The sequence below is a fragment of the Alkalihalophilus pseudofirmus OF4 genome (assembly GCF_000005825.2).
Taxonomy (GTDB): domain Bacteria; phylum Bacillota; class Bacilli; order Bacillales; family Bacillaceae_D; genus Alkalihalophilus; species Alkalihalophilus pseudofirmus.
Genome location: NC_013791.2, coordinates 461370 through 519040, shown reverse-complemented (window position 1 = coordinate 519040; position 57671 = coordinate 461370). Strand labels below are relative to the sequence as shown.

48 protein-coding genes and 1 riboswitch (2 of these 49 cut by a window edge) are annotated in these 57671 nt (G+C 40.8%); of the genes, 10 read left to right on the top strand and 38 right to left on the bottom strand.

Annotated elements, in window-relative coordinates; translation table 11 throughout:
- A protein-coding gene (locus tag BPOF4_RS02595) for a S8 family peptidase (RefSeq protein WP_012957501.1) crosses the window boundary here: on the top strand, positions 1-369 show its 3' end. Its footprint begins 2043 nt before the window's first position; the window shows 369 of its 2412 coding nt (coding positions 2044-2412); its start codon lies beyond the left edge, outside the window; the stop codon is at positions 367-369.
- Positions 370-415: 46 nt separating this feature from the next.
- Here BPOF4_RS02595 and BPOF4_RS02590 read toward each other — a convergent pair whose 3' ends face one another.
- The 15 genes from BPOF4_RS02590 to BPOF4_RS02520 form a co-directional block, all read right to left on the bottom strand.
- Positions 416-1813 (bottom strand): Glu/Leu/Phe/Val family dehydrogenase, encoded by a 1398-nt coding sequence (locus BPOF4_RS02590; protein ID WP_012957500.1) that lies wholly within the window; start codon positions 1811-1813, stop codon positions 416-418.
- 112 nt (positions 1814-1925) lie between these two features.
- Positions 1926-2489: an energy-coupled thiamine transporter ThiT gene (gene thiT, locus BPOF4_RS02585; protein WP_012957499.1), complete on the bottom strand. Its 564-nt coding sequence runs from the start codon at positions 2487-2489 to the stop codon at positions 1926-1928.
- A gap of 63 nt (positions 2490-2552) precedes the next feature.
- A riboswitch (TPP riboswitch) is annotated at positions 2553-2656 on the bottom strand.
- 64 nt (positions 2657-2720) lie between these two features.
- Complete coding sequence (locus BPOF4_RS02580) at positions 2721-4163, bottom strand: amidase family protein (RefSeq protein ID WP_012957498.1); 1443 nt, start codon at positions 4161-4163, stop codon at positions 2721-2723.
- Positions 4164-4298: 135 nt separating this feature from the next.
- Entirely contained in the window at positions 4299-6155 is a 1857-nt protein-coding gene (locus tag BPOF4_RS02575; RefSeq protein WP_012957497.1) for a PTS fructose transporter subunit IIABC, read from the bottom strand.
- 27 nt (positions 6156-6182) lie between these two features.
- The gene (pfkB, locus tag BPOF4_RS02570) at positions 6183-7097 is read right to left on the bottom strand and encodes a 1-phosphofructokinase (protein WP_012957496.1); all 915 of its coding nucleotides are present in this window, start codon (positions 7095-7097) and stop codon (positions 6183-6185) included.
- Positions 7094-7849: a DeoR/GlpR family DNA-binding transcription regulator gene (locus tag BPOF4_RS02565; RefSeq protein WP_012957495.1), complete on the bottom strand. Its 756-nt coding sequence runs from the start codon at positions 7847-7849 to the stop codon at positions 7094-7096. The genes pfkB and BPOF4_RS02565 overlap by 4 nt, the downstream gene beginning before the upstream one ends.
- Before the next feature lie 137 nt (positions 7850-7986).
- The gene (locus BPOF4_RS21075; protein WP_012957494.1) at positions 7987-9327 is read right to left on the bottom strand and encodes a sensor domain-containing diguanylate cyclase; all 1341 of its coding nucleotides are present in this window, start codon (positions 9325-9327) and stop codon (positions 7987-7989) included.
- Between the two features lie 111 nt (positions 9328-9438).
- Positions 9439-11322: an ABC-F family ATP-binding cassette domain-containing protein gene (locus BPOF4_RS02555; protein ID WP_012957493.1), complete on the bottom strand. Its 1884-nt coding sequence runs from the start codon at positions 11320-11322 to the stop codon at positions 9439-9441.
- A 186-nt stretch (positions 11323-11508) separates the two neighbouring features.
- A complete protein-coding gene (locus BPOF4_RS02550) occupies positions 11509-12609 on the bottom strand; it encodes a nitric oxide synthase oxygenase (protein ID WP_012957492.1) in 1101 nt (366 codons plus the stop codon).
- A 118-nt stretch (positions 12610-12727) separates the two neighbouring features.
- Entirely contained in the window at positions 12728-13210 is a 483-nt protein-coding gene (locus BPOF4_RS02545) for a glutathione peroxidase (protein ID WP_012957491.1), read from the bottom strand.
- A 385-nt stretch (positions 13211-13595) separates the two neighbouring features.
- Complete coding sequence (gene treR, locus BPOF4_RS02540) at positions 13596-14312, bottom strand: trehalose operon repressor (protein ID WP_012957490.1); 717 nt, start codon at positions 14310-14312, stop codon at positions 13596-13598.
- A gap of 24 nt (positions 14313-14336) precedes the next feature.
- Positions 14337-16016 (bottom strand): alpha,alpha-phosphotrehalase, encoded by a 1680-nt coding sequence (gene treC / locus BPOF4_RS02535; protein WP_012957489.1) that lies wholly within the window; start codon positions 16014-16016, stop codon positions 14337-14339.
- Positions 16017-16168: 152 nt separating this feature from the next.
- The gene (gene treP, locus BPOF4_RS02530) at positions 16169-17581 is read right to left on the bottom strand and encodes a PTS system trehalose-specific EIIBC component (protein ID WP_012957488.1); all 1413 of its coding nucleotides are present in this window, start codon (positions 17579-17581) and stop codon (positions 16169-16171) included.
- A 256-nt stretch (positions 17582-17837) separates the two neighbouring features.
- Positions 17838-19154, bottom strand: a complete 1317-nt coding sequence (locus tag BPOF4_RS02525) for a polysaccharide biosynthesis protein (RefSeq protein WP_012957487.1) — start codon at positions 19152-19154, stop codon at positions 17838-17840.
- Positions 19155-19262: 108 nt separating this feature from the next.
- Positions 19263-20684 carry an alanine/glycine:cation symporter family protein gene (locus tag BPOF4_RS02520; protein WP_012957486.1) on the bottom strand — a complete coding sequence of 474 codons (1422 nt, stop codon included), beginning with the start codon at positions 20682-20684 and terminating at the stop codon, positions 19263-19265.
- 281 nt (positions 20685-20965) lie between these two features.
- Between BPOF4_RS02520 and BPOF4_RS02515 the strand changes: the two genes are divergently transcribed.
- Positions 20966-21868, top strand: coding sequence for an EamA family transporter (locus tag BPOF4_RS02515; protein WP_012957485.1), 903 nt, complete (start codon positions 20966-20968; stop codon positions 21866-21868).
- A gap of 12 nt (positions 21869-21880) precedes the next feature.
- On the opposite strand, the gene BPOF4_RS02510 is transcribed toward BPOF4_RS02515, so the two are convergent.
- The 4 genes from BPOF4_RS02510 to BPOF4_RS02495 form a co-directional block, all read right to left on the bottom strand.
- Positions 21881-22441 carry a glycerol-3-phosphate responsive antiterminator gene (locus tag BPOF4_RS02510; protein WP_012957484.1) on the bottom strand — a complete coding sequence of 187 codons (561 nt, stop codon included), beginning with the start codon at positions 22439-22441 and terminating at the stop codon, positions 21881-21883.
- Positions 22442-22660: 219 nt separating this feature from the next.
- A complete protein-coding gene (glpK, locus tag BPOF4_RS02505; protein WP_012957483.1) occupies positions 22661-24166 on the bottom strand; it encodes a glycerol kinase GlpK in 1506 nt (501 codons plus the stop codon).
- Positions 24167-24187: 21 nt separating this feature from the next.
- On the bottom strand, positions 24188-25021 hold the full coding sequence (locus BPOF4_RS02500) for an MIP/aquaporin family protein (RefSeq protein WP_012957482.1): 834 nt from the start codon (positions 25019-25021) through the stop codon (positions 24188-24190).
- A gap of 286 nt (positions 25022-25307) precedes the next feature.
- Positions 25308-25997: a pseudouridine synthase gene (locus BPOF4_RS02495; protein WP_012957481.1), complete on the bottom strand. Its 690-nt coding sequence runs from the start codon at positions 25995-25997 to the stop codon at positions 25308-25310.
- A 155-nt stretch (positions 25998-26152) separates the two neighbouring features.
- Here BPOF4_RS02495 and adh point away from each other — a divergent pair, with 155 nt between their 5' ends.
- Positions 26153-27673 carry an aldehyde dehydrogenase gene (gene adh, locus BPOF4_RS02490; RefSeq protein WP_012957480.1) on the top strand — a complete coding sequence of 507 codons (1521 nt, stop codon included), beginning with the start codon at positions 26153-26155 and terminating at the stop codon, positions 27671-27673.
- 21 nt (positions 27674-27694) lie between these two features.
- Complete coding sequence (locus BPOF4_RS02485) at positions 27695-28054, top strand: DUF779 domain-containing protein (RefSeq protein WP_012957479.1); 360 nt, start codon at positions 27695-27697, stop codon at positions 28052-28054.
- Positions 28055-28118: 64 nt separating this feature from the next.
- Here BPOF4_RS02485 and BPOF4_RS02480 read toward each other — a convergent pair whose 3' ends face one another.
- The 5 genes from BPOF4_RS02480 to BPOF4_RS02460 all read right to left on the bottom strand — a co-directional run bounded on the left by BPOF4_RS02480 (position 28119) and on the right by BPOF4_RS02460 (position 35168).
- Positions 28119-29423, bottom strand: coding sequence for an ATP-binding protein (locus tag BPOF4_RS02480; RefSeq protein ID WP_012957478.1), 1305 nt, complete (start codon positions 29421-29423; stop codon positions 28119-28121).
- A gap of 200 nt (positions 29424-29623) precedes the next feature.
- A complete protein-coding gene (locus tag BPOF4_RS02475; RefSeq protein WP_012957477.1) occupies positions 29624-31435 on the bottom strand; it encodes an ABC transporter ATP-binding protein in 1812 nt (603 codons plus the stop codon).
- Positions 31428-33164 carry an ABC transporter ATP-binding protein gene (locus BPOF4_RS02470; RefSeq protein WP_012957476.1) on the bottom strand — a complete coding sequence of 579 codons (1737 nt, stop codon included), beginning with the start codon at positions 33162-33164 and terminating at the stop codon, positions 31428-31430. Before BPOF4_RS02470 ends, BPOF4_RS02475 begins: the two co-directional genes overlap by 8 nt.
- Before the next feature lie 127 nt (positions 33165-33291).
- On the bottom strand, positions 33292-34482 hold the full coding sequence (locus BPOF4_RS02465) for a M14 family metallopeptidase (protein ID WP_012957475.1): 1191 nt from the start codon (positions 34480-34482) through the stop codon (positions 33292-33294).
- 77 nt (positions 34483-34559) lie between these two features.
- Positions 34560-35168: a TetR/AcrR family transcriptional regulator gene (locus BPOF4_RS02460; RefSeq protein ID WP_012957474.1), complete on the bottom strand. Its 609-nt coding sequence runs from the start codon at positions 35166-35168 to the stop codon at positions 34560-34562.
- A 143-nt stretch (positions 35169-35311) separates the two neighbouring features.
- On the opposite strand from BPOF4_RS02460, the gene kynU reads away from it, so the two are divergent.
- The 4 genes from kynU to BPOF4_RS02440 are packed head-to-tail and all read left to right on the top strand — an operon-like array spanning position 35312 to position 39459.
- Positions 35312-36589 (top strand): kynureninase, encoded by a 1278-nt coding sequence (gene kynU / locus BPOF4_RS02455; RefSeq protein ID WP_012957473.1) that lies wholly within the window; start codon positions 35312-35314, stop codon positions 36587-36589.
- A complete protein-coding gene (kynB, locus tag BPOF4_RS02450) occupies positions 36589-37221 on the top strand; it encodes an arylformamidase (protein ID WP_012957472.1) in 633 nt (210 codons plus the stop codon). Before kynU ends, kynB begins: the two co-directional genes overlap by 1 nt.
- 19 nt (positions 37222-37240) lie before the next feature.
- Complete coding sequence (gene kynA, locus BPOF4_RS02445; RefSeq protein WP_012957471.1) at positions 37241-38092, top strand: tryptophan 2,3-dioxygenase; 852 nt, start codon at positions 37241-37243, stop codon at positions 38090-38092.
- 23 nt (positions 38093-38115) lie between these two features.
- A complete protein-coding gene (locus tag BPOF4_RS02440; RefSeq protein ID WP_012957470.1) occupies positions 38116-39459 on the top strand; it encodes a sodium-dependent transporter in 1344 nt (447 codons plus the stop codon).
- Positions 39460-39486: 27 nt separating this feature from the next.
- Here the strand turns inward: BPOF4_RS02440 and BPOF4_RS02435 are convergent, their stop codons facing one another.
- From BPOF4_RS02435 to glsA, 9 genes are all read right to left on the bottom strand, one after another.
- Positions 39487-40644 carry a M20 family metallopeptidase gene (locus BPOF4_RS02435; RefSeq protein WP_012957469.1) on the bottom strand — a complete coding sequence of 386 codons (1158 nt, stop codon included), beginning with the start codon at positions 40642-40644 and terminating at the stop codon, positions 39487-39489.
- A 26-nt stretch (positions 40645-40670) separates the two neighbouring features.
- Positions 40671-42188, bottom strand: coding sequence for a sodium:solute symporter family protein (locus tag BPOF4_RS02430; protein WP_012957468.1), 1518 nt, complete (start codon positions 42186-42188; stop codon positions 40671-40673).
- A 19-nt stretch (positions 42189-42207) separates the two neighbouring features.
- Positions 42208-42444: a DUF3311 domain-containing protein gene (locus BPOF4_RS02425; protein ID WP_012957467.1), complete on the bottom strand. Its 237-nt coding sequence runs from the start codon at positions 42442-42444 to the stop codon at positions 42208-42210.
- Between the two features lie 27 nt (positions 42445-42471).
- On the bottom strand, positions 42472-43737 hold the full coding sequence (locus BPOF4_RS02420) for a M20 family metallo-hydrolase (RefSeq protein WP_012957466.1): 1266 nt from the start codon (positions 43735-43737) through the stop codon (positions 42472-42474).
- A 216-nt stretch (positions 43738-43953) separates the two neighbouring features.
- Positions 43954-44790 (bottom strand): methyl-accepting chemotaxis protein, encoded by an 837-nt coding sequence (locus BPOF4_RS02415; protein WP_012957465.1) that lies wholly within the window; start codon positions 44788-44790, stop codon positions 43954-43956.
- A 136-nt stretch (positions 44791-44926) separates the two neighbouring features.
- Positions 44927-46264, bottom strand: a complete 1338-nt coding sequence (locus BPOF4_RS02410; RefSeq protein ID WP_012957464.1) for an aspartate aminotransferase family protein — start codon at positions 46262-46264, stop codon at positions 44927-44929.
- 40 nt (positions 46265-46304) lie between these two features.
- The gene (locus BPOF4_RS02405; RefSeq protein ID WP_012957463.1) at positions 46305-47696 is read right to left on the bottom strand and encodes a YjiH family protein; all 1392 of its coding nucleotides are present in this window, start codon (positions 47694-47696) and stop codon (positions 46305-46307) included.
- Between the two features lie 88 nt (positions 47697-47784).
- The gene (locus BPOF4_RS02400) at positions 47785-49152 is read right to left on the bottom strand and encodes a sigma-54 interaction domain-containing protein (RefSeq protein ID WP_012957462.1); all 1368 of its coding nucleotides are present in this window, start codon (positions 49150-49152) and stop codon (positions 47785-47787) included.
- 1096 nt (positions 49153-50248) lie between these two features.
- Positions 50249-51193, bottom strand: coding sequence for a glutaminase A (gene glsA, locus BPOF4_RS02390; protein WP_012957461.1), 945 nt, complete (start codon positions 51191-51193; stop codon positions 50249-50251).
- A gap of 481 nt (positions 51194-51674) precedes the next feature.
- Between glsA and BPOF4_RS02385 the strand changes: the two genes are divergently transcribed.
- Positions 51675-52658 (top strand): hypothetical protein, encoded by a 984-nt coding sequence (locus BPOF4_RS02385; protein WP_012957460.1) that lies wholly within the window; start codon positions 51675-51677, stop codon positions 52656-52658.
- Between the two features lie 17 nt (positions 52659-52675).
- Here the strand turns inward: BPOF4_RS02385 and BPOF4_RS02380 are convergent, their stop codons facing one another.
- The 3 genes from BPOF4_RS02380 to BPOF4_RS21070 form a co-directional block, all read right to left on the bottom strand.
- Positions 52676-53479 (bottom strand): hypothetical protein, encoded by an 804-nt coding sequence (locus BPOF4_RS02380; protein WP_012957459.1) that lies wholly within the window; start codon positions 53477-53479, stop codon positions 52676-52678.
- Between the two features lie 123 nt (positions 53480-53602).
- Complete coding sequence (locus tag BPOF4_RS02375) at positions 53603-53935, bottom strand: hypothetical protein (protein WP_012957458.1); 333 nt, start codon at positions 53933-53935, stop codon at positions 53603-53605.
- 30 nt (positions 53936-53965) lie between these two features.
- Positions 53966-55531, bottom strand: coding sequence for an LXG domain-containing protein (locus BPOF4_RS21070; RefSeq protein ID WP_012957457.1), 1566 nt, complete (start codon positions 55529-55531; stop codon positions 53966-53968).
- A 326-nt stretch (positions 55532-55857) separates the two neighbouring features.
- Between BPOF4_RS21070 and BPOF4_RS02365 the strand changes: the two genes are divergently transcribed.
- Positions 55858-56730, top strand: a complete 873-nt coding sequence (locus tag BPOF4_RS02365) for a GNAT family N-acetyltransferase (RefSeq protein ID WP_041822208.1) — start codon at positions 55858-55860, stop codon at positions 56728-56730.
- 59 nt (positions 56731-56789) lie between these two features.
- Here the strand turns inward: BPOF4_RS02365 and BPOF4_RS02360 are convergent, their stop codons facing one another.
- Positions 56790-57548, bottom strand: a complete 759-nt coding sequence (locus tag BPOF4_RS02360; protein WP_012957455.1) for a 5-oxoprolinase subunit PxpA — start codon at positions 57546-57548, stop codon at positions 56790-56792.
- A gap of 39 nt (positions 57549-57587) precedes the next feature.
- A protein-coding gene (locus BPOF4_RS02355; protein WP_012957454.1) for an NRAMP family divalent metal transporter crosses the window boundary here: on the bottom strand, positions 57588-57671 show its 3' end. The gene runs 1140 nt beyond the window's last position; only the last 84 of its 1224 coding nucleotides appear in the window; the start codon falls outside the window, past its right edge — the gene reads right to left on this strand; its stop codon occupies positions 57588-57590.

The following is a 57671-nucleotide window of genomic DNA, read 5'->3' as shown; positions in this document are numbered from 1 at the left end:
ACAATTGTTGTAAGCGAAGGTTCAAATTCATATGAAGTACCGACCATTCTATTTGTACAAGAACCCGACTACCCGCGAATCACGTCTCTTGCGTACAACTTGAATCCTGCAACAGGGAATCTAGTTGGTTCTGCGTACGTACCAGGCGGTGCTGAAGAATTAGAATTTGAAGTGTACAACGAGAATTTAACTGCATTTATTGGTCATGCTTTTACTGATACCAATATTGGTGCTGGATATTATGATTTCACTTGGGATCTAACGATTGACGGTGGAACTTTAGCTCCAGGGAAATATCGACTTGTTGCGTGGTCAACAAAAGCTGGAAAAACAAATTATTCATTCGGCGATGTATTTACAGTCGAATAATTTTAAAAGGCTGACTCTGTGATAAGAGTCAGCCTTTTTATTACCTTTAAAACAATTTACCGTGACGGTATAAAAGACTTGTCAATCTTTCAAGTGACAACGTAAAGCAGGTCGTCCTCATCGTTTGACCGACTGATGAAAAATACGTATCATAGACATTTTTTAAGGTTTCTATCATTTGTTTGGACATATTTTCAATGATTTCTTCTTCGGTAAATAACTCTGTCACCCGGCTTTGTTTCCATTCTAAGTAAGACACAATAACACCGCCTGCATTGGCCAAAATATCTGGAATAACAACCGTGCCTTCACGTTCGAAGTAATCATCTGCTTCTAGTGAAATCGGTGCATTCGCTCCTTCTATCAGCACTTTCGCTTTAACCTCTTCCATATTATCTTGATGAATTTGATCTTCAATCGCAGCAAGAATTAATACATCTGTGTCAATGGTTAACACGTCCTCAACAGGCTTTACTTGAGCGGTAACCCCTGCTTCTAGAAGCTGCTCTCGATTGGACGGAAGGTCGCGTCCGTTCTTTGTATACTCGATCAGCTTTTTCACATCAAGACCATCTTCATGATAGAGAGTAGTAAAACGATCAGATACCGCAACTACTTGATGATTATATTTCATATATTGGTAAGCTTCAAGAGCTGCCACTCCTCCCACGTTACCAAAGCCTTGGACAGCGACACGAATGGCCTTTCCATCTTCTGCCTGCTGTCTCAATGTTTTTAAAGTATCCCATTGTTTATGACGATTAATATCTGTTCCGTTTGCGTGAGTGCCTGACCATTGATCTAGAAGCCAAGAATAACTTAAAAAGGTCCCTCTTCCCGTCGCTTCCCGTCTTCCACGTGCTCCGCCATTCTCTACGCTTTTCCCTGTGAATGATCCTAAATACGGTTCACCTGGGTGGATTGTCTTGAATTCTCCTACCATCCAATCAACAATTTTCTCATTTGTGCCCAAGTCTGGTGCCGGGATATCATGATTTGGGCCAATATCACGAGAAAAACGCTGGACATATTTTTTACTAATTAAGTTTAATTCTTTATCTGTGAATTTGCGCGGGTCTACATGAACTCCGCCTTTTGCCCCGCCGTACGGAAGTCTGTGCAAGGCATTTTTCAAGGTCATAAGTATAGCTAGATTTTCAACTTCTGCTTCATTGACAAATTCACTAAAACGAATACCGCCTTTATAGAAGCCGCTAATATTATTGTGCTGCACCCGGTATGCCGGAATCCGCACAATACCATCTTTCTCAGTAGATACTCGTATGTAGCTTTTAATTACTTTATCCGTTGTTTTTAGGATTTCTTTTGCCGATCCACAAACGAATCTTCTCTTTTCATCATCTTCAATGCCTAAAAAACTGCTGCGCTCAGCTAAGTCACTCATCACCGTTTCAATTAAGGCTTGTGTTTCAGTACGCTTCACATTATCCCCTCCCAAAATCTGCTTCTATACTACTTATTCCCTAAATGCTGGCTGGAAAACCCTTTCTTAACCACGAAAAAGACCTCCAAAAAATTGGGAGGTCTGATAATTATTAAGATGATAACCCTGTACTTGTTTTACCTGCTTTAAAAAATTGTGAGTAAGACCTTGCCAAAAATAAAATGATGGCCAAGGTAATGAGCATTTCCGGAAGCAGGTACGAAAGGTTATATAGAAAAGAATAGACACTTGGGTTCATTCCATCCGGTGCATATTGGCCAAACCAAATGACCCCGGAAGCAAAATGACTTAAGAAACGCAATACAGTAGCCAGCACTAAACCGAGAACTATATAGCTTAATTTAGGAACTGCCTGCCTTGAAGCAAATAGCCCCGCAAATCCTAACACCATAAAAGCAAGCGGATAGTCGAGCACCAACTGAACAGGATGGACAATTGTCGGTCCTGTTACGAGCCCTAGTAAACCAACGAGGAGGCCTGTTAACAGTCCAACTTTTAATCCTCGGCGAAAGGCTAGAAGAAAGATAGGAACCATCACAAGAGAGATCGAACCGCCCATCGCCCATAGCGCTCCAAATTTAACAAAGCTTAAGACAAGTGCAAGTCCTGCCATAACAGCTATTTCAATCATAATCGTTAAACGTTCACGATTCATAAAAAAATCCCCTTTCGTTTCCACGGAGGGGATGTCATGTACACATAGTTATTCAATGTTAAATAGAATGTGCCACCACTTCCCTACGCTAGTACAAGCTAGATCAGGTTTTAAGAGTTGAGGCTTCCCTCTCTCAGTCAGACAAACTGACACCCCTAGTGGAACTATTAAATTATTTTTGCAATCTAGTGTTTAGTCTAGCATAAACAGTAACATTTAGCGATACACAGATTATAGTAATGGCTCCTTTCTTGCCTTCGTCAGCTTCTCAAATGCTTCTGCGATCTCAATTAATAATGGCTCTTGCCACGCTTTAGCGGTAAATGTTATCCCCACTGGTTCACCTGACTCTGTGTAACCCGCTGGTACAGTTATTGAAGGATAGCCGGCTTTAGCAGGGATGGCTGCCCCTAAATTATTTGGAAACACGATGACATCTAGTTGATGTTCTCTTAAAACCGCATCTATTCCTTCTGTTGCTGAAAAATATGCATCCTCATTCAGTGCTTTTAGGTATTCTTTTTCTGTTAGCTTGCCAGAAGTCTTATCTGCCTCAATAAGTAATGACTGTCCGTACTTTAACGCTTTCTCGTGATGATTCTCATTCCACTCGATAATATCAGTAAGTGTACGGACAGACATAGATGAATCAAGCTCTGAGAGATACTTATTTACATTTGCTTTAAATTCATAGGTTAAAACGTTATAAGACCACTTTCTTGTACTAGAAGGTATGTTCACATCATCAATAACATTTGCCCCAGCTCGGGATAATTGTTTTAATGCTGTCTCATATACCTCCCTCTTCTCTTCTCCCAAAAGATCCATCACCTGTTCACGGACAACACCTATTCGCATTTCATTTAAACTGCTTTTGTTCAATGCCTTTAACAGCTGATCTGGTTGGTAAGGACAAACTGATGTAATGAGATCCTCCTCGTCCATACCCATCATTTCGCATAATAAAAATACAGCGTCTCTCACAGTCCTTGCCATAGGGCCTGCCGTATCTTGCGTGTGTGAAAGCGGGATAATGCCTGATCTTGAAATTAAGCCTACTGTCGGTTTAATTCCTACAATACTATTTTGACTAGAGGGACTTAAAATTGAGCCCGAAGTCTCCGTTCCTACTGCGGCGGCAGCAAAATTTGCAGCAATAGCAGAACCCGAGCCCGAACTTGAGCCGCCTACATCAAATTTTCCTATTCCATAAGGATTTTCAGTCTGCCCTCCTCTTGAACTATATCCACTTGGCATATTATCAGTCGACATAAAATAGGCCCACTCTGACATGTTCGTTTTCCCTAAAATAACAGCGCCCGCTTTACGCAATTTCTTAACAAGAAAAGCGTCTTTTTTTGCATAAGAATGTTCTAATACAAGCGCTCCTGCACTCGTATGCAGTTTATCTTTCGTGTCAATATTATCTTTCAATAAGACTGGAATACCATGCAGTATACTTCTTTTGCCGGTTCTCGTTCTTTCCGCATCAAGCGCCGCCGCAATATGCAGTGCATCAGGATTAACCTCTAAGACGGAAGAAAGGTTTTGATCATAAGCTGCGATTCGATCTAAATAATATCGGGTAAGTTCAACTGCTGTTACTTCTTGCAGGTCCATCATCCTTTGAAGTTCTTCAATCGTTGCCTCTAGAAAGCATGTGTCATCTATCATCATCAGACCTCATTTCAATATTATTCATACAAAGTATATAGAAATGTCAGTCAACTCATCAACTGATATCAATTAAAATAGACCAAGGCGCTCATCACCTTGGTCTACTTTCGATTATTGATTGTATGCAGCCCATTATGCAACCCGTTTTTTCAATACTCCTAACATAACAGCCGTAACTACAGCCCCTATTAAAATCGCTAATCCATATAACAAGAACCCGCCTTCCACTAACGGAATAACAAATATTCCGCCGTGTGGTGCTCTTAAACCGATGCCAAACAATGCCGTCAAAGCACCTGCTACAGCCGATCCTGTAATAACAGCTGGGATGACACGTGCAGGGTCAGATGCTGCAAATGGGATCGCCCCTTCTGTAATAAACGATGCGCCTAAAATATAGTTTGTTTTTCCTGCTTCTCGTTCTTGCTTTGTAAACTTCTGTTTAAAGAATGTTGTAGCAAGTGCAATACCCAATGGCGGAACCATCCCGCCCGCCATGACAGCAGCATGCGGACCAAAATTCCCGGCATCAATCATCGCAATACCGAACGTGAATGCCGCTTTGTTAATCGGACCGCCCATATCAATCGCCATCATTGCTCCGAGTATCAACCCGAGGATGACCATATTAGTTGTCCCCATACCGCCTAACCAGTTTTCAAGTCCCGTGTTAAAGGCAGAAAGCAGAGTAACAAGAAGCAGCATAATCATTCCTGTTAAGAAGATGTTTAAGACTGGGTAAAATAAGATAGTACGAATTCCTTCGAGAGAAGCCGGCAGCCCTCTTAGCGCCCACTTCACAAGGAGAGCCAGGTACCCTGCAAGGAAACCAGCGATTAATCCGCCCAGGAAACCAGCTTCACCATTTAAAGCAATTAATCCCCCTACCATACCAGCTGCAAAGCCAGGTCGGTCAGCAATACTCATCGCAATAAAAGCAGATAACACAGGAATCATCAGGAAGAATGCATTTCCTCCACCAATCTCACTTAACATTTGGGCAAATTGATTATCAGAATCAATACCGAACATAAAGGAGATCGCAATTAAGATCCCGCCCCCGACAACAAACGGAAGCATGTTTGATACACCATTCATTAAGTGCTTATAGAATCCGTTTTTCTTAGTCCCTTCTCCTGCCTTATTCTCACCGTTAGATGCACCTGTAGCTTGATAAATCGGCGCTTCACCTGCGATGGCTTGTTGAATAAGCTCTTTTGGACGTCTAATTCCATCGGTTACCGGCCCTTGGATGACAGGTTTACCAGCAAAACGATCCATATCAATCTTCGTGTCTGCTGTAACAATAATCGCTTTAGCTTCTTTAATCTCTTGTTCTGATAAACGGTTTTTCACTCCGCTTGAACCGTTTGTTTCTACTTTAATAGACACTCCTTGCTTTTTGGCCTCTTCCTTTAAGGCATCTGCAGCCATATACGTATGAGCAATTCCTGTCGGACACCCTGTAACAGCGAGGATTTGAATACCTGTTGAAGAAACGGCTTCATCCTCACCATCTTCTTCTCCTTTTTCTTCACTTTCCTTTTGGTCAATCGCAGCTAGAATTTCTTCCTTAGTTTGTGCTTGCATTAACTGCTCACGGAATGCTTCATCCATTAAAAAGGTTGAAAGTCTTGAAAGAGTTTCTAGATGCTCATTATTTGCCCCTTCAGATGCGGCAATCATAAAGAATAAATAACTCGGCTGGCCATCTAATGCTTCATAATCAACCCCGTCTTTGGAGCGGCCAAAAGCAATAGCTGGTGTGCTGACTGCACTCGTTTTAGCGTGCGGGATCGCAATGCCTTCGCCGATCCCTGTTGTACTTTGTGCTTCACGAGCCTCAATAGCCTGCTTGTATTCTTTAGCATTTGATAGTCTGCCAGCTTTATCTAAGCAGTTCACCAGCTCACTAATGGCTTCTCCCTTTTTCGTGGCGCTCATATTAAGGACAATCGTTTCACTTTTTAATAAATCTGATATTCTCATTTCTAATCACCCTCCCCCTAAGATCTTTTACTTTATATGTTTTATATCAATGTTCTCTTTTAATCTCTTCACATCTTCTAGCTCGCAGAAGCTTTTAGAAAATGCGGTAGCACTTCCGCACGCCACTGCAAAAGCAAGCTTTCCTACATCTGTTGAATTTGCTAATACTGAGGTGATAAATCCAGCTACTGTAGAGTCTCCAGCACCTACTGAATTTTGTACCTTCCCTTTTGGCGGAACAGCTGAATAAATTCCCTCTTTTGTCCCAAGCAGTGCTCCTTCACCTGCAAAAGAGATAAGAACATACTCAATTCCTTTTTCAATAAGCTGGCTGACATAGGGCAGTGCCTCATCAATATTTTTAATTTCAACTCCAAATAGCTCGCCTAGCTCATGATGATTTGGTTTAATTAATGAAGGTTTAGCTTCTATCGCTTTTCTTAAAGGTTCACCGCTTGTATCTAAGCATACAAACACCCCTCGCTCTCTAGCCGCTTCTATTAATACTTGGTATAAGTCATCATCAAGTGAACTTGGAACGCTTCCAGCAAGAACTAAGAAATCCCCTTCGCTTAGACCTTCAATCTGTCCCTTTAATTGAGTCACATGATCTTTCGTAATCATTGGGGATGAACCGTTTATCTCGGTTTCTGTTTCACTGTATAATTTGACGTTGATTCTTGAATCGCCATGAACTTTAATGAAGTTCGTCTGAATGGCCTCCGTCTCAAGTGAGGAGGCGATGAAATCTCCAGTAAACCCACCGATAAATCCTAGTGCCTCACTCTTATGTCCGAGTCTCTGTAATACTCTAGATACATTAATTCCCTTACCGCCAGGAACTTTTCTTTCGGCATTAGAACGGTTAACGGCTCCTGCTGTAAAATCATCAACTTCTAAGAAATAATCAACTGCAGGATTAAGTGTAATCGTATAAATCATGATGGAAATACCTCTACTTTCGTTGCTTGGCTTATCTGGTTACGCAGTTCAGAATCTATTTGGGCACTTGTTAGAATAATGACTTCTTTCACATCAGCAAATTTTGAAAAGGATACTTCACCAAACTTCGTATGATCTGCCAACACAAAGCTTTCGGCAGCAAGCTTGATCGCTTCTTCTTTAATAAAGGCCTCTTCTGGATCGGGCGTTGTGCAGCCATCTTTCAAGCTTATACCATTCGTACCAATGAACGCTTTGTCAAAACGAAACCCTCTTAATGATTGAATCGCACCGCGTCCAACAAATGCTCTCGTTCCTTTTTTCACATATCCTCCGACCACATGGGTTTCAATTTCTGCTTCAAGCAGCTCTGCGATATTATTCAACCCATTTGTGACAACGACGATATCCTTGCCTTTAAGAAAAGGAATCATTTCAACCGTACTCGTACCAGCATCCAGAAAGAGACAATCTCCTTCTTCAATCAAGTCTGCCGCTTTTTTGGCGATCATCTGCTTTTCTTGACGGTTTTTGACCGTTTTTTCTGCTACAGTCGGCTCAACCAGCTTCTTTTGAAACAATGTCGCACCGCCATGTATGCGCTTTAATTTCTTTGATTGCTCTAGTTCCTTTAAATCTCTTCTAATAGTGGACTCAGAAGACCCTGTTATTTCAACGATTTCTTGAATTTTTATTGTTTCTTTCTCTTTCAGCAATGAAAGAATCGTTTCTTGACGTTCGATCGTAAGCATCGTTAAACACCTCTTACGTTAGTAATTACTATGAGTATACAATCAAATTCATTCATAATCAATCAAAAACATTCGATTATTCATTCAAAATCAATCAACTCAAATAAAAAAAGCAACCATCTTTGGTTGCTTTTGTATTATTTGTTATAAACCAGTACTTGATTCCGGCCTTTTTTCTTCGCTTGATACATTGCTTGGTCCGCCCAGTCAAAGAGCATTTTACTGTCCCTGCAATGTTCATTTTGTTTTACTGCTACTCCTACACTCACCGTTACTACATTATCGATGACTGATGTCTGATGAGGAATCTGGAGTTGATAGACCACCTCTTTAATTTCTTCAGCTAAATATCTGCTCTCCTCAAGACTCGCTCCTCGCTTAATGACGGTAAATTCTTCTCCACCGTAACGGGCTAGGAAACCTTTGTGGTCTTGCACCACTCTATCAATGGCTACGGCAACTTTCCTTAAGCAATCATCACCTTTCTGATGGCCATACGTATCATTGAAGTGTTTAAATGAATCAAGATCGAGCATAATTAATGTTAAAAGAGACCCTGCTCTTTCACTCTCATCCCACTCAGCCTGCAAGGTTTTATCGAAAGAACGCCTATTAGGAATGCCTGTCAGCCCATCGATTTCTGATTTGCGTTTAAAAAGTAAATTAGCTTCTAGCAATTGCTGTTCGGTTATTTTTTGAGCGGTAATATCAGTGATTGAACATAGGACGCCTGTAATCTGATCAAATTCATCATACAACGGAGCTGCATTGACTGAGATGAGGGTTTTCTCTCCTCCCTCACCTTCGATCATATGCTCTATCCCAAATACAGGCTGTCTCGTTCTCATAACAACCGAGAAGGGAAGTTCCTCGTCTATCATCGGTCTGCCATCTAAATGCCTGTTTCTCCATTCAGGTGCATTATAGCTTGAACGTACCCCTTCTCGTACTCCACCATCAAGACGAACCTTTAATATCTCCTCAGCTAACTGATTGGCGAAAATGATGATTCCTGTTTGATCCATCATCACAAGACCGCTAGGAACCGTTTCGATAACTTGATTTAACTTAGCCTCACTAACCTTTAACTTGCTAGAAATTGTTCTTTGAATCGTGAGGTCTTGCACTTGAATGAGATAATACAGTCTGCCGGCCTCGTCGTCTCGTATAAGTGAAATACTAAGCTCTACCCAGCTATCGCTTTCACTGACGGTATCGAGCATGACCTCTTGATTCACGGACCTTTTTTCTTCGTGTAATAATGTATGAAAAGAGTCTGCTACCTCGTTTCGGTAAAGGGGATGAATATGGTCGATGAATATTTGAGACAAAATGCTCTCCTCTTGTCTATTGGTAATCTGACAATATGCTTCATTCACTTTCAAATAGGTCCCATCTATATCAACGATCACTAGCCCAATCGTAGAGTAGCGAAATGCTTGCTCAAACATTCGATCGTCTTGAATTGATGCATCCATATCCCTCACCCCTTCACGTAATCATACTTAATGTTCCGTTCCTTCTTACTACATTGTATCGTATTATGTCGATTATGCGAGGGCTTTGTACAACTTTTTTGTACCTTTTTTCTAACCTTGAAGCTCTTCAATGAGTATAGAGAGTTCTTCCCAGCGTTCCATCGTATGATTCAGCTCAGCTTCAACCTTTTCTTTCTCACTCATCAAATCACTTATTTTCCCGTAGTCACTTCCTGCTTTAGTAATCGCTTCTTCTAGCTCTGCTGTTTTCATTTCGAGCTTCTCGATTTTCTCTTCAATACCGTCCCACTCTTTTTGCTCGTGGTAAGACAATTTACGTTTTGTTTTTTCTACTTTAGGTGTTTCTGTTTTCTCTTTCACTTTTTGAAGAGCTGCATCTTCTTCTTGTGATTGAAGAAAGTCACTATAATGTCCTTGGAATCGTTCTATGCTGCCTGCTCCTTTAAAGACAAGCAGATGATCAACCACCCGATCGAGAAAATAGCGGTCATGCGAAACGGTGACAACGACACCCGGGAACTGATCTAAGTAATCTTCAAGGACAGAAAGAGTTTGTGTATCAAGATCATTTGTCGGCTCATCAAGGAATAACACATTCGGCTCTCCCATCAGGATTTTTAAAAGATACAATCGACGCTTCTCACCGCCTGATAAACGTCTTACATACGTATACTGCATCGAACGAGGAAATAAGAAACGCTCAAGCATTTGCTCGGCTGTAATGACCTCATGGTTAACTGTATGAACAACCTCCGCCACTTCTTTTATATAGTCAATAACACGAAGGCCTCCATCAATCTCTTCATCTTCTTGAGTGTAATATCCAATTTTGACTGTTTCACCAACAAGAACCTCACCGCTTGTTGGTTTTTCTCTGCCTGCGAGCAGTTGAAGCAGCGTCGTTTTCCCGCTTCCATTAGGGCCTACAATCCCAAGACGTTCTCCTTTAACAATCAAGTAATTCAAATTTGTTATTAACTGTTTATCCTCAAATTGCTTTGTTAAACCTTTTACTTCAAGCACTTGCTTGCCGAGTCTCGTTGAGCCAATAGCAAAATCAAACTCTCGATTCAAAAACTCAGGTGTATCTTCTTTCAACTCATCTACCCGCTGAATTCTTGCCTTCTGTTTTGTCGTTCTTGCCTTCGCCCCGCGGTGCAGCCAAGCAAGCTCTCTTCTTAAGAGATTTTGGCGCTTTCTTTCTTGCGTATGCTCTTGTTCTTCTCGTTCCGCTTTCAATGAAAGATATTCTTCATAGTTCCCCTCATATGTATGAAGCCTGCCACGGTCAAGTTCAATCATCTTATTCGTGACGCGCGTTAAGAAATAACGATCATGCGTAATGACGATAAATGCCCCGCGGTACTGAGCGAGGAACCCTTCAAGCCATTCAATTATTGCATGGTCTAAGTGGTTAGTAGGCTCATCTAATAATAGAAGGTCCGCTGGCTGAATCAGTGCTTTCGCAATCGCAACCCGTTTTTTCTGTCCGCCAGAAAGGGAATCTATTTTTTCCGTGTAATCCGTTATACCAAGCTTCGATAAAATTGTCTTAGCAGTCGTATTCGCTTCCCACGCTTCAAGCTCGTCCATTTTCTGCTGCAGCTTCATTAAGGAAGCTAATTTCTTTTCATTAGCCGGATCACGTTCAAGCTCTAAGACCATTTCTTCATATGCTCTCATCGTCTTCATAATTGGTGAGTCTCCGTAATAGATCTGCTCAAGCACAGTTAAACCTGCTTCAAGCTCCGGCTGCTGCGGCAAATATTCAATCTGAAAATCATTCGCATGAATTAATTCGCCTGAATCCATTCCTTCTATTTTAGCAAGCACCTTCAAAAGAGTTGATTTTCCAGTGCCGTTTATACCGATCAATCCAATTCTCTCTTTTTGATTAATTGTAAATGAAAGATCATTGAAAAGAGTTTTATCCCCATATGTTTTGGTTAAATGCTCTACTTGTAAAATGCTCATTCTATCCGTCCTTTTCTGCGTAACTTCACAATATATTTATGCTGTCTAACATTTTATATTTTACTGCTTCTTAATTGTATCTTATTAATTGTATCGTAACGACCAATCCCTTGCACCATCATATAAAAAAAGCATCCTTTCTTATTGGCGGACACTTTTTGCCAGACACAATAAGAAAGCATACTTTTACTTGTAAGGCTGCTCTTGATAAAAATAATTCGGACTTACTACTTTGTTATCGTAATCTTTATGGAAAATATGAGTTGCTGCAGGAGACATTGGCGGGATCAGCCAGCTCCACATCCCAGTCACCGGTCTGCCAGCATCCTCTTCTCTTTCCTCAAATCGCTTGAACTGCTTGGCTGCTGTGTGGTGATCCACAATGCTCACTCCTGCTTCTTTAAACGAATAAAGCACCGCACGATTTAATTCAACCAGCGCTTCATCCCGCCATAAATAAGCTTCTCTCTCACAATCAAGTCCAAGAATTCCCGCCACTTTTGGCAGCATATGATATCTTGTTTCATCTGCCAAATTCCTTGCTCCAATTTCAGTTCCCATATACCAGCCATTAAAAGGTGCTGCGACATAATCAATGCCCCCGACCTCAAGCCGCATATCTGAAATAAAAGGCACACCATACCATTTTAAGTTCAAATCTTTAAATTGGGGCTTTGTCGGGTGAGTAATCGGCACTTCCATGATGCACTCTTTTGGAATCTCAAACCACTTTGGCGTTCGCTTGCCGCATTGAATGACTAAAGGCAGTACATCAAACGGGGTCCCTTCTCCCTTCCAACCAAGTTCCTCACACTGCTTCGTAAAGGCAATAGAAGCAGGGTCTCCAATAGTTCCACTCTCTGTTTCATACCCTGCATAACGAATTAATTGATGGTTCCATATGCGGACCGGCACCTGATTGTTCGATGCAGGCTTAAAAACCGTTATAGTTGGGATGACTTTGCCTTCATTTGTGGCATAGGTTAAATGATAAAAAAGAGCGTCAGCAACCTCTTCTTCTTTACTCAAGCCCCTTTCATCAAGAACATGCATTGATTCCCAAAATAAACGTCCGATGCAGCGGTTACTGTTTCTCCAAGCCATTTTTGCACCGTGCCTAAGCTCTTCTCTTGTGTGTGTATATGTACCCGTTTGCTCAATTTCTTGATTTATTTCATCTATCCGTTGGTTTAATTGTATATTAGATAAGCCCAGTTCTGAGTAACATTGAGTTAAAAAGGAAGCCGCTTCACTCTTTAATTTAGTTGGCTGATTACTCGCATTCATTCCCTCGCCACCTTTATGATTCCGTTCTTAATATGATCCCGTTTTCTCTTATGATATCTATTTTACAGACAAAAAAGCCATTTGGATCATAAAATTGTATCCAAATAGCTACGATTTATTATTGCCCTAATAATTCCTTAATTTCATCTTCCATTTTCTCAGGAGAAGTATTCGGTCCAAACCGTTTGACGACTTCACCATTTTTATCAACTAAGAATTTAGTAAAGTTCCATTTGATTTCTGAGCTGAGCAGACCTTTTTGTTCTTTTTTAAGATGTTTGTAAAGTGGATGGGCATCCGATCCGTTCACATTAATTTTCGCAAATAGCGGGAAAGTCACCCCGAAATTGATCTCACAAGCTTCTGTCATTTGTTCATCACTAACAGGCTCTTGATTCATAAACTGGTTGCACGGAAAGCCGAGCACTGCCAGTCCTTTGTCTTTGTACTGCTGATGAAGCTTTTCTAACCCTTTAAACTGTGGAGCAAGGCCGCATTTTGTCGCTGTATTTACAATTAGCATTATTTGACCTTTGTAAGTCGATAAAGAGACTTCTTCTCCTTTAGTCGACTGAACAGTAAAGTCATGTACGGTTGACATGGTTGTGTTCCTCCTTATAAAAACATTTGCATGAAATGTACAAATACATTATACAAAAACCATACACAACTACCTAATATATTGCTCGGATCAGATACAGACTCTCTAGGTGCTTAATTTTTGGCTAGGCTGCTGCTATTGTATATTTTCAAACCGTTTATGCGTCTGTCAGACAGCCGATTGCGCTTGTTCCCGGAACAATTGCGTCATTCGCGGGCACAATTGCGCCGATCACACGTTATTGCGCCGATTCATCCGCTTATTGTATCTAGTGTACCCGGAATTGTATTCTTGCAGAGAGCAATTGCGTCAATCATCACTCACTCCCTCACCCCAAAATTAAACGAGAAAGGAGCTGTCCCCATTAGGGAACAGCTCCTTCTCCTTATTTTGCACGTCTAGCAAAATCGACAAAGCGAAATTTATCTGGTCTATGTCGTGATTCGGTATACTGAAAAAGCTTGGCATCATCAAGATAGACATGACTTTTGACAACTACAACATTTGAGTAGCCTTCTAGGTCAAGCTGCTCCATATCTTCCTCCGTCGGCTCTTCTACGGTAATTTCTTTTTTAGCAAAGCTGACGACGAGTCCAAGCTCTTCTTCAATATGAGCATAGATCGACTCTTCACAATCTTTCTTGGTTAAAGCAGGCACCAAGTCAACTCGTAAGAAATCTTTGTCTAAAATAATTTTCTCCCCATCGATCTCACGGACACGCGCAACCGACCAAACCTCTTCACCATCCACGGCTTGAAGATGTTTGCGTAGAAAATCATTTACACGGTCACGACTAAAGGTTACCACTGTTGTTTTTGCACGCTTTCCCATTTTATCAGCCAGCTCCTTAAAGCTGACAAGTCCTGAAATAGGAAAATCAATTTTACTAATATCTAAAACAATCGAGCCTTTCCCTTGAACCTTTTGAATGTAACCATGCTCAGATAAAAGCTTTAATGCTTTACGGATTGTTTCTCGTGAAGCCTGATAGGTGTCAGCTAACTCATTTTCTGAGGGAAGCAGTTCACCAGGCTGGATCATTCCTTTTTGAATTTCTGTTGCTAATTGATCATAGATTAACCTAAATTTGTTCTTTGTCATGAATTACCACCCAACAGTATTTTATCATGATTTCTGTAAGTGATAAACGAGTGATTCGTAAGGACGAAGCGTTGTTAATTCAGATACTTCGGATGAATCATCATAATTGGAAAGCAGTAATTTAGATTGGCCATAACCCTCAATGACTGAAGCTAGTTCTACCGACGCTTCCTTTCCGTAGAAATTATTGACGACAAGCAAGAGCTCATCTTCGTATTCACGTACATAAGCAAAGATCTGATCATCATCTTCTAAGATTAACTTATAGTTTCCATAAGTAATCACATCGTACTCTTTACGCAGCTGAATTAAATTTTTATAATGATAAAAAATTGATGTAGGGTCTGCCACAGCATTTTCTGCGTTAATTTGCTTGTAGTTATCACTTACGCCAATCCACGGAGTTCCTGTTGTAAATCCCGCTTGCTCATCAGTATTCCATTGTACAGGAGTTCTTGAATTATCACGGGACTTGCGCTTAATGATCTCCATAATTTCTGCTTCATCAATGCCTTTTTCTTTCATGATTTTGTAGTAATTTAGTGTTTCTACATCACGATACTGATCGATGGATGTGAATTTAGGGTCGGTCATTCCAAACTCTTCGCCTTGATACACATAAGGAGTTCCTTGCATCATATGAACGGTTGTAGCAAGCATTTTGGCAGACTCTTTATGAAATTCTTGATCATTTCCATAACGAGTGACCACACGCGGCTGATCATGGTTGCACCAGAACAAGGCATTCCATCCCCCACCTTTGTGCATTTCCACTTGCCATTTAGTTAAGATCTGCTTTAGTGCTTGGAAATCAAAATCAGCAATTGCCCATTTCTCGCCATTTGGATAATCAACTTTCAAATGGTGGAAATTAAACGTCATGCTAAGTTCATTTCGGTCTGGGTTTGAGTATTTTATACAATGATCAATTGATGTCGATGACATTTCACCTACAGTCATACTATCGTATTTTGAAAGGACTTCACGGTTCATTTCCTGCAAGTATTCATGCACACGAGGGCCGTCTGTGTAAAACTTACGACCATCTCCAGGTGCGACAGATCCATCATCATTCGGGAATGTCTGGTCTTTTGAAATTAAGTTAATTACATCTAATCTAAATCCATCAATTCCTTTATCAAACCAGAAGTGCATCATATCATATACATGCTTGCGAAGCTCTTCATTTTCCCAGTTCAAGTCAGCTTGAGTAACATCAAACAGGTGCAAGTAATATTGCTCTGTTTCAGGATCCCACTTCCAAGCATTCCCTCCAAACTTTGACTGCCAATTCGTCGGCTCAGCACCGTCTACAGCATCCTTCCAAATATAAAAATCACGATATTTATTGTCTTTTGATTGCTGAGATTCCTTAAACCATTGGTGCTCTGTCGATGTATGGTTTACTACTAAATCCATAATTAGTTTCATTCCGCGATTATGCGTTTCACTTAATAATCGATCAAAGTCTTCCATCGTCCCATACTCAGCATGAATGGAATAGTAATCACTAATATCATATCCATTATCTTTTTGAGGAGACGCATATACCGGAGTTAGCCACAGAACGTCTACTCCTAAATCTTTTAGATAATCTAGCTTTTCAATAATACCTTGTAAGTCACCCACACCATTTCCAGTTGTATCATTAAAGCTCTTAGGATAGATTTGGTAAACGACTGATTTTCTCCACCATTCATTCATGTTATCTACACACCTTTCTAATCATCAATAACTTGTATATACAAGTTTACCTTTATTGCGTTTAAAAAACAAGAAAGCCATTTGTACTCAGCCTTTATTCACTTTGAATAAGCTGATCTACAAATGGCTTCACGTACAATGCAACCCTTTACTTACAGGTTAGGCTTGCGGATTTTTGCAAATAAGAACGTTAATACAATCGGTACAATAAATGCGATCGCCATACCAATGGAGAAGACCATCCATTTTCCGCTTGTAATCGAGAATACTGCTGGCAGTCCGCCGACACCAATAGCTGGGGCAGTCACCGCATTAAGAGTAATCCATACTGCTGCAAGGGCAGAACCGATAATTGCACAGATGAATGGGAAACGGTAACGAAGGTTTACCCCAAACATAGCTGGTTCTGTAATACCAAGATAGGCTGACACTGCAGATGTAAATGATAGTCCTTTAACTTTGTCATCACGTAGCACAAAGTACATCGCTAGTGCTGCAGAACCTTGAGCAATATTTGATAAGGCCACAATCGGCCATAAGAATGTTGCACCTGTACTTCCGATTAACTGAAGATCAACCGCAAGGAATGTGTGGTGCATACCTGTAATAACAAGCGGCGCATAAATCGCACCATATAACAAGCCGCCAATCGCAGCGAAGTTATCAAAAATACCTACAAATAAATCTGTAATCCCATTACCAATCGCAAATGTAATCGGACCAATCACAATGAAAGATAAGAAGCCAGTAACAAGAAGAGCAATAGGTGCTACAACTAATAGCTGGAATCCATCAGGAATACGTTTTTTAAGGGCAATTTCTATTTTTGCAAGGACAAATGATGCAATTAAGATCGGAAGAACCTGACCTTGGTATCCAACTTGCGCTATATCAAGTCCAAACAAGTTCCAATAAGGAATTTCTCCTGCTTCGAGTGCTTCCCCGTAAGCCCAAGCATTCAATAAATCTGGGTGAACGAGCATTAAACCGAGTACAACCCCGAGGAGTTCATTCCCGCCAAAACGCTTGACCGCTGACCAACCGATTAGTGCCGGCAAGAAGACAAAGGCGGTATTAGCAATTAGGTGAATGATGTTGGCAAAGTCTGCCCATTGCGGGAACATCTCAACAACCGATTCACTTCCAAAGATCCCAGGTGCTGTTAGAATGTTGTTGATCCCCATTAATAAACCAGCTGTAACAATTGCAGGAAGGATCGGGATAAACACATCGGCCAGTACTTTTATAGCACGCTGTATGGGGTTTAGATTCTTAGCCGCTGCTGTCTTAGTTTCTTCTTTAGACGCTTCAGAAATACCAGCAAGGACAACTAATTCTTTAAATACTTTATCGACTAAGCCTTGTCCAATAATAACTTGGAACTGCCCATTTGTTGAAAATGAACCTTTAACAATGTCGATATTTTCTAGTTTTTCTTTGTCCACTTTCCCTTCATCATGTAAAGCAAAACGCAGACGAGTTACACAATGTGTAGCTGAAGCAATATTCTCTTTACCACCGATAGCCTCAAGTATTTGCTTAGCAGCTTCTTTGTTAGCACTCATTTTCTTTCCCCCTCTGTTAACGTTTTCATTTCCTTCGTAAAAATGAAAAATGACGTCGTTTTTTCCTATAGTGTTTCTTAACTACAAATAAATATGTGTGTTGTCTCTATTTGTATATACATGTTGTGATTACGTTTTCATTTTATCTTGTATATACAACTTCGTCAATCATTTTTTTCGACATTTTTTTCACTTTCTTCTCTTTACCCTAAATAAAAAAGATGAACACAAATGTGCTCATCAAAATAAAAAGGTATTAAGCTTGTTTTCTAAGCAGTACCGTCAAATGAATCTTCTTGGTAATCGTCATATAATGCATCAAGGTGAGTAATACCGCCCCTAAATTCATACCGATGATAATTCCGCCCATTCCAAATTCCGGACGGGACCCTAATACAAACATTAAAATAAACGATAAAGTGGTAGCCCATACGGCGTGCCAGAAAGCATCTTTAACAAGTCCGAGTCCAATTAAGTACGCCTGCATCGGCATCACAAAGTAATGAAATAAAAAGTAAGGGACGAGCAGCTTTAAATATCCTGCGGCAGGAGAATCTTCAAAAAAGAGACTAGTCAAGGGTTCTGCATAGAAATAAAAGACGTAAACAGCAGGAATGCCATATAGAAAAGTCGTCAGCATCACACGTCTAAGTAATTTCTGAAGCCTCTCTATGTCTCCTTTAGAATAGGCTTCTGACACAGCGGGAATAAGGACAATTAATAATGAATGAGCAATGAAAGCTGGGAAAAAGCCAATTGTAAAGGCAACGCCGGCAAGTTTACCGTACTGAACCATAGCCATGGTATCTATCATCCCAGCTCTAACTAACGCTTCTTTAATGAGAAACGGTTTAACAGCAAAAGAAGCAGCGTGAAAAATTCGGAGCCCTGTGGTCGGCAAGGAAACTTGAAGCAGTGATCTGCGTACAGAGCTTCCTGAGAGCTTTGCTTGCGGCTGCTTTTTTAACGTATTCATTTGTAAGTAAAAAGAAATAAGCAAGTAAGTGAGTACAATCATTTCAGTAGCTATAAGCGCACATAATGAAACAAAAATTGCCGTACCCGCTTCAAATGAGAACAAAGAAAAAACTAGAACTAACAATACAAGCTGGCCAGCTCGCCTTAAAAAGTTGGCCACAGCCACTTTTCTCATATCCTGAGCACCCATAAAATACCCTCTAGCAACAGAGGAGAAGGCAATAATCGGGATTAAAATAATAAATAACATTGGTGTAGCCGGATGATAGTGGTCAAAAACAGGTATCATCGGCAAAATCACAAAAGCTAGTACGACAAAAACGACAGTACATACTGAAGCAAAACGCAGGGCATGAGAAAGCATGCTTCGGTGGTAAATGGGTTCTTTTTCCGCTACAAATTTCGAAATAGATATAGGCAGCTCTAAACTGGCAATGACGACGACAAATAAAACGGTAGGAAGGATTGACATATATAACCCAAGTCCTTCTTCCCCTAATTCTCTTGCAAGCACCATATTAATCAAAAACTCTAAGCACTCACCAACAAACGCGACAATAATCAGTAAAACAGCACCTTTAACAAACGTATTCATACAAGCCCCACTCCCTCACCTTCTTATATATGAGACAAGTAGAGAAAATATGGGCGCTTTTTACAATCAAAAAAAACACCTACCATATGAGTAGGTGTCTAGATAGGTTTACTGACGGTCTCTCTCCGCTTGTTCATCCCAGCATTCTGTATTTTTCAAACCAGTAATATTTCTTGCATAAAACACAGGATTTTTCCCTGCCTTGCGCTGTGCCGTGTAATCTTTCAACACATCGAGCGCTACCTTACCAATTAGGAAAATCACGACTAAGTTTAATACAGCCATTAATCCCATAAATAAATCTGCCATGTTCCACACAAGAATAATCTCTGCAACAGAGCCGAACAGAACCATTAGTAATACAGCTACACGATAAACGGTTTTCCACGCAGAGCTCTCGCGAATGAATTCAATATTTGTTTCACCATAGTAGTAGTTACCGATGATTGAACTAAAGGCAAACAATAAGATAGCAATCGCTACAAAGCTTGGAGCCCACGAGCCAATATGCTGTGTTAGTGCACTTTGCGTTAATACAATTCCATTTGATTCACCTGTTTGATACACATCTGTAAGAAGGATCATGAAAGCAGTTGCTGAACAAATAATCATCGTATCAACAAATACTCCAAGGGATTGTACTAATCCTTGTTTAGCAGGGTGGCTTACATTTGCCGTTGCTGCAGCATTCGGCACACTACCCATACCGGCTTCATTCGAGAATAAACCACGGCGTACCCCTTGCATAATTGCAGCACCGATTCCTCCTCCAATGATTTCATTAATTCCAAATGCATTAGTAATAATTAAGTTAAAAACAGCTGGAATTTGCGTAAAGTTTGTAATAACGATAAAGAAGGCAATCACTAAATAAATAATAGCCATCACTGGAACAACAATCTGTGTCACACTTGCAATTCGTTTAACACCGCCAAAAATAACTAAGCCTGCTAATACCGCAACAATAATTCCAATCACAAAACGATCAAAATTAAATGCGTTTTCAAAAGCCAGCGTAATTGTGTTAGCTTGTACCGCATTAAAGATTAAGCCAAAACATAGAGTAATTAAAACAGCAAAAATAATTCCTAAGCCGCGTTTATTTAAAGCCTTCTCCATGTAATAAGCCGGCCCGCCACGGAACTGCTCGCCGTCTCTAACTTTATACACTTGTGCTAACGTACTTTCAATAAAAGCTGTTGCCATACCAATAAGTGCTACAACCCACATCCAAAAAATCGCACCAGGTCCTCCAAGCGCAATCGCAATCGCAACCCCTGCTAAGTTACCAGTTCCTACACGGGAAGCCGTACTGATCGTAAACGCTTGGAAAGCAGATATTCCTTTGTTACCATCTTTTTTCTCTGTGATCACGCGGAACATCTCACCAAAAAGTCTTACTTGTACAAACTTCGTAACAATGGTGAAGTATACGCCAAGGCCAAGCAGCAATGCGATTAAGACGTACGTCCACAGCAGGTTATTTCCGCCATCAACGATCCAGTTTAACCCGTTTAAAATACTCTCCAAATTTACTCACCTCTTTAATTTAGTATCTTGTTTATTATAAACAAGCATTCTGTAAAACGATATTTTTCTGAAATTTCAAAATACACAACCCCTATATTGACAGGTCTATCTTCCCCTCTTACAATAAAATTAACAGATGAACACATAAGACAATCATTTTTATATCAAAACCTAGTTTATAGGAAGTGGATTTTTCTAAGAGAATCATCTCTTATTTTCGCCACACAACTGCTTTTTGGCAGATGTGTGGCTTTTTTATTTTGAAGGGAGAGTTTCGAGATATGAAATCATGGATATACCCCATTCTTATCTTAATCGGCGGATGCTGTTTAGGAATCTTATCAACGTTCGTTAAGCTGGCATATGGTGCAGGATACACCCTTAGTATTGTGACACTAAGTCAATTTACTTTCGGCATTGTTTTCCTTTGGGGTATTTTCCTCTTTTCTCCAAAAGTTAAACTGCCTATTACATCCATTTTGACAATGTTTGCAGCAGGTATACCAATGGCTTTAACAGGCTTATTTTATTATCAAGCTCTAGAAACACTGGATGCTTCCCTTGCTATCATTTTTCTTTTTCAATTTGTCTGGGTAGGGTCCTTACTTGAATGGCTCTTACAAAAGAAGCGTCCGAGCAAAGTAAAGCTGGTTTCAATTGCTGTCTTGTTAGCTGGATCTTTTCTTGCAGCTGGGATTGGGACAAACGGAGGCTCATCTTTTACTTGGATCGGAGCCTTTTGGGGATTTCTTTCATCCATCACCTTTTCTTTATTTGTGTACTTAAGCAGTTCAGCAGGCACACATCTTCCTGCTATTCAGCGCAGTACACTATTTGCTACAGGAAGCTTCATTTTAGTTCTCTTTATTTTTCCGCCGATGGTCGTTCTTCACACACCGTTATCAAGTGACATTGTGTTCTATGGATTAATGTTAGGTTTATTTGGAGTCGCCCTGCCGCCATTATTATTTTCTGTTGGCATGCCGCATGTCGGCTCCGGTCTGGGGACAATTTTGACGTCGGCTGAACTGCCTGTCGCTGTTATAATGTCCTATTTCGTACTTGGCGAAGCGGTTTCCATTTTTCAATGGCTCGGTGTCATCATTATTTTTCTAGGAATTATGGTTGGTAACCGAAAGACCGCCTCTGGCAAGATTCAGGCAAACGAAAAGGCTGCGAGTTAGTTCGCAGCCTTTTTAGTCGCCTATATTAAATTTCCATAAGTCTTCTCTAGAGGTTGTAATGGCTACCGCTCCTGCCTCAAACGCTCTCGTGGCATCCTCTTCTGTTTCAATTAACCCTCCCGTTATAACTTCAGTCTTCGTGTCCTTTCTGACCTTCTCGATATAGTGAGGAATCACTCCTGGAAGGACTTCAATAAAATCGGGCTCTATCTGTTCAACCAGCTTATAGCTTGTCTCTAGGGCAATCGTATCTAATAAAAATAAACGCTGGATAGCTAATACGTTATTTTTCTTAGCTGTTCTAAGCACATCGCCTCTCGTTGAAATAAGACCGGCCGGTTTAATTTGCTGACATAAAAACTCAGTGGAATATTTATCATTTCTCAGCCCTTGTATCATATCAGCATGAAGAATCACTTTTTTATTAGCCCTTTTCGTTTGATTCATGACTGCACCAAGCTGAGCAATATGAAGATCTAGCATGACCATATATTCGTCATTATTAGATAACACCTTTTCAAAATCTTTCATCCGCTTGATGGCCGGCAGCACTTTTTGACCGTTAAAGTTCATATGGTTCACCCTTACTTTACGTAATAATTAATTGAAGCAAGATAAAAAAGGACCACAACTAAACTTGATCAATTCATTAACGTATCACTTAACGAAAATCATTAATCAAAAAAGTTGCAGTCCTCTCCTCATAGACTCTTTATTAACTTACCCCAAGTATAGCAAGTCTTATTTATCACGTAAATAATAACCGGCTTTATGGGCGTCAGAGTGCAGGAACTATTTTGCTTTTGGTTTAAATCCCATTGTTGATTTAACAGCTTGCTTCCAGCCATCATATAAAGGCTGTCTCACGTCATCGTCCATCTCTACTTCAAACGAGCGGTCGATCTTCCAATTATCGGCGATTTCTTGTTTATCTTCCCAGAAGCCTACAGCAAGTCCAGCAAGATAAGCAGCACCTAGAGCAGTCGTTTCATTTACCACCGGACGCTCAACCGGTACATTTAGAATATCACTTTGGAACTGCATTAAGAAATTATTTTTAACCGCTCCGCCATCTGCACGAAGCTTTCTTAATTGAATGCCAGAGTCCGCTTCCATAGCTTGCAGAACGTCCTTTGTTTGATAAGCCAATGACTCAAGCGTCGCACGAATAAAGTGTTCTTTCGTAGTGCCTCGAGTCAACCCAAACACTGCCCCGCGAGCTTCACTATCCCAGTATGGCGTTCCAAGACCAACGAAAGCGGGAACCATATACACTCCGTCAGTAGAGTCTACTTTAGCTGCATATCCTTCTGTATCCGATGCTTGATTAACCATGCGCATCCCATCACGCAGCCATTGAATAGCAGAACCTGCAACAAAAATACTTCCTTCTAGCGCATATTCAACTTTTCCATCTAGCCCCCAAGCGATCGTTGTTAAAAGACCGCTCTTTGATGGTACGGCTTTATCTCCTGTATTCATTAACATAAAGCAGCCTGTACCATACGTATTTTTAGCCATTCCTTTTTCAAAGCAAGCCTGTCCAAAGAGTGCCGCTTGTTGGTCGCCGGCAGCACCTGCAATGGGAATTTGTTCTCCAAAGAAATGATAATCAACCGTTTCCCCGTATACTTCAGAAGAAGAGCGAACATCAGGCAGCATCGTTTTTGGAATCGTTAATATCTCAAGCAGCTCATCATCCCATTTTAAGTCATAGATGTTGTACATTAGTGTTCGAGATGCGTTTGTGTAATCTGTAACATGCGCCTTGCCGCCGCTTAATTTCCAGATCAGCCACGTATCAATCGTACCGAATAGTAAATCTCCAGTTTCCGCCTTCTCTCTTGCACCGTCCACGTTATCAAGAATCCATTTTACTTTCGTACCGGAGAAGTACGCATCAATTAACAATCCAGTTTTGTTGCGGAATAACTCATTATGCCCGCTTGCTTTCAATTCTTCACAAATGTCTGCTGTCTGCCTTGATTGCCAAACCACTGCATTATAGACAGGCTTTCCAGTATGCTTGTCCCATACAACGGTCGTCTCGCGCTGATTTGTAATGCCGATCGCAGCAATCTCTCCAGGTGTCACATCCGCTTCAGATAAAACGCTTGCAATAACCGAAAGTACCGAACCCCAAATTTCATTCGCATCATGCTCTACCCAGCCTGGCTTTGGAAAGTGCTGTGTAAATTCCTTTTGTGCAGAATGAACAATTCCTCCTTTTTTATCAAATAGGATAGCACGTGAGCTTGTTGTTCCTTGGTCGATTGATAGAATATATGTTTTCTCCATGTCTTCCCTCTCCTTTAAATGTTATGAAACGTTTTCTGCGTTATTTTGATAATGTGTTGTCACCTTTGATTCAGATGGCATCCATTTTGACGCTGCACTAATAATGATAAGAAGTGCAATAAGAATAAATAACGGTACAACTGATCCACCGTTAAACATAATATGATAGAACTGTGCTCCTAGCACACCTCCAATTGCAGGTCCTGCAACCGGCACCCATGCATACTTCCAGTTCGATGTGCCTTTTCCTGCTATCGGAAGAAAGAAATGTGCTAAACGCGGCCCAAGATCCCTTGCCGGGTTAATAGCATAACCAGTAGTGCCTCCTAATGACAACCCAATGGCTACAATAAGGAACCCGACAATTAAAGGATTTAATCCTTCTGTAAATTGATTCGCTCCAATAGCTAGCAGCCCAAACAATAATACAGCCGTTCCAATTGCCTCACTAATTAAGTTAGATGGCGTATGCGCAATTGCTGGATCTGTTGAGAAAACCGCTAATTTTGCCCCTTGATCCTTTGTTTCTCTCCAATGCGGCAGATAATGAATAAAGACAATGCACGCACCAATAAATGCACCAATAATTTGAGCGATGATATACCCTGGAACTAAACTCCAAGAAAATTCTCCTACCGAAGCGAGCCCTAGCGTTACAGCAGGATTTAAATGTGCTCCGCTGATTCCGCCGACTGCATATACAGCAAAAGCTACGGCAAATCCCCATCCAAATGTAATGACAATCCAGCCTGAGTTTTCAGCTTTTGACTTCTTAAGTACGACGCCGGCTACAACCCCTCCACCAAAAATAATTAAAACCATTGTACCAATTAATTCAGCTAAATAGACACTCATACATCTCTCCCCTTTCTTGGAAGCGGTTACCGATGGGTACAAAAAAAGAGACAACTTTTTGCGAGGTACGATCTTAATAGATCACATCTCGCAAAAAGCTGCCTCTCAATTGAACTCATCAGCTTCAATATAAACTTGCCTATAATATACATGACTCTATGAATCTTGTAAAGAGGTCTTTAAGAAAAGGAATATATTTTCAGAAAAATAAAATAATATTCGACTTTTTTATGAATCTCTAGTACACTACTATTTATAGGAGGTGGTACGAACAACTTCTAATCCCTCATCTAAGATCCTTCATCAAGACATTAAGTTCTTCATCTGTTAATTCACGCCATTGTCCATATGGCAGTCTATCTATTGAAAGATTCATAATTCGAACGCGACGAAGTCTTGTCACATAATATCCGAACTCTTTTGTCATGCGTCTAATTTGACGATTTAAGCCTTGCTTTAAGATAATTCGAAACGTCATTTCATCGATTCTCGTAACAGTACATGGCTCTGTCACTTGATCTAGAATCTCAACACCACTCGCCATACTCTTTAAAAATGTATCAGGATAAGGACGGTCAACGGTTACAATATATTCTTTTTCGTGACCATTTTCGACTCGCATGATTTTGTTTACAATATCACCATCATTCGTTAAGAGAAGCAGGCCTTCAGAATCTTTATCTAGACGTCCAACAGCAAAAATCCGTTCACGATAATTCATGTAATCAATCAGATTATTTTTGACCTGCCTTTGGGCCGTACATACAATGCCCGTTGGTTTATGTAACAAAAGGTAAATATTTCGTTCCTTCATCGGAACCGGCGAACCATCTAATAAAATACAGTCATCTGTATCAACAAATGTATCTTTTGTCGCTGTTTTACCATTAACCGTTATTCGACCAGCAGCCAATAGTCTTTCTGTTTCTCTTCTTGAGCAATAACCAGTGTTGCTCATATATAATTGAATTCTCACATTTACAGGTCCTCTCTTATAAAGGGTCTCGATCTATTTTATCATGTGAATGTGATCTCTGTTTATACGTCTATTATTGCAACCGCTTTCATAAATTAAATCTTGGACAAGTGATGTTCAATACATTTATATCAACTTACTTAGGAGGAGTTTACATGGTCTACAAGAACCCAAACACTGAAGGCGCACTCATTCACTTTAAGGATCGTTACGAAAACTATATCAACGGAGAATGGACACCTCCTGCAGGTGGGAAATACTTCGAAAATATTACTCCTGTAACCGGACAGGTGTTTTGCGAGGTTGCTAGATCTTCTGCTGAAGATATTGAGCTAGCACTTGATGCAGCGCACGCCGCAAAGGACAGCTGGGGGAAAACGTCTCCGGCAGAACGTGCGAATATTTTAAATAAAATTGCTGATCGTATGGAAGAAAACCTTGAAATGCTTGCTGTAAGTGAAACATGGGAAAACGGTAAAGCTGTCCGTGAAACCTTAAATGCCGATATCCCGCTTGCTGTTGATCATTTCCGCTATTTCGCTGGCGTCCTTCGTGCTGAGGAAGGAAGCATTTCTCAAATTGACGAGAATACAGTCGCTTACCATTTCCAAGAGCCTTTAGGCGTTGTCGGACAGATCATCCCGTGGAACTTCCCTCTTCTTATGGCAACTTGGAAATTGGCACCGGCCCTTGCTGCAGGAAACTGCGTTGTATTAAAGCCAGCCGAGCAGACTCCTGTTTCAATCTTTGTTTTATTAGAGCTGATTGAAGATCTGCTTCCAAAAGGGGTATTAAACGTAGTTAACGGTTTTGGTGTTGAGGCAGGTAAGCCGCTTGCTCAAAGCAACCGTATTGCTAAAGTAGCATTTACTGGAGAGACAACAACCGGCCGCTTAATTATGCAGTATGCTTCTGAAAATATTATTCCGGTCACTTTAGAGCTTGGCGGCAAATCTCCAAATATTTTCTTCGCCGATATTATGGATAAGGATGATGCGTTCTTAAATAAAGCGGTAGAAGGCTTTGTCATGTTTGCCCTAAATCAAGGTGAAGTATGTACATGCCCGTCCCGCGCCCTCGTTCACGAATCCATTTATGATGAATTTATGGAGCGTGTCATTGCTCGTGTTAAAGAAATCAAAACAGGAAACCCGCTAGACCCAGATACAATGATGGGTGCACAAGCTTCACAAGAGCAGCTTGAAAAAATCCTTTCTTACTTGGATATTGGAAAACAAGAAGGCGCCACTTGCCTTGCCGGCGGCGGACGCAACCAGCTTGAAGGCGATCTAGCTAACGGTTATTATGTTCAGCCAACTGTCTTTGCTGGAACAAATAATATGCGTATTTTCCAAGAAGAAATTTTCGGCCCTGTCGTTTCAGTTACTACATTTAAAGATGATGCAGAAGCTTTAGCCATTGCTAACGATACGTTATACGGTCTTGGAGCAGGTGTATGGTCACGAAATATAAACACAGCCTACCGCTTCGGACGTGAAATCCAAGCTGGACGTGTCTGGACGAACTGCTACCACGCCTACCCAGCTCATGCTGCATTTGGCGGATACAAAAAGTCAGGTATTGGTCGTGAGAATCATAAAATGATGCTAAGCCACTATCAGCAAACGAAAAACCTGCTCGTTAGCTACAGCGAAGATGCACTTGGATTCTTTTAAATCTAGAACGGAGGGATGCTGATGGTTGAGCGTGTTGTAGCAACCGACGCGACTCTAAAATTCATACACTACCTAAAAGACATTCACGGACCTTTGATGTTTCATCAATCGGGGGGATGCTGCGATGGCAGCTCCCCGATGTGCTACCAACAAGGAGAATTGAATTTTGGCGATCAAGATGTACTGCTCGGCCATATTGCCGATTGTCCTTTCTACATTGCCAAAGATCAATATCAATATTGGAAGCATACGCAGCTTATTATTGATGTCGTGGCAGGCCGTGGCGGCATGTTTTCATTAGAAGGACCTGAAGGTAAAAGGTTTCTAACGCGGTCACGAGTGTTCACAAACGAAGAAAGAATCGAATTAGGATTAACTTAATACAAACAGGAGAATTGTTTTTATCACCAATTCTCCTGTTTTCCATAACAATATATTCGCTTCACTACATTGCTTCTTTTTTCTTATCATTAATTGAATGAATCGTTGCTGGCTCTTTTTGAACAGGTAGAGAAACAGAGACTGTGGTACCTACTAATTCTTTACTTTTAAAGGTAACCATCCCTGCCATCGCCTCAATAATGCGAATCGATACCATTGTCCCGAGGCCTGTTCCTTTGTCTTTCGTAGTGTAAAATAAAGAACCAATCCTGCTAAGCTCTTCTTTATTCATTCCTTTTCCTGTATCAGAGATATGAACAGTCACCATGTTACCAGTCTGTTGAACAATCAAACTGACATTCCCGCCATTAGGGGTCGCTTCAATCGCATTTTTGACAAAATTAATTAAAGCCTGCTTTAATTGATTTCTGTCTGCCTTAACTAAAAGCCCTTCTTCAATATCATGCAGTTCATTTAAATGTACTCCCTCTTTAATCGCATACGGCTGAAGCAGTGCCTGGATTTCTTGGACAGTCTCTAGCAGCTTCACATTTTCAACACTTTTCAATTCTGGCTTCGCAAAGCTCAAGTAGTCATTAATAATGTTTTCTGCCCGACCTAATTCATTGAGTACTAAAGAAAAATATTGTTGATTCGTGCTCTTGTCATCTTCTTTCATTAACTGCAGAAATCCTTTCACTACCGTTAGAGGATTTCTCACTTCATGAGCAATCGATGCGGCGAGTCCCGCTAATGTGTTAAATTTCTCCGCACGAATAATTTCTTCTTGCATTCGTCTTCGTTCATTAACGGCTTCATGCAAGAGTGTGATGAATCCTGCCGCAATGATTATCACCAATACATAATAAAATAAGTAGCTTGCTAAGACCGATTCGTCCATAACCGGCAACGCATGCTGACTAACTAAGATCATTGTAATCGTCACCTGTATAACTACCGGGACAAGTGAGAGCGCTATCGTAAATAATACCTTTTTCCATTTTGTCACCACTTGCTGATACTTGGCTTGAAAAAAATAGGCGGCTAGTGCAGCAGATGTAATACAAAGATAGGCAAATGGTAAATGGTCTCCGCCGTAAATGGTTCTTGTCAGCATTAAAACAGCGAATACCACCCAGCCTGTCCTCACTCCTCCATACAAAAAAGCACAGACGACAATCACATAGCGCAGGTCCCAATACAAACCGAATGTTTGGTAGGAAAATACGATGCATAATACTCCAGCCAGCATGTAAAATACCATCAAAAAAGGAAAGCGAGGTTCTTTTTTTCCATTTGAAATGACACTATATATTAGAACAGGAGATAAAACAATTAGAACTTGTAGTAATAACTTCTCTATGATCATCTCTCAATACCCCTAGTTTATATTTTTCTTTTTCGTACATTCGACATAGAGTGAGTGATTCCTTTAACTTTCCTCACACAATTTTCGACAAATTCTGAAACTAAGGTCCTAAAATAAAGAGCTGCCCTAAAGCACAGCTCTTTTGATCATAGGATATGGACTCTATTTTTTTATGAAGTATTAGGCGTACAGCCTTACTCTTAATCCCCTTCGTATAATTTCTGGTAGTAGCCTCTTTGATGTCTAAGTTCTTCATGCGTTCCTTGTTCAATAATCTTTCCATCTACTAACACAAAAATTTTATCTGCCTTCTCAATTGTATTCAATCTGTGCGCAATAACAAAGCTCGTTCTTCCCCTCATTAATCTAAAGAGCGCTTCTTGTATCTTCAACTCTGTGACAGTATCAATACTGCTCGTTGCTTCATCTAAAATCAGGATAGAGGGATCAGCTAATAAAGCACGAGCAATCGATATAAGCTGCTTTTGCCCTTGACTGATTCCTCCCCCGTCTTGAGAAAGGATCGTGTCATATTGTTCCTCTAGGTGAGAAATAAAGGAGTGAGCATTTGCTTCTTTGGCTGCTTGTTCGACTTCATCATCAGTCGCACTTAATCTCCCATACCGAATGTTCTCTCTAATCGTTCCCTCAAATAAAAACGGGTCTTGAAGAACATAACCCAGCTGCCTCCTTACTTCTTCTCTGTCATACCTGTTCACCTGTTCTCCATCAAACAAAATCTCCCCTGAATCCGGGTTATAAAAACGAGAGATCATATTAATAATGGTCGTTTTCCCTGCTCCGGTCGGCCCTACGAACGCAGCGGTTTCACCTGATTTGACAGTGAAATTAATGTCATCAATAATTTTCTCATCTTTTTCATAAGAAAACGAGACATTCCTAAAGTCTACATTCCCTTTAAACTGAGGTACAGGCAGGCTGTCTTTTTGATCTTTTTCTACCGGCTCATCAATTATTTGAAAGACTCTCTCAGCCCCTGCAACTGCTGAGAGAAGCGTGTTGAACTGGTTAGCTAAATCATTTAACGGTCTAGTAAACTGTCTAGCATATTCAGCAAAAATAACGATGACCCCTATCGTAATTGCATCTTGAAGAACGAGCACACCGCCAACACCTGCAATGACTGCAAAGCTCAAATTATTAAGTACATTCATTACCTTTGGAATAAATCCAGAGTACGTTTGAGCCCAAAACCCAGATTGCTTTAATTTCTGGTTCTTCTCTTCAAACTCGCCAATGACCCTCTCTTCTTGAGAGAACACCTTCACCATGGACTGCCCTGATACAGTTTCCTCAATAAATCCATTTACATCACCTATATTTCGCTGCTGCTCTTTAAAAAAGACACTTGTTCTTCTTGTGATCCATTTCAGCCCAAGCACCATTACTGGAATAATTAGAAGTGTCAAGACTGTCATTAATGGACTTAAGTAAATCATCACTCCTAGGATGCCAATAAACGTTAATACACTTGAGAGAATTTGGATCACGGAACTATTTAAAGTAGAACTGACATTTTCCATATCATTTGTGACACGACTCATTAATTCCCCGTGCTGCCTCTTATCAAAGAACGGAATGGGCAGCTTTTGAAGATGTGTGAATAGGTGCATCCTTATTTCGTACACAGACTTCTGTGCTACCTCCACCATCCAGTAATTTTGCAGCCAAATGCTCACTGAGTGCCCAATATAGATAATAAATAAGAATACCAGCAGTGTCGTTAGACCGTTTAATTCATTTGTGACAATAAATCGATCAATCGAAACTCCGACTAGAAAAGGACCAAGCAAGCTCAGTACCGAACTTGCTACCACCATAAGCACAACAAGGAAAAGCTTGCCCTTATATACGGCTAAATAAGACCAAAGCCTAGATAATGTGCCTGACCAATCCTTCGCTCTTTCCTTTTTCTTGCCCTTTGTTGCTGGTTCACTCGCTCTCCAATCAATTGGTTGATACTTAAATGGACGAGTCAAAAGATCAAACATGGTGTGTCTCCTCCTTTCCTAGCTGAGATTGAGCGATCTGTTGGTAAAGATCTGAGTCTTTTAACAGTTCTTCATGCGATCCGCAAGCAAGCATCCGGCCTTGATCTAAAAGGAAAATCCGGTCAGCTGCCATCGCGGTCTTTATTTTTTGTGTAATAATAAGGGTCGTACAAGGGTATTCTTCTAATGCTTTCAAAAACTTTCTTTCTGTTTTCATATCAAGCGCACTTGTACTATCATCGAGCAGCAGGATACACGGCTGCCGGATAAGAGCTCTGGCAATCGAAATCCTTTGCTTTTGCCCTCCAGAGAGATTGACACCCTTTTGACCAATTCTTGTTTCATATTGTTTTGGAAGAGCAGCAATCGTATCGTGAATTTGAGCCGCCCTCGCAGATGCCTCCATCTCTCTTTCTGTGCTCTCTTTTCTCCCCCAGCTTAGATTCTCTTTTATAGAACCTGTAAACAAAAGAGATTCTTGCGGCACATAACCCATCATCTGGCGCAGCTTACCCATTTCCCATTCCCGCAAGTCGATCCCGTCAATAGAAATGGAGCCTTTTTTTGGATCATACAGCCTAGGAATGAGCTGGAATAAGCTCGACTTCCCTGAACCCGTTGCCCCTAATATAGCGACTGTTTCCCCTCTTTTCACATAGAAGGAAAGATCCTTTAATACATCTTTTTGGCTTCTTGGATAGTTAAACGTTACATGATTAAATTCGATATGTGTATCACTCTGTTTACTTTGTTCAATAGCTGTCTCAATATCTCCGTCTTCCATTCCTGTTTCAGTTGAGAGAACCTCATCAATACGGGCCGCTGAAGCTCTTGCTCTTGAAAAGACGATGATGATCATTGAAAATACCGTCAAAGCTGAAGTAATTCTTGTTGCATAATTAATAATTGCCACTACTTCACCGACTTGAGCTTGATTAGCCCCAACATCGATCGCTCCAAACCAGAGCACTCCAATAATCGCACCGTTCATTAACAATAAAAGGACAGGCATCGTCACTTCCATTAACCGCAGCGCTTTTATTGTCTGATCTTTTAATTGTTCATTGTCCTTGTTAAATCGTTTTCCTTCATGGTTTCTCCGTACAAAAGCTTTTATAATTCGTATCCCTTTTAAATTTTCGCGCATGACATGATTCAGTTGATCAAGCTTATTTTGGACCTCGCGAAACATGCTGCCGCCCTTTTTCATCATCCAAATAAGAAAAAAGATAAGAATTGGGATTGTGACCACAAGAAATAACGCAAGCTTTGCATTCACCACAAAAGCCATAATGGTTCCTCCAATGACCAGCAACGGGGCTCGCATCATAATTCGCAAACTCATAAATATCGTATTTTGAATTTGTGTCACATCATTTGTCATTCTTGTAATAAGAGACGAGGTTTCAAAATTTTGCAGTTTAGAATAGGCAAATGACTGTACTCTTGTATACATGCTCTGCCTTAAATCAAACCCTGTGCTTTGCGACACATGGGCAGCATAAAAAGAATTAATCACTCCTGATAGAAAAGCCAAAAATGACATTCCTATCATAATAAGCCCCCACCTTATAACAATATCTATATCCCCAGCAACAACACCTTCATCAATAATCCTTGCTAATAGAAGGGGATGAAAAAGTTCAACTGCTAGCTCTACTAACATTAGTACAATGGCAATCCACATCGGAAATCGATATGGCTTAATAAACGCAAAAATCTTTCTCATAATCTAGACACCCCGGCTTTTTCTTAGTAAAACGAAAGATTACTTTCTATCATACCTCAAAATAAAGTTTTCAACTAATTTGAATACACAGAAAAGTGATCAGACATTGGGAGCCTGATCACTTTGCTTACATATACAAAGAAGCGAGTATGATCGCTTGTGCATCTTCATATAACTTCGGATAATCGGAAAAAGGAAGCGGATTTTCCCCTAAACCGAGTTCCACTGTATACCCAGGTCTTCTCCACTGTTCAATAAACCAATCCTTGTACCCTGCATAACTATCAACATACTGAATCGGTCTAAATCCGCTCACTCTAGCAAACTCTTCTACAATCACTTCAGACTCTGGCGGTTCAAACCCTTGAAAGCCCCAAAATATGACCTCTCCTTGTGTATGAAAAGCGAGAACCCGGCTAAAATCACTTTCTATTGTAAGTTCTGCAATAGCTATTGATTCCGGTTCTGTTAATGGAGCATACCCAGGAAAATCTCTAGGTGCAGGCTGAGCAGGCTTTGTCGCAGCTTCTTCTTCCCAACTAGCCGGATACTGATTATTCAAATCAACGCCCTGAATATTGGCTCTCCAGCCGGAGAAATCGGTACTCCCGTTATTTATTTCAAGCACATCGCTTCTATATGGCTCCTCGTCCGGAAGCCCATCAATGACTAAATCGACTCCATCAGGATTAACCATTGCGACAATCGATAATTCTACTTCATTATAAAATGGCAGAACAGGTATCTCTCTTATAGTTTGCTGATTCGTCATGGCAAGCAGGTACTCATTTAAGAAATCTACTAATACAGGCGTTGTAATCCATTCATGAGCATGGAAAGAGCCATTCAAATGAACTCGTTTTAGACCATTACCCACCTTAATTTCTTCGATCGGCTTTCCCATAACACTCCTTCCTATCACTCTTCTTCTGATAAAGGGGTAGATCTCAGTTAATTGATCCAAGTCTGCAGTCATTTTAGAGAAGCGATAGTCATCTGTTATATCAGCTATTTTAGCTGTGACTCTTCTTGGAAGAAGTAAATTAGTTCCAACTTGAAGCATAGTAGGGTTCGTTTGCTGATTTAGCAAAAAGATAGAATCGATTGGCAGACCAAACTCTCTTGAAAGCGTCCAAAATGTATCTCCTGATTGAATGGTGTAAGATTGTATCGTATATCCTGGGATTCTTGCCAGTGCTCCAACCTGCAAGGCATTAGGGTTTACCCCACCATTTGAATCAATCACTAATTGGAGCGGAAGCCGAAACAACTGGCTGTAGTACCACAAATTATCTCCTCGTCTAACCCGAACAAGCATAGGTCTCCCTCCATCCCGCCAATAGTCGATATAACAGAATATGAGGCCGTGCGCTAATTCATGAGTTATGTTTTCAGCTAGCTCCTATACAGACCATTCATATAGAGCTCTGTCAGTTGTTCGCTTAACTGTTTAATTGAATGACGACATTCTCCTGTGACACATTCCCACATGAACATCTCATTGGCATAAAACCATCCCCTTGCAATAAGCGCTGCGTCAAGACGCGGCGAAGCTAATCCATTTGTCTGAGCGAAGGTGATATCTTTTGTGATGCTTTTAATAAAACGCTCACGGATCTCATTCCACTTTTCATCAATGACTTCAGATGAGCCTCTTGCCTCTTTTAATACGCTCATTAAGCGGCTTTCTTTTTGGGCAAGTGTTAGAAACAATTCAACCTGTTCTCTAATACTACTTGCTGCTTCTTTAGTTGAAACGGGTGTAAAAGAACGTTCTCCCACTTCATAAAAGGCATCCATTAATTCATCAACAAGCTCAATAAATAATTCGTCTTTATTCCGAAAATAAACATACGCAGTGCCATATCCTAATCCGGCATGTTTAATAATTTGAGAAATGGTTGTTTTCACAAATCCTTGTTCAATAAAAACGTCTTCGGCAGCTTGAAGCAGGCGCCCTCGTGTCTGAATCGCCTTCTCTTCCCTTGCAGATCGTTTCTTCATTGCAGTCTTCCTCCTAATAACTCTCTCATTCATTTCACTGACATAATGTCATTGACGCCATGTCAGTTTCTCTTATACAATAATATCAAAAGTATTCTTACTTTTCACTCGATAAGTTTATCAGTGAAATAAGGAGGACCATAATGACAAAACAATTAACATCCAACAACGCACTAGAGCTTGATCAACAAGATCCACTTGCACGTTTCAGAGAAGAATTTTATTTAAATAAAAACAGCATCTACTTAGATGGAAACTCGTTAGGACTGCTATCTAAGCGGGCAGAAAAAAGCCTGCTGGACCTGTTAGATTCATGGAAGACACTTGGAATAGACGGATGGACTGATGGGGATAATCCTTGGTTCTATTTATCAGAAACAGTAGGAGATAAGATGGCTCCATTAGTCGGAGCAGCACCTGAAGAAGTGATTGTAACCGGTTCCACGACAACCAATCTGCATCAATTAGTTTCTACGTTTTATAAGCCGGTTGAAGGACGCACAAAAATCTTGGCTGATGAATTGAACTTCCCAAGTGATATTTATGCGCTGCAAAGTCAAATTACGTTAAGGGGCCTAGACTACCACGATCATTTAATTGAAGTGAAGAGTAAAGACGGGCACACTTTAAATGAAGACGACATTATAGAAGCGATGACTGAGGACATAGCGTTAATCTTGCTTCCAAGTATTCTTTATCGGAGCGGGCAGATTCTAGACATGAAACGTTTGACCAAAGAGGCTCATAAGCGCAACATCCTTATTGGATTTGACCTTTGCCACTCGATTGGTTCGATCCCTCATAAATTAAGCGAATGGGATGTAGATTTTGCTTTTTGGTGCAACTATAAACACTTAAATGGCGGCCCGGGCTCTGTTGGAGCACTATATGTGAATAAGAAGCATTTCGGTACAATGCCAGGGTTAGCAGGCTGGTTCAGCTCACATAAAGAAAAGCAGTTTGATATGGAGCACACACTTACACCAGCTGATGATGCAGGTGCTTTCCAAATTGGAACTCCTCACGTATTAAGTGTTGCGCCGATCCTCGGTTCTCTTGAAATATTTGAAGAAGCAGGCATTGGACAAATTAGAGAAAAATCACTAAAGATGACTCGATTTATGAAAGATGTCATGATCCAAGAGCTTGATGGGCACGGCTTTGTATTTAGAAACCCGGATGAAGACGAGCGCCGCGGAGGCCACTTATATATTGAACATCCAGAAGCCGCTCGTATTTGTAAGGCATTGAAAGATAAAGGAGTAATCCCTGATTTCCGTTCGCCTAACGGAATTCGTTTAGCACCTGTAGCCCTCTACAATTCCTATATGGATGTATGGACCAGCGTGCAGATCTTAAAAGAAATTATGGACAATGAACTCTATAAAAAGTATGAAAACAAGCGAGGTGTCGTGGCCTGATGAAGGATAATCAATGGATTGATATTTCACAGCCATTAGATGAGAAACTCGCCCATTGGCCTGGCGATACCCCTTTTCACTATGTGACCGAATATACAAAAGAGCAAACAGGTTCAGTGAATATTGGGAAGCTGACAATGAGCTTACACTCTGGTACACATATTGATGCCCCTTTCCATTTTGATAATGACGGGGCTCGCGTACTTGACCTTGATATTAACCGGTATACAGGCACTGCTCGTGTGATTAATGCATCTGCTTTTGAGAAACTAGACGAGCATGCCTTCAGCCAATTTGACTTATCAGGTGTCACAAGAGTCCTTGTTAAAACATCGGTTCCTAATAATCCTGCTCACTTCCCAGAAGACTTTCCGTACGTGACTCCGTGCGGGGCCGACCACCTGAAACAATGCGGGATCCAATTAATCGGCGTTGATGTGCCGTCAGTGGACCATCCGGTTAGTAAGGAGCTAGAAGGACATCATGCCTTGCTTAAAAATGATATTGCGATTTTAGAAAATATTATGCTCGATCATGTAGAAGACGGTGATTATGAATTAATTGCCCTTCCTCTTCCTATTAGAGAAGGGGATGGAAGTCCTGTACGGGCAGTTATCCGCAAACAATCTTAGATTCTAAAGGAGAATGAACATGACAAAAGAGTCTTATTCAACTAAAACGACAGCCAATGAAAAAGGCATCCATACTGATTTCATTAATAATATGACATATGGTGAATACCTTAAACTCGATCAAATCTTATCTGGACAAGAGCGATTATCTGACCATCATGATGAAATGTTATTTATTGTCATTCATCAGGTCAGTGAACTTTGGATGAAGCTTATTCTGCATGAAACAAATGCAGCGATTCACTCTATCCAATCAGGTGATATGCAGACGTCCTTTAAACAGCTTGCTCGTGTATCTAAAATTCAATCACAAATTATCCAAGCGTGGGATGTATTATCTACTCTGACACCAGCTGAATATATGGAATTCAGAGATTCACTTGGTCAAGCTTCAGGCTTCCAGTCGTATCAATACCGTTTAATTGAGTTTGCTCTTGGCTACAAGACGCCTCATATTTTGAAGATTTATGAAAAAGATGCTGAGCTTCACAAGCAATTAAAAGAGGCTTACGAAGGTCCTGGACTGTATGATGTAGCTATTGATGCGCTGGCTGAAGCTGGATTTAAGATTAATCCTGAAGTGTTGAATCGTGATTACTCAAAACCATATGAAGAAGACGACAGCGTAAGAGATGCTTGGCTTACTGTCTATCGTGATGTAGAAAATTATTGGGATTTATATCAGCTTGCTGAGAAGTTAGTAGACATTGAAGATTGGCTGCAGCAATGGCGTTTCCGTCATATGAAGACCGTAGAACGTATCATTGGCTTTAAAGTAGGAACAGGTGGATCTTCCGGGGTTAATTACTTGAAAAAAGTTCTTGATCAACGTTTCTTCCCTGAGTTATGGAGTTTACGAACTGAAATCTAAAAACATACTAAGGGGGAAATAAGATGGGAGAACATCGAGAGCAATGGTCATCTAAACTAGGATTTATTCTCGCATCAGCCGGGGCCGCGATCGGCCTTGGCGCCATATGGAAGTTCCCTTATGTAACAGGCACGAATGGCGGAGGAGCGTTTTTCCTCCTCTTTATTGCCTTTACACTTCTGATTGGACTTCCTATGCTGATTGCGGAATTTGTAATTGGACGCGGGTCAAAAAAGGAAGCGGTTACAGCATACAAAAAGCTCGCACCAAACAGCGGCTGGACGTGGATTGGTAAGTTCGGTGTGCTAGGATGTTTTCTCCTTCTTTCGTTTTATAGTGTAGTGGGAGGCTGGGTATTAACCTATACCGTTCTGGCCGTTACGGGACAGATTATCGGCAACACACCTGATTACGGGGCTTTATTTGGTATGGTTACCAGCACAGCCTGGATCGGATTAATCGGTCTTTTCGCTTTCTTGCTTATTAACGTACTCGTTTTGTCTTTAGGTATTAAAAACGGAATTGAAAAAGCGAATAAGTTTCTTATGCCTTTACTGTTTGTTTTCTTTCTTATTTTAGTTGCACGTTCCCTAACCCTCGAAGGCGCAAGTGAGGGTGTTCGTTTCTTCTTGCAGCCAGACTTCTCTAAAATAACAAGCGAAGGAGTGCTTTATGCACTAGGACAATCTTTCTTTGCTTTAGCTGTCGGATTTTCGTGTTTAGTTACATATAGTTCGTACCTTGATAAAAAAGAAAGTATTCCATCAGCAGCTACGTCAGTTGTCGGAATGAATCTATTTGTTTCTTTGCTTGCAGGTCTTGCTATTTTCCCGGCTATCTTTGCATTAGGGTTTGAGCCTACAGAAGGACCGGGTCTATTATTCATTGTCCTGCCTGCAGTCTTTGCTGAAATGATCCTAGGTGAACTTTTCTTAGCCTTATTTTTGCTGTTATTTCTCTTTGCTACACTCACTTCCTCTTTTAGCTTACTCGAGATCATTATTTCTGCTTTTACTGAGAGCAAAAAGCGCAGCCGAAAGAAAGTAGCTGGCTATACAGGGCTGGTTGTATTTCTAGCAGGGATTCCAACGATTCTCGGATTTGGCTTGCTATCAAATGTCACGTTCTTTGGACTGCCGATTTTTGATGCGACCGACTTCTTGGTAAGTAATATCATGCTGCCGCTTGGCTGCTTATTCATCGCTTTATTCATTTCCTTTAAAATGGAGAAGCGTTTAATGGAGCAGGAATTTTTGAGCGGCAATGGTTTAGCTAAAGGATTCTTTTCTTTATGGATCTTCTTAATGAAATATATTGTCCCTATCGTAATTATCATTGTATTCATTAATACGTTAGGAATTGTTTAATCGAAAAATGCTCAAAAAAAAGCCCGGTCACTCTTGTGATCGGGCCAATTCCATTAATACCTCTGTACAAACTTCAAGCTGATCAATTTCAACATATTCATCCACAGCGTGTGCTTGATCTAAATCACCTGGTCCAAAGACAATAATGTCCTTATTTCCATTTCGTAAGCTGATCATGCTGACATCTGTATAAGCAGGAAATCCCGTTTCCTTGATACGCTCGCCTTTAACTTTTTCATAGCTCTGTGCAAGCATTTTAACAAGCGGGCTGTTAGCATCCGTCTCAATAGGCGGCCTTTGCCAGCCGTAATGCTTGATGAGTGCTTTCGTTCCTGGAACGGACTCGCATCCTTCCCTTACACATGCTTTCATAATCGAATTTGCTTCTTCCTTAGTCATCGGTGGGACGAGGCGGAAGTCCAGCTCGACCCGGCATGACCCTGCGACCATATTCGTTTTATGCCCCCCGCTGATACTCCCGACTGATATCGCCGGCTTACCGAATACCGGATGATCATAAGGAAGTGCTGCCACCTGCTGCTTTAAGCGGCTGATCACTTCAGAAGCGGCATGTACAGCATCTGCTCCTAAGTGAGCGTTTCCGCCGTGCGCACTCTTTCCCTCAACATTCAATTCATACCAAATGGTTCCTTTATGTGAGGTCGACATGGTGAGACTCGTTGGCTCCATTGCTACTAATAGAGCATCCTCTGGAATGAGATGTTCTTTTTCAAGGGAGACAGCTCCCTTCATATAAGGACCTTCTTCATCAATACTTGCGATCACAACAACATCACGCTCTAGTTCTACTTTTTCTTCAGCTAGATTTTTTAAAGCCATTAAGGCACAAGCTAAACCGCTTTTCATATCACAAGCGCCTCTTCCATAAAGCTTTCCATCCACAATTTGTCCGCCAAAAGGATGGTACGTCCAATCACCTTCAACCGGCACCGTATCCATATGACCAATGAAGACGAGGGGACGACTCGTCTTCACAGAGGCGTGATAAGCAGCAATAATATTACACCGTCCCTCTTCTACTTCGTGAACACTCACTTCAATTCCATTGATTCTCCTTAACCATGATTCAATATATCTCGCGCATGCCAACTCATTTCCAGTTGGGTTTTCAGAAGGAATTTGAATGAGTTCCCTTGTTAAGCTTACGACTTCTGTTACGCTCACACCTATCACACTCCACTTTGTATTTCCTACAGAGCTTCTCTTTTTGTATCGATTTCATCATCTACAAGCTCAGGATGATACAATTTGTTGTATTCGTTTCTCGCCGTATCAAACCGACTGACTACCTCTTTGTCTGTTCGCTTAAGCATCAAGCTGATTCCTACAAAAAGAACCGTGTTAATCAGTAATCCCCACACACCGGCATGGAACCCGAGAGGATTTTTTAATACTGGAACAAATGTGAATAAGAGAACGACTGTAATACTGACTACAAGCCCCCAGATCGCAGCTGTAGGATGCGCCCGGCGCCAGCTGATTGCACCAATAGTAGGTACTAAGAGCTGAGCTGTTCCTGCAAGTGCTGCAATCCCAATCGTGACAAGAACTCCTGGTACAACAAGAGCCATAACATATGCAATCAGTGAGAAGACAATTAATGACCAGCGGCCTACTTTAATGATACTTTCTTGGCTCGCTTTAGGATTTTGATAACGTTTATAAATATCCATTGTTACAATAGTTGAGATTGCATGGATTTGTGAGTTCGCTGTCGACATCGCCGCTGCTGCACCAGCTGCTAAAATAAGCGATGCCAAGGCAAATGGCGCATACTCCATCAACATGACCGGAAGAATTTGGTCTGGGTTTGCCAGCCCCGGCTCGAGCAGCACCCCTGTAAAGCCTGCAAGAAGCGATCCCATATAGGCAATGGCCGCAAAGCCTAATAAAAACGGCATTAGGTTAAACAGCTTCCCGCTTTTTACCGAATACATTCTAAGCCAAATCTGCGGTCCCATAAACGCTCCGATTGCTGTCACTGCGAATAAACTGAACCACATCGGATAGCCCATCGCACCTTGCGGGCCAGGTAGTGTGAGGTGTTCTGGACTTGTTTGCAGTAAGCCCTCAAATAATCCGCTCGGCCCGCCGACATGCTGAGATATATAATATCCCGCATACATCATTCCAAAGAATAGCAGTGCTCCGTAAATAATATCGGTCCAAGCAACGGCGCGGATTCCACCTACCCATACATACGTTACAATAATGAAATAAAACATTAATGCTGCTAACCAAAAAGGTATAACTCCGCCTGAAGCTACCTCAATCAAGTAGGCGCCCCCGGTTAATTGAATTTGCAAATAAGGAATTGTAAATACGAGCAAGATTCCAGCGACGATCATCCGCAGCTTTTCATTATTGTAGAAATCCCCTAATAAATCTGATGCGGTGATGTAATTAAATCGCTTCCCTAAGAACCAGACCCGTTTTCCCACCCAATAGTACATAAACCCAAAGAGTAAATTCCAAGCAAGAGCGGTTAAATAAACAGGACCATTTGTATAAAACGTAGCGTTTGAACCTAAAAACGCAAAGGAGCTCCACCAAGTTGCTGCTACGGTAAAGAAGACTGCAATCGCACCCATTCCCCTGCCTTGAATAAAGAAATCCTCACTTGTCTTGGTCGATTTCGTTGCAGCGAAGAACCCAACGACAAGCGGAATAATCATAAATGCCGCAATAATTAATACGCCTATAGTCAACTTCCATCCCCCCTACATCTCAACTGATATCAGCCTCTTTACTTTCAGCACTGCCCCAATTTGTCATATAGCCAATGAAAAATAATCCGGTGAGTACAAACCACCATACTAAATTCCAAAACAAGAAAAATGGCATTCCTAAAACAAACGGTTCCGTCGTATTCGCTAATAAGATAAGCGGCGTCTCAAGTACGATAAAGCATAGGATGATCAAGCTGTACAAGATTTTCTTCTTTTTAGGATATCGTTTAAACATCAACCGTCCCCCCTTAAATGAAGTGCTCTACTTCGCAGCTCTTTTTAAAACCGTCTGATACAATAGCTCTGTACCAAGTGTAATATCATCGAATTCTGCACTCTCTTTTGGGTTATGACTGATCCCATCTTTACAACGGACAAAGATCATGCCGTAATCACATACGGTCGACATCGCTAAAGCATCATGGAATGGTCCGCTCATTAATTCAGGGACAGAAGTTCCAAACATCTCAATCGCAGAAGCACGCATATCATTCATAATCTCTTCTGCACAATATCTAGGATCACTCTCTGTATCAACACGGATCGTATGGGTTACTTGATGTTTCTCACAAATATGATCAATGGATTGATAAAGAGCCGCTTCAATATCTCTCCTTCTCTCGAGGTCAATATCACGCAGATCAATGGTCATCCGAACTCGTTCTGGAATGATGTTTCTCGAGTTAGGGAATACCTCCATTTTTCCAACCGTCGCTACAGTCGGTGCTTCCGGATCCATTGTGGCAAGCTCATTTAACGTCAGAGTAACTTCAGCTGCCGCAACGAGTGCATCTTGACGATAAGACATTGGAACAGAGCCCGCATGTCCGGCAAACCCTTGAATGTCTAACGTCAGCCAGAGCGGACCAGATATACCTGTCACAATTCCAACCGGCACCTCGCTGCGATCAAGGATCGGTCCTTGTTCAATATGCAGCTCAAGAAATTCACCAATCCGCCCCTCTGGGTAAACAGATTTTGCTAATTCATCTGGATTGCACCCAAACTCAATTAAGGCTTCTCTGCGTGAAATCCCGTCCTTATCCACCCGATCAAGCTCTCCCTTTTCTAGCTGATTCAAGATGCCTCTTACTCCGAACAAGCCTTTATCAAAGCGACATCCTTCTTCATCACTGAATGCGATAACCTCTATTGTACGATTAGGCTGGACCCCTTTCTCTCTCATTGTTTGTACAACTTCAAGAGCACCAAGAACTCCAATGACTCCATCAAATCTGCCGCCATACGGCTGACTATCTATATGAGAGCCTACGACTAGGATCGGCAGGCTGTCATCAGCACCTGCCCATTGCCCGATTAAGTTCCCAAAATCATCTATTTTCGTCTCGAGGCCAGCTTCTTCCATCCAGCCTTTTACTTTTAGGACAGCTTCTTTATCTTCTTTTGACAAGGTAAGTCTGCATACTCCAGTTTCAGCAATCTTCCCAATTTCAGCGAGCTCCTCAATGCGTGACTGGAGTCGTTCCTTATTTACGGTTAAGCTTGAAGCTGTGTATGTGGTTTTCATTCTGATCCCCCCAATAAAAGTGTTATCTTTATTCTATTCTAAATATTCAAATATTTAATTGTACAAGATGTTTCTAAAATAACGAGAATGATTTGACACTTTGTAAAAATGACTGTCTTAGATAGCGTCTGTAGTGTCAGATCATTTAACGATTAGTCCGATTTGGTTCAAATAGCCTAAAAAATACCCTATCATCACCTGATAGAGTATTTTCGCTTAGCCTAATGTCTTCATATAATCATGCAGCTGATAGATAATGGTTGATAGAGTATCAAGCGTTTGGGCAGCATTCTTAACAAGTTCAGTCTGTTCAGTTGTCAGCCCTCTTATCGTCGATAAACTATCAATCATCTGTTCTAAGTTTCCTTTAATGAGTGTAATGGACTCATTAATTTTATCTGATGACGCTGCTGTCTCCTTAGAGATCGTACGAACCTCATTTGCTACAACAGAGAATCCCCTTCCAGCATCACCAGCTCGTGCCGCTTCGATGTTAGCGTTCAAACCTAAAATATTCGTCTGTCTTGAGATCTTATTCATCAATTCAAGGATATGGTTAACCTCTTCAGAATTCTCTTTTGACCTCTCAGATAGCTGATATAATTCATTATTCGTCTCTTGAAGCTGATCAGCTTGAGAAATGATCTGTTCAATTAACTTCTGAATGCTCACTGTAATGTCATTGAGCTTCTCTACATTTTTCTCCATTTTCATTAATACTTCAATATTATAAGCCATCCCTATGGCCCCAATCACTCTGCCCTCGTTCATGATCGGCGTCGTTTTCCCAAAGAAATGAATGCCGTAAACCTCAAACGGAGGCCGCCCCATCTCGCCCTTTCCATTTAAAGCACTTTGAATGACTGGATCTTCTTTAGATACAGGGTCACCGGTTTTATTACCAAGTACTAGATTAGGGTGATCTAGCTGCAACAGCCATGTTTCATGGTCACATATAGATATGGCAATTTCTTCTTTAGCCGCTTTTTGAATAAATGGAGCTGCGGTAACAATGGAATCTAATATTTCTTGATCTGTTTTACCCGTACTCATTCTTCCACCTCATCCACTTTTACACCATACAATAGATATAGGTAAATAGTTTTATAATCTATTGATATCATGTCTTTGCGATAAGTACAAGATAAAACAATTATAACTAGAAGGCGGTCCTTAAATGAATGGCATACTAGAGGGATGCTGGCTGATGCGTTTCTTCTTTATACTTTACTAACGCACGCTGAAGCATATCTAAACCATCGTCAATTTGCTCTTTTGTCACGCTAAGCGGCGGGATCATTCGAATGACCTCTCCTTCATTGCCGCATAGATAAAATAAAACACCTTCCTGCAGGGCTAAATCTAATATCCTCAGCACTGCAGCTCCGTCTGGCTTCTTTGTTTGTGGATCAATGATCTCTATCCCAATCATTAACCCGACACTACGGATGCTTCCAATCATCTCATACTTCTCTTTTAATAAATTGAGCCTCTCTCTTGCATAGGCACCGACTTCTCTGGCGTTATCTAATAGATTTTCTTCTTTTAGAACGTCTAAAGTGGCTAATGCAGCTGAACAAGCTATCGGGTTTCCTCCAAAGGTTGTTCCGTGGCTTCCAAGCGGCCATTGCTGCATCAGCTTGTGATTTGCTACCGTTGCACTAAGCGGCAAACCTGAAGCAATTCCTTTAGCAATTGCCATAATATCTGGAGTGACCCCGAAAGTTTGAGCCGCAAACCATTCTCCTGTGCGGCCAAACCCTGTTTGGACTTCATCAAATATCAGTAGTATATCGTGACGGTTACAAATCTCCCTTACCTTAGCTAACCAAGAGGCAGGCGGGATTATATATCCGCCTTCTCCAAGAACGGGCTCTAAGATCACCGCTGCTACTTCCTCAGATGATACGTGATATTTAAATAGGTTCGTAAACTCTTCTTCTAGCAGCTCACACGCTAGAGATTCTACGACTTCCCCTTCCTCATCAAGAATTCTTGGATCAGACGGTTTAAAGTAAGGAACCTGGTAAGTTAACCCATTTGGCTGCAGAAATTTTCGATACTTGCTTTTGGATGTGCTTACCCCAAGTGACCCTTGAGTCCGGCCATGAAAGCATCCTGTAAATGAAACGACATAAGGCCGCTTCGTTACAAATTTAGCTAACTTTAACGCCCCTTCAATTGCTTCTGTCCCGCTGTTTGCAAAAAAGAAACAATCAAGATCACCAGGCAGAATATCAGCGAGCTCATCTGCTAATTTTAAAATAGATTCATATTGAATGACACCAATCGGTCCATGGGTTAAATGATCAGCTGCTTCCTTAATAGCCTGAACAATCTTCGGATGACGATGTCCCACATTTGTCACTGCAATTCCTGATGTGAAATCCAAATATTTCACCCCATCTACCCCGTAGTAATAACAGCCTTCTTCTTTTACTACAGGTAAATTAGGGTGATCTTTTGCCATGCTGGGTGCTAATCGTGAAGCTGATTTTTCTCGCAGGTAACTCCAATCCGCACTCATTTGCCTCGCTCCCTTTCATAAATAATCAATGTACGTTCACTTAGAAGAAAAAGACGTGCGCCATGAACACAATAATCGGTAATGTAATAATCGTACGCTGGAAAAATACAATAACTAAATCAAGCAGGCTCAAAGGAATCTTTGAACGAAGCAGTAAAATTCCAATTTCAGACATATAGATAAGCTGAGTCATTGAAACAGCTGCAATCACAAAGCGCGTTAACTCACTTTCAATGCCGCTCCCCACCACAGCAGGCAAAAACATGTCTGCAAAGCCTACAAGTAACGCCGGGGCAGCAGCTTGCGCCTCAGGGATTCTAAGTAATTCTAGGATCGGTACAAAAGGATAGGATAAATAAGTAAAGATAGATGTATATTCGGCAACAATTAAAGCAATCGTCCCTAACGCCATGACAAGCGGGATGAGCCCGAACCAAATATCTAAAACATTTTGAAAACCTTTAGTTGCTACACCTTTCACACTTTTCACTTTTGAAGCTGTAGCTACAGCTCTTTCTAACGCCCACTGTCTGCTCGTTTTCCCCTCGGGCACTTCTTCTGATATTTGTTTTCCAGCTCCCTCATAATACGTATCCGCTTTTCTTGAGAGCGGCGGAATTCTAGGACAGATAATGGCTGCAATCAACCCTGCCACGATAACCGTCAAATAAAATGGAATAAACATATAATCAAGACCGATAAAACTAATGACGACTAAGCTAAACGCGATAGATGCAACAGAGAAATTCGTCGCAATGACCGCTGCTTCGCGTTTTGTATAGAATCCTTCCTCATACTGCTTTGTGGTTATAAGCACCCCTACCGTACCGCTTCCCATCCAAGAAGCAACCGCATCAATGGAGGACCTGCCCGGAAGACGGAATAAAGGGCGCATCACTTTTCTAAGTGAAGTTCCAATAAAGTCCATTAATCCAAACTCCAGTAATAAAGGCATAAGAAGGCCGGCAAATAGAAACCACTTCGTGAGTACGGGAACTAATTCATACAGAACAGTCCCTCCTGTATAAGCATCCCAGATAAAGGCAGGTCCTATTTCAAAAATGACCATAACGGCAAACAATGCTCCTGCTGCTCGCATCACCAGCCAAAAGCCGCTGACATGAAATAAGCCTTTAAGAAAAGCAGAGTTCATAATCCATTGAGGCTTGGCTACGTTTGCTGCGATTGTTAATACAACCGATAATAAGAGCACAGCTACCATAAAGGCTGGGAGATAATCAGCAGTTATTCCCTGAGCAGTTTCAGCTAAAATTCCGACTCCAATGGTCCATTTCCCACCATAATTTAATGGAATAAGGAATAGAAACAAGCCCACTATTGATGGGATAATGAATTTCAACTTGTTGGTTGTGGTCATCGTTTCTTCTCGTTCAAACTCTGAAACTAAAATCTCCTTTTTCTCTAACTCCATAAAAGCACCTCACCTTACCCTTTAGTTTTAGACCTACATGCTTCTCTAGATGTGTAACTTTTTATAATGCAATAAATGTACCAATTAATCATTTTATTTTATATTTGCTTAATTTTCTGACTATTGTAGGTTGACTGACACCTAAATATTTTGCCATCTCAACAGTGGTCCTATATTGAGTTTTAGCTTTTTGGAGAACCTCTCTCTCGACTCCTTCAAGGATCTCAGGCAGCGTCTTCTCTTCTAGCTCTAAAGCTTGTCCATACGGAAGGTAATAAGATTCAGGCAAATCATTCATTGTAATGATTTCTGAAGTAGAAACAACTACAAGCCTCTCAATTAAATTAATGAGTTCTCGAATATTTCCTGGCCACGGCTGCTTAAATAATTGCTGTTTCACCGCATCATCAAGCAGCCTGCTGCGGTTATATTTCTTTGAGAACTGTTCAACAAAATGGTCGAGCAGCGGGAGAATATCCGTTGTCCGCTCTCTTAACGGAGGAATGCGGATTGGAACAACATTCAATCTAAAATAGAGATCTTCTCTAAATTTCTTTTCTTGAACTAGCTGCTCTAACGGCTGGTTTGTTGCAGCAATCAGCCTGAAATCAACTGTTCTCGGCTTTGTACCCCCTACACGGTAAAACTGTTTTTCTTGGATAAAACGTAAGACCTTTACTTGTAATGGAAGAGACAGCTCTCCTATTTCATCTAAAAAAAGCGTTCCCCCTTCGGCTAGCTCTGCTAAACCAAGCTTTCCTTTTTTATTTGCACTGGTAAAAGACCCTGCTTCATACCCAAAGAACTCTGATTCAAAAAGACTTTCAGGAATAGCTCCGCAGTTCACTTCAATAAACGGCTTATTACAACGCCCGCTCTCCCTGTGAATAAGCTTTGCTAAATGAGTCTTCCCTACACCCGACTCTCCTAGAATGAGAACGTTCACATCAACTTCCGCCACCTGTTTTGCGACGGATAAACATTTTTTCATTTCATACGAGTTCCCGACAAAGCCTGTGTTTTTCATCTGTTGATTGCGCAGAACCTCGATTTCATTTTTGACCCTTTCCATCTCATCTTGCATCTCTGCTAGGAAGTGCTTCATATTCACCATTTCAGTAATGTCATGAGAATACGATGCGATCCTATACACTTCTCCTTCTTCATCAAAGACTGGCACTCCGGTAATTAACAACTTTCTACCTTTGTTTGTCGTTTGAATAATATTGACACGATCCTTCTTTTTTAGCACAAGAGGCGTCACGATTGGAGTAAAAACCCCTTGTCTTTCTAGGTCATATACAGAAGCCCCTACAATCTCTCTCTCCTCTATTCCATATAATGCTTTTGTTTCTTCGCTCACCCTTAAGATTTGACCATTTTTGTCTGTTACTAGTAAATCATCTTTTAGTGCATTTAATATTTCTTCACTCTCTTCCGCTTTGCTCATCCTCATGTCGTATCCTCCTGAGTATTATTCATCTATGAATAAAATAATTATTTTATTTTTATGTATTTTCAGAATTTATCTTATTGTACACTGGCTTTATTCATTTTTGAATAGATAATACATTTTTGCATAAAAAGAGAACTCCTCGTTAAAACGAGAGAGTTCAACCATTTGCTTAGTATGCCAATGATATGGCCCTATCATCATCAGCGGATTTTATGTAAATACTGTCGGTTAGTCTATGCAAATCTGCTGAATCTACGTACACTGTATTATTCTTGATGAATGTGAGAAACATCAAGGGTCAGCAAACGCTCTATTATTCTTTTATTTTGACTTATGCGTTGCTGCATAAAAACTTTCTCCGCCAAACCTCCGTCATGACCTCCTATTTTGAGCGCCTTCATCAGGGCGCTTTTTTGTTCTAAAAAGTCAGAAGGACACCGCTTGTCACGCGCACATTGAAAGAGTCCCTCCTGCCATAAGTGTTGATCTCCGCTTCAAGCGCACGCTTTCCGCGGGCGGTCCGGGAGCCTCCTCGTCGCTTCTACTCATAAAAGACATAAGTACACTGAAAAATGGGTCCCCTGCAGTAATTGTTGATCTCCGCTGCAGGCTCACGCTTTCCGCGGGCGGTCCGGAAGCCTCCTCGGGCTTACGCCCTGTGGGGTCTTCCCTGGCCACGCACATCCCGCAGGAGTCGGTGCCTTCCGCTCCAATCAACGGAGCGGGAAGGTTGTACAGTGCCCCCTCAATATAAGTAGCACTTAGTAAATAGAACCGAGTCTATTAACTACATCAATCCACTCGATTCAGGGAGAATGCAATAACTCAGCGGATTAAATATGCGAAGACTCCAGTGGTGACTAGAGCAAGAGTGAAATCCCACAGGGCTTAGCCCGAGGAAGCTCAGCAGCTCACCGCGGAAAGCGAAGCATAGTTCAGGAGCGGCGATTCAACTCTAACATACTAGAGTTGTATTCTAAAAAAGCAATTTAAAACTAAACAAGACGACACCCATTTGATGAATGTCGCCTTGCTTTACATTATTTATCAGATCGTTTTCCATGCACTCTCCATCACTCTAATCCAAGTCTTCTTGCTACTGATTAAATAAACTTAAATTCCAGCGTTCTGATATATTTCTTAATAAGCGTATACCAGCAATACTATTGCGATGTTCATTTAAATCAGGACCTAGTACACCAATCCCCATTCTGCCTGGGATGGCTGCCATAATTCCTCCAGAGATTCCGCTTTTAGCAGGAATTCCTACATCTACTGCAAACGCACCGGATTGATCATACATCCCGCAAGTGACCATGAATGTCTTTAATACTCTAACAACATCTCTTGGAATCAGTTCCTCACCCGTTTCAATATCTACGCCATAATTGGCAATGACAGCAGCAATCCTTGATAATTCCTTAATATTCATCTCAATCGATGTCATCCGCCAGTAGACAGGAAGCACATCTTCAAGGTCATGCTTCTCATTTATATATCCGCCGTAGCGATTATAATAGAATAAGGCACGATTAAGGTCATGTCCTTCTGCTTTTACAATCTCGGGGTTATAATCAATTTTGTCGTTGCCAGCAAGCTTCCGTGTCAGATCAAGAATCCTGCCAAATTTCTCATCAACGGAACTGCCTTTCACTTGACCGACAACAGCAATCGCCCCCGCGTTCACCATCGGATTCAGCGGCCCGCCGTCTTCTTGCAGCTCCATCTTGCTTAGTGAATGATAAGGGTCTCCTGTCGGCTCTTTGCCAACATGCTTAAATACTTCTTCTTCTCCTTGATCCATTAAAGCCACAGCGAGTGATATGATTTTAGATATACTCTGGATTGAAAAGGTCCCTTCATCATCACCAGCTTGTACGTATCTGCCATCTAGTCCCATCATGGCCATAGATACTGCTCCGTGATCTTCATTGTCTACTTTTTCAATATATTCAGGGATCTTGCCGTCCCTTGCTGCTTGCTTTTCTTCTTTTATGATCTTTTCTAAATAATCCTTAATATCTTCTTTTATTTGATTCATCTTTATTCCTCCCCTGTATACTTCATTGATTCCCTGAAAACCCCTTGCTTAACCAACTTTTTCACCAGAAAGATAAGACCATCTTCCGTTGAGATAACCTTCTCCTAATCCGCTCATAAGACTATTTACTCATTTATAGATTGATAGGTTTATAGAAAAGAGAAACTGGCAAATATATAGGTAACAAAACAAAAAACAAATACTAAATATAAAAACACTACATACACAAGGAGGAGTTATCATGAGTTTAAAAGAGTATATCCAATCAATTAACAATATGTTAGAGGAAGCTAAGAAAGAGGTTGTATCTACACAGAAGTAATCATGTAGAACTAAAAAAAGCCAAGAGGTCTGCTTTTGATAAAAGTCGACCTCTTGGCTTTTTTTGTGCGCATGTCTTGACCAGGCTAGTAATTGGTGCAATACTTTTTCTGGTAGATTTTTAATTGGGTGGGAGGCGTTCATTATAAAACAAGCATTTATGAAAATATTATTATTTGCAGGCATGTTCTTGTCAGCTTTCTTCATTTTATTTATCGCCTACATCACAGCGAGCGAATTTTTCGTGGAAAAAGCAGCTGACATAAGTACACTTCTCGGCTATATATTTTTCATTTTTATTATTAGCTATCTATTTGCAGCAGCGTTAAAGAGGTTAACTTCTTATACGCTCAATTTTCTTGACAGCTTAATTATACGCGTGGTTCATGGATTAACTATTTTTCTCTCACTCACCATTCCTATCACGATTGCTTATAACTCACTTGCTTCTATTATTCCGTTTTCTTTCCACTTGTACATTTTATTCTTCATTGGCTTCCTGCTGCTTCATATTTGGCTATTTACAAAGTGGGACATTATTATTTTCACGAGAGATATCCACCATTCAGAGATGACTTTATCAGATGATGATTGGTATAAGCTTTATGTAGAAAGAAAAAAGGATTATGAAAAGCATAAAAAAGCAGAACAAGAAGAACCACAGTTTCACCTTAATGATGGTGAAACCATAATTGTGACGTACAGCCGGATAAAGGGAGTCTTAAATCTATTGTTTCAATTTGCGATTCTTGCTCTATTTGGTTTCATAATGTACATATTAGTGGTAGTTGATTTTAATTTATTTATTTCCTTAACCTTTGGATATTTAGTGTTACTTGGAATCTACCGTTTTTTGATACGTATCTTCTACACTACTATTTGGCTGTTCAGAAAAGATACGGTTCTTTTTAGGTATGATCAGCACAAATTGATTTACAACGATCAAACCTTCTATTTTCATGACATGACTTACTTCTCATTTGGAGCACAGCCACCGTTTTCGCTAAACCTCCATTTAAAGAAGGATGAAGAGATCCGCATTCCTACTTGGAATCTACTTTTCACTAAACGATTAAATGATCATCTAGGTGTGATGGCAAATTGTATTAGGAGAAACAAAAGAAAGCATTCACCTAAAAAATAGTTGAATGCTTTTTATCTTTATTCACTTACTTGTTTAGCAACTACGGCTACACCTTCTGCTATTGCATTCCACTCTTCCGTTGATTCAAGCGTCACTCGAACAGGAAGTTCTTCGCCATCTTGGTAGCTTACGACCCAGACCCCTTCACTACCCGGCAAGAAGAACGTGATGTTCTCTAGTAAGGGATCCTTATCAATCGAAGGAATATGAAAGAATGAGATATTATGAAGAGTCCATGCATGGTGATCTAGATCTGTTAAAAACGCTTGGAAGTGTATTTCTTCTTCAGGCGCGAGATCTGCAAGCATCTGTACCTTCTTTACATTATCTCGCACACTTAGTAAGTCAAACGCTTCATCAGATAGGGCAAATGTTCTTTGTACGTCCGGCTGCTTCTCGCTAATTGCATAATAATCTTTGATCATCTGAGGCATTTCATCTACAGTCATATAAGCAAATTCATGAATGATATCGCGGTCGATTGAGTGAAGCAGCCATGTATCTCCTTGGATATGATGCAGCATTACCGCATGTTGATTTGGCGCATCAGGAATACGAATCATATAATTTGACTCAACATAGGATTTGATAAACATCTGCATTTCCTCACTTAATGGAATGTCCCCGTTACGTTCAGCAACTTCTACCCAAAGGTCTTTTACCATTAATTGATGAGCTGTCGCTTCCATCACAGCATCCCACTCTTGTTGAGTTTTCGTCCCTAATCCTGTCTCTAGAATTCCTTTTGCTACATTCGGATATCCGGTTAACGATACGAGCAGCGCCAGCTCCTCAGTCGAACACTTCATTACAAAATTCATTTGCCTATAACACATCCTTCGGTATTGCTCATCGTTTACGTATCAATAAGCTTTTTAATTTAAAACTGATCAAATAAATAAAGATATGTAGATGATACTACATAATATATTTATATACTTATTTTATACTAATAAATTTAATAAACCGCTGAGAATTTGGTACAAAATTAATGCTAATATCCCTAACAGTAGATAAGAGACTATATATAACAACTTAGCTACTAACCAATTATATTTTTTATATCTATTATAAAGGTAAGGACATAAACCTACTATTGACCTCATAAAAATATTTGTTGCCTTCTGAAACTTAGTTTCCGGAGGATCAAATATACCCCACTCGTAATAATCGACTAATAATTTACCAACAAACATTATCCCAAGGCCAAATCCAAAATGTGAGGCAATGAGCATTAGCAATAGATTATCTAAAAACGTTATAATATCTTGAAACAAAAGATTACACCCCTCAAGAGCCATCCAATATTATTTGAACCAACCGCCTATTGATTTAAACGAATTTACAACATTGGAGTTTGCAACTGTTTTTCCAATATTCCCTCCAATATCTTTTGCTTTATCTCCAGCAAAGCTACTTACTATTCCACCTGCTAAACCGCCTAATGCTCCTCCTACAACTACTCCTACAGGACCACCCAGACTTCCAACCATAGCACCAATTTTAGCCCCTCCAGCTATAGCAGTGGCATCAACTGCAATACCGCCGAGTGCCCTACCTAGCTTTTCTTCAGTGCTTCTATGAGCATTAGCAGGTGTAGTCAACTCTGCAAAGTTAGCTACAAACGAAACCGCTGTCCCTACAATCGGAACCCTTCTCCCCACAGTCTGCAAACCCTTTGCATCAAAAACCTGCTTTACAATTTCTTTCGTTCCTGTTGTCATTCTTGACTGGAACGTAGTTTGTAAAGTTGAACCTACGACAGAGCCTGTGTGGTTTTTAGGGAACCCCGCCAGATGGCTCAGCATATGCGACGGGCTGTTGTAGCTTGCTGCAAACCGCTGCAGTCCTTGTGCCATTGGATTTATTTGCTGGGATCTTGAGAAGTCTAGTAAGAACTTTGCTGTTTTCGAGCTGTGCTTGCTTTTACTCGTCCACGACTCATGAGCACCCACCGAAAAACGATAGTCTCCTCTTAATCTTTGCATAATACTCGGTGTTTTATCAGGTAGATATTTAACTTTTAATTTTCTCGTTAAATAGATCGTAGAAGTCGACATCGCAAATTGTGACCCGACTACAGCTAAATCAGAGAACCCGATTGTTTGGTTCGCACTATTAAAATAGTCTAGCACTCTTCCTACCCAGGATGGTGATTCTTCTTTATTTTGTGTACTTTGTTCTATACTTTGACCCGTTTTCGATAGAAGCGTTTCATTTACCATTTTATAGCTAACATCTTCCTTTAATTGACCCGATATAAAGGATGAGATCGCAAATCCTTGCTGGGCAAACATATTGGAGATCGTTGTCAGGTATTGACTCATGATTCGTAAACTTTCTTCTACTGTATGCAAGGAATTCGTTTGTTCATAGTCGAAGTGCATAATGTTCTCACTTGTTTCAATCACATGCTTTTTCGCTTGATCAATATGCAACAGCACATCGTCATCGCTTACACGCGGCAGGTGTAGAATATCTGATACACGCTGCATAATCGAATTCGCTTGATCAGTCAGATACATGGTTGTATTTCTTGCCTGCTCTAATCCTTGGTTTAAGTCATCGTCTAAAAATTGTTGATGAATAAAACCATTCGGTGCTGGCTCAAACGAATACATTGCCCCTTTGATCTGATCAAGAATCGAGGAATACTCATCAATGACGGCTTGGAATAACAATAAAAATGGCTGGTGGCATTCTTCGTAAAACGAACGAATAGCATCAGCCCCGCTCCCTTTAAAGGAATCTTGAAGTGATGTGAATGATTTTATTGCTTGTTCAATTTGCTGGATCTGTTCGCTTTGTTTTGTGAGAGTGCGTTTTGTTTCATCAATGGCAAAATCAAGAGCACTCACATCTAATACTTTCATTTCCCCCATCACCCACTTTAGATTTTTTAAAGAGACGTTTCTGTTTAAAATCGCTTATTACATTTAACCAGTTTACGATTTATTTTTAGATTTTCCCTTATATTCCACTTCTTTAGAAATCGTTATTTATTCACCATAATTAGCATCTTTTTAACTATAGCACGCTCATTTTATAAACCAATGGGATAAATGGATTAAATTGCCTTCATTAGTTAAGACCTTAGCACCAATTCGAGTTTTGACCGTCTTTATTGTTAAAAAATAGACAGATTATAACCAATATTTGCTACGATTTAAGCACTAGATGAAGGTTCTAGGAGTGATAAATGTTGATTACGTTTACCCGTCAATTTGCAAGAAAGGAAGCCGCTTCTTTTCTTGCAAGATTAAATAGTTTAAAGGAACATCATGTCGGCTATTGTGGAGAATCTGCTGATGAAATTTCCCATACAATGGAACAAGAATTCTCAGACCTGCCATTAGAACGTTGCTGCATCGCGGCTTTTGAAGATGGAGAAATGGCTGCCTTTCTAGGTCTAGATATTGATCTGAATGAAAATGAAGCAGAAATTTGGGGACCTTTCATATCTGTTCAAGATTGGGAAGGAGTTGCTTATGCGATGTGGGAGCAGCTAACAGCTGAACTCCCTTCGCTAACCTATAATGGCTTCTACAATCAGGCTCATCATTATGCTCATCCTTTTATGACCCATATCGGTGCGAAAAAAACTGGACAGCATACGATCTTGACTGTACGTAAAAATGAGGCTTATCTAGGTGATAGAAGTGCTGCCTATCAAAAGCCCGCTAAGCATCATTTTGCCTCTTTTAAAGCACTGCACGATAAAACGTTTCCTAACACTTACTTCAGCGCTGAAGAGATGTGGGAGACACAATCCAGCACCAATCAGCTTCTAGTTGCAGAAGAAAAAGGACAGACCGTTGGTTATATTTATGTCACGGCGAGCCCCTCTTTTAAGGAAGGGGATATCCACTTTTTAGCTGTTGATGAGGCTTATCGAAGAAAAGGAATCGGTGCACAATTGCTGCAAAGCGGGATACGAGCATTATTTTCTTACGAGGAGATCGAGGAGATTACTCTATGTGTCAATAATAATCAAAAAGCTGCACTTCATTCTTATCTAAAAGCGGGATTTACTGAAGTTCATCAGTTAACTGCTTATAAATTAAAGCAATAATCACCTAACTATTTCATTTAACACAAAAAAGAGAGTCCGCGGACTCTCTTTTTTACGTGCTATTTTACAGGAGCGATCGTAACCCCTTCGTTTGTGAGAACCTCTCGCAAGGTTTGCGCAAAAGATAATGCATTCTCACCATCTCCGTGGATACATACCGTGTCTGCTTTAATCTTAACGATAGAACCGTCAACTGCTGTAACGGTGCCTTCTTTGACCATCTGCAGCACCTGCTCTACCGCTGCATTTGTATCATGGATTAATGCATTCGCCTCTGTGCGCGGTGTTAAAGCTCCATCCGGCTGATAGGTACGATCAGCGAATACTTCGTTTGCCACCGTTAATCCCAATTCTTCTCCCGCCTTTGTAAGCTCGCTTCCTGAAAGGCCAAATAACACAAGCGACGGATCCGTATCATGAACAGCCTGTGCGATTGCCTTTGCCATCACAGGATCCTTTGCCGCCATATTAAATAGTGCACCATGCGGTTTAACATGCTTCATTGATACATTATTTAAGTGACAAAAACCTTTCAAGGCATTAATTTGATAGATGACAAAATGGTAAATATCCTCTGGGCTCGTTTGGATCTGCCGTCTGCCAAAGCCCATTAAATCTTGAAAGCCAGGATGAGCTCCAATGCTCACCCCTCTTTCTTTAGCCATCTTAACTGTTGCTGCCATCACATTATGATCACCAGCATGGTAGCCGCAAGCCACATTTGCCGAGCTGATATGATCTAAAATAAATTCATCCTGCCCTATCTTATAAGCTCCAAAACTTTCCCCTAAATCACAGTTTAGATCTACTCTCGTCATCCTCTCACTCCCTTAAAAAAGTTCATTTCTTCTCTATCATTAGAATAGTTGTGGAATCATTTGAGTCAACGTGTGAATACCTAAGTATGTTGTTAAAATAACAATGATCGCACCAAAGATCGT

Coding starts and splice junctions, on each gene's coding strand:
- thiT (WP_012957499.1), bottom strand. CDS start 2,489: ATGAATCGTGAACGTTTAACGATTATGATTGAAATAGCTGTTATGGCA.
- BPOF4_RS02580 (WP_012957498.1), bottom strand. CDS start 4,163: ATGATAGATGACACATGCTTTCTAGAGGCAACGATTGAAGAACTTCAA.
- BPOF4_RS02575 (WP_012957497.1), bottom strand. CDS start 6,155: ATGAGAATATCAGATTTATTAAAAAGTGAAACGATTGTCCTTAATATG.
- pfkB (WP_012957496.1), bottom strand. CDS start 7,097: ATGATTTATACGATTACACTTAATCCTGCAGTTGATTATTTCTTAGAA.
- BPOF4_RS02565 (WP_012957495.1), bottom strand. CDS start 7,849: ATGCTTACGATCGAACGTCAAGAAACGATTCTTTCATTGCTGAAAGAG.
- BPOF4_RS21075 (WP_012957494.1), bottom strand. CDS start 9,327: ATGGATGCATCAATTCAAGACGATCGAATGTTTGAGCAAGCATTTCGC.
- BPOF4_RS02555 (WP_012957493.1), bottom strand. CDS start 11,322: ATGAGCATTTTACAAGTAGAGCATTTAACCAAAACATATGGGGATAAA.
- BPOF4_RS02550 (WP_012957492.1), bottom strand. CDS start 12,609: ATGAATGCGAGTAATCAGCCAACTAAATTAAAGAGTGAAGCGGCTTCC.
- BPOF4_RS02545 (WP_012957491.1), bottom strand. CDS start 13,210: ATGTCAACCGTACATGACTTTACTGTTCAGTCGACTAAAGGAGAAGAA.
- treR (WP_012957490.1), bottom strand. CDS start 14,312: ATGACAAAGAACAAATTTAGGTTAATCTATGATCAATTAGCAACAGAA.
- treC (WP_012957489.1), bottom strand. CDS start 16,016: ATGAATGAATGGTGGAGAAAATCAGTCGTTTACCAAATCTATCCTAAG.
- treP (WP_012957488.1), bottom strand. CDS start 17,581: ATGAGTGCTAACAAAGAAGCTGCTAAGCAAATACTTGAGGCTATCGGT.
- BPOF4_RS02525 (WP_012957487.1), bottom strand. CDS start 19,154: ATGAATACGTTTGTTAAAGGTGCTGTTTTACTGATTATTGTCGCGTTT.
- BPOF4_RS02515 (WP_012957485.1), top strand. CDS start 20,966: ATGAAATCATGGATATACCCCATTCTTATCTTAATCGGCGGATGCTGT.
- BPOF4_RS02510 (WP_012957484.1), bottom strand. CDS start 22,441: ATGAACTTTAACGGTCAAAAAGTGCTGCCGGCCATCAAGCGGATGAAA.
- glpK (WP_012957483.1), bottom strand. CDS start 24,166: ATGGAGAAAACATATATTCTATCAATCGACCAAGGAACAACAAGCTCA.
- BPOF4_RS02500 (WP_012957482.1), bottom strand. CDS start 25,021: ATGAGTGTCTATTTAGCTGAATTAATTGGTACAATGGTTTTAATTATT.
- adh (WP_012957480.1), top strand. CDS start 26,153: ATGGTCTACAAGAACCCAAACACTGAAGGCGCACTCATTCACTTTAAG.
- BPOF4_RS02485 (WP_012957479.1), top strand. CDS start 27,695: ATGGTTGAGCGTGTTGTAGCAACCGACGCGACTCTAAAATTCATACAC.
- BPOF4_RS02480 (WP_012957478.1), bottom strand. CDS start 29,423: ATGATCATAGAGAAGTTATTACTACAAGTTCTAATTGTTTTATCTCCT.
- BPOF4_RS02475 (WP_012957477.1), bottom strand. CDS start 31,435: ATGTTTGATCTTTTGACTCGTCCATTTAAGTATCAACCAATTGATTGG.
- BPOF4_RS02470 (WP_012957476.1), bottom strand. CDS start 33,164: ATGAGAAAGATTTTTGCGTTTATTAAGCCATATCGATTTCCGATGTGG.
- BPOF4_RS02465 (WP_012957475.1), bottom strand. CDS start 34,482: ATGCTTGTTCGGGTTAGACGAGGAGATAATTTGTGGTACTACAGCCAG.
- BPOF4_RS02460 (WP_012957474.1), bottom strand. CDS start 35,168: ATGAAGAAACGATCTGCAAGGGAAGAGAAGGCGATTCAGACACGAGGG.
- kynU (WP_012957473.1), top strand. CDS start 35,312: ATGACAAAACAATTAACATCCAACAACGCACTAGAGCTTGATCAACAA.
- kynB (WP_012957472.1), top strand. CDS start 36,589: ATGAAGGATAATCAATGGATTGATATTTCACAGCCATTAGATGAGAAA.
- kynA (WP_012957471.1), top strand. CDS start 37,241: ATGACAAAAGAGTCTTATTCAACTAAAACGACAGCCAATGAAAAAGGC.
- BPOF4_RS02440 (WP_012957470.1), top strand. CDS start 38,116: ATGGGAGAACATCGAGAGCAATGGTCATCTAAACTAGGATTTATTCTC.
- BPOF4_RS02425 (WP_012957467.1), bottom strand. CDS start 42,444: ATGTTTAAACGATATCCTAAAAAGAAGAAAATCTTGTACAGCTTGATC.
- BPOF4_RS02420 (WP_012957466.1), bottom strand. CDS start 43,737: ATGAAAACCACATACACAGCTTCAAGCTTAACCGTAAATAAGGAACGA.
- BPOF4_RS02415 (WP_012957465.1), bottom strand. CDS start 44,790: ATGAGTACGGGTAAAACAGATCAAGAAATATTAGATTCCATTGTTACC.
- BPOF4_RS02410 (WP_012957464.1), bottom strand. CDS start 46,264: ATGAGTGCGGATTGGAGTTACCTGCGAGAAAAATCAGCTTCACGATTA.
- BPOF4_RS02405 (WP_012957463.1), bottom strand. CDS start 47,696: ATGGAGTTAGAGAAAAAGGAGATTTTAGTTTCAGAGTTTGAACGAGAA.
- BPOF4_RS02400 (WP_012957462.1), bottom strand. CDS start 49,152: ATGAGGATGAGCAAAGCGGAAGAGAGTGAAGAAATATTAAATGCACTA.
- glsA (WP_012957461.1), bottom strand. CDS start 51,193: ATGAATCAAATAAAAGAAGATATTAAGGATTATTTAGAAAAGATCATA.
- BPOF4_RS02385 (WP_012957460.1), top strand. CDS start 51,675: ATGAAAATATTATTATTTGCAGGCATGTTCTTGTCAGCTTTCTTCATT.
- BPOF4_RS02380 (WP_012957459.1), bottom strand. CDS start 53,479: ATGAATTTTGTAATGAAGTGTTCGACTGAGGAGCTGGCGCTGCTCGTA.
- BPOF4_RS21070 (WP_012957457.1), bottom strand. CDS start 55,531: ATGAAAGTATTAGATGTGAGTGCTCTTGATTTTGCCATTGATGAAACA.
- BPOF4_RS02365 (WP_041822208.1), top strand. CDS start 55,858: ATGTTGATTACGTTTACCCGTCAATTTGCAAGAAAGGAAGCCGCTTCT.
- BPOF4_RS02360 (WP_012957455.1), bottom strand. CDS start 57,548: ATGACGAGAGTAGATCTAAACTGTGATTTAGGGGAAAGTTTTGGAGCT.